The following is a 57,148-nucleotide window of genomic DNA, read 5'->3' as shown; positions in this document are numbered from 1 at the left end:
GTGGCGGGTCTGCCGGTCGATTTCGGGCCGTTCTTCTGGGCGCAGGCGGTGCCGGGCCGGCCGGTGCCCACGCTCGCGGAGCTCGCCGCGCAGCGCGGGGTGCAGCCGGCCGCGGACGCGGGCTCGTACCTCGTCATGGGCAGCGACTTCGGCCGGGCCCTCTGCGTCCAGTACGGCACGGCGAACATCGTGGCCGTACCGGTGGAGGCGGGTCCCGGCGGCCAGCCCGTGCCGCCGCAGTTCGTGAACACCGGCCTGCCGGAGTTCACGCGCTCGCTGGCGCTGCTCGGCCACATGTGGCGGCTGCGTTTCGGGCTCACGCCCGAGCAGGCGGGCCGCTGGACGGTCGACTTCCAGGCGCGGCTGGCGGCGCTGGACCCGGTGGCGCTGGCGTCGCCGGAGAGCTGGTGGTCGGTGCTGCTGGAACAGATGTGGGACGGCCTGCTCTGACGGCTTCCCGAGGGCGTACCGGGGCGCCCGGTCTGCGAGGGGCCGGGCACCCCGGCCGGTCTCCGCACGGCGGACGCCTTCGCCCGGTACGGGCAACGGGTACCGGTACGGGCAACGGGTACGGGTACGGGTACGGGTAGGAGCCGGCGCGGGACGGCGGCCGGAAATCCCTTCCACGCGTCCGTCCGGGGCCACTCCGATTCCGGCTTCCGGTGCCCATGGGCGCATCCTTGAGCGGGACGGCCGGGCGGAGTGTCGTGTTTTGCGCCATCCACCCCATCCGTCAGGATTGCGCAGAATCGCGTTGCGGGTCGGAGAGAGGCTTCAAGGATGAGTGCATCGGTTTCACCGTCACCTCACGGCTTCGTCGCCGTACGGGGCCGCGGCTACCGTCCGGAACAGGTGGAGCGGTACGCGGCCGGACTCTCCCAGGACCGCGACGCCGCGTGGGAGCGTGCCGCGTGCCTCACCGTCCTCACCAAGGAGATGGAGGCCGAGGCGGCGCGGATGCGCGAGCAGGCGGACGGGCTCGCTCCCCAGACGTACGAGGCTCTCGGCAGGCGCGCCCAGCACCTCCTCGCGGTGGTCGAGGAGGAGGCGGCGGAACTGACGGCCGCGGCCCACGACCGGGCCCAGGAGACGCACGACGCGGCCGTGGCGGAGGTCGCCGCCGTCCGCGAAGCGGCCCGTGAGTACGCGGAGACGGTGCTGGCGGACGCCGAGGCCCACGCCCAGGAGATCCTCGCCGGTGCCCAGCGCGCCGCCGAGGAGATCAGGGCCGATACCCGCCGGGACGTGAAGGAGTGGCGGAGCGAGGCCGTCGCGGCACTGAGGGAGATGCGGCAGCGTACGGCCGGCCTGCTCGCCGACCAGGAGAAGAAGCACGCGGAGCGCTGGGAGAAGGCCGAGCGCGAACACGCCGGACGCGAGGCGGAACTGGCTGCCCGCGAGGCCGAACGGACGGCCCGCGCCGAGAACGGCCTCGCGGACGCGAAGCGGGTCTTCGCCGAGGCGCAGGAGGCTGCCCGCCACGGCCAGGAGGACGCGGAGGCGCGCGCCGCCGAACTGCTCGTCGAGGCACGGGTGCGCGAGGAGCGCGTCGCACGCGAGACGGAGCGCATCCTGCGCGAGCACGACGACGCCCGCGAGGAGGTGCAGGCCCACATGGCCCACGTACGCACCAGCCTGGCCGCCCTGACCGGTCGCGCCGCGGCGGAGGGCTGAGCGCCGGAGGAGCGCGGCGGGCCGCCGTCCCGCGCCTCAGGCGGCCGGGCGGCGGTGGGCCGGCAGGGCGCAGGCCGGTGTACCGCCCGGCATCCGCCCGCGGTTGTTCGCGACGAGCCGGTACACGCCGTGGGCGAGCCACCGCAGGGGCGGCAGCGTGAGCAGCGCCCCCGGCACGGCCCACCCCCTGCCCGCGTTCAGCAGCAGCCTGGCGACGCCCTGCGCGCCGCCGTGCACCGCTCCGGCGGGCGTGACCCACAGGACCTCGTACGCGGCCCGCTGCCGGGTGACGCCGAGGGAGTCCAGATCCGCGAACTGCCACGGGGTGATCTCGCAACGGGGCCGCAGGAGGCGTTCGGCGAAGTGCACCGAGCTGGTGCAGAAGGCGCAGTCGCCGTCGTAGACGAGCACAGGTTCGGTCCGCATGGCTCCATGGTGCCGCGCCCGGCGGATCGCGGGAGGGCTGCCTCGGCGGCCCTGGCAGGTGACCGGCGGGAGCCCGGACGAATCTTCTCGCCGAACGCAACCGGTATCCGGTTCGAAGGCCGGGGGGCGGTGGCCACGGTGTGGACGCTGGACGGGCTGCTCTCCGCGTACGCCCGACGCGACGGGCGCGAGGTACGGCGTACGCCGCTGTGACCGGGAAGGGCCCGCATCCGGTGCTCCCGAGGATGCGGGCCCTTCGGTCGTTCGGCGGGGGCGGCTCTGCCTTACGCGGCGGAGCCGGCCTTGCGGCGGCGTACGACGAACATCGCGCCGGCGCCGGCCAGCACGGCCGCGCCGCCCACGAGGGCGATCTGCGGCACGGCGGAGGAAGAACCGGTGTTGGCGAGGCTGCCGCTCACCGGCTGGTGGGACACACCGCCCTGCGGCGTCGGGATCACGGCGGCCGGTGTGGCGCTGGGCGTGGCGGTGGTGGCGGGGGCGGGGGTGGCCGACGGCGCGGGCGTGGCGTCCGGGGTCTTGCCGGGGGTGCCGGCCGCGATCTCGAACTCGTACGTGGCGGGGTCCGGAGTCCCGCCGCAGGACTCGTCGTCGTTGGAGTAGTCACCGGAGGCGAAGGCCATGCCCTGGCCCGCCGGGGCCTTCGCGTCGATCTTGAGGCGCAGCTTGATGTCGCTGTGGGCGCCGGCCTCCAGGGGGCTGATGGGGTCGATGTACGAGGTGTCGTCGACGGGCTTCCAGGTCGTGGAGGACGCGGAGGACCACTGCAGTTTCAGCAGGTCGCCGATGTCCTCGAGGCCGCTCTTGTCGGTCGCGTGGACGTCGGCGTACGGGTAGACCTCGTCCATGGTCTTCTCGGTGCCGTTGGTCAGGCGGAGCCGGAAGTCGACCCAGTCGCCCGCGACGACCTTGGAGGGCAGACCGGTCACCACGGTGGTGAGATCGGGCTCCGGGACGCACTCCTCGCCCTCGTTCCCCTCCTCGTCCTCTTCTTCCCTGGCCTCGGCGAGGGCCTCGTCGGCGGCCGTCTTGTCTTCGAGGGCCTTCTTCACGGCCTGCTTCAGCAGCTCGTACTGCCGAACGGCGGCGACCCGCGCGTCGTCCCGCGCGTCGAGGGCGGTCTCGGCTTCGGCGTCGGCGGCGGTCTTCGCCCCGGCGGCGGCCTTGGCCGCGGCCTCGGCGTCGGTGACGGCCTTCTCCGCCGCTTCCTTCTCCTCCGGGGTGGCGGTCGCCGGGAGTTCGTCGAGCTTGTCCTCGGCGTCGGCGAGCGCCTTGTCGGCGGCGGCCTTGGCGGCTTCGGCCTCCTTGGCGGCCTTCACGGCGGCGGTGGCCGCCACGGCGAGGGGGGTGGTGTCGGCGAGCGCCGCCTCCAGGTCCTCCTTGCCCTCCTTCTCGGCCAGTACGGCGTCGTCGTACGCCTTCTGCGCCTCGGCGGCGGCCTTCTCCAGCTGGGCGATGCCGGGCTTGCTCAGCTGCTCCTGCGCGGCCGGCCTGGTGTCGGCGAACGCGGGGGTGGCGGAGAGCAGCGCGACGGGCGTCGTCACGGCGGCGACAGCGGCTGTGGCGAGAATGCGGCGGAATCTCACAGGCGACCTTCTCCGGGTCCGGAAGTACAGAGACAGAAACAGAAACAGTCGCCGTAGGGGGACTTCACGCTGCGCGACTTCGTCGAAGAGTAGAACTGACAAAAGAGCCGAGGAAAGCCGGAATTGGCGAATCCGGGGAGTGGCACTTACGCGCGGGGCGGCCAAAACGGATATTCGCGGATGGTTGTCCACGATTTCTGTGATTTCTCTGTGGGGCATGTCACGGAACTGGTGCGCGGTGCGGGAAAGGCGCGTTCTCGGGAGACCCGCACTTCGCGTCACCCGGACGTACTTCGGTGTCCGGGTGAGGAAGCCGTCAGTCCGTCCGGACGGGGACGGGGGCTGTCAGCCGGCCGGTGTCTCCTCGGTCTCGGTGATGACGGGGAAGCGCCGCGGCGCCACGAAGACGAGTGCGAGCAGGGCCAGGCCCGCCGCGATCGCCGCTCCCACGTAGACGTGGTCGACGGCCGTGTCCACCGCCCGCCGGAGGTACTCGGCGGCCTCCGCCGTGAGTGAGCCCGGGTCGCCCAGGGCGTGCGAGACGGAGTCGAGATCGCCGGGGAGGCCGTCCCGTATCCCTTCGGGAGCGGCGGCGAGCCGGGACGCGAGCGTGGCGTTGGCGATCGCGCCGAAGAGGGCCGCGCCGACGGACTGGCCGACCTGGCGGCAGAAGAGTACGGACGCGGTCGTCGTCCCGCGCTCCGCGTACCCGACCGTCGACTGGACGCCGACGATCAGCGGCAGCTGGAAGAGGCCCAGCGCCGCGCCGAGCAGCAGCATGATCAGGGCCGGCTGCCAGGCCGCGCCCGGGAAGGGGAGGAGCGGGAAGGCGAGCAGGACGAGCGCCGCGCAGGTGATGCCGATGATCGCGGTGAGGCGGAAGCCGATGCGGTTGTACGCGTGCTGGCTCAGGGCGGCGGAGAGCGGCCAGCTCAGGGTCATGACCGACAGGACGAAGCCGGCGGCGATCGGCCCGAGGCCCAGGACCGACTGGGCGTAGGTGGGGAGGAAGACCGTCGGGGCGACCATCAGGAGGCCCAGCGAGCCGAGGGCCAGGTTGACGGCGGCGATGGTGCGCCTGCGCCACACCCAGCCGGGGATGATCGGTTCGGCGGCGCGGCGTTCGATGACGACGGTGGCGGCGGCGAGGAGCGCGCTCGCGCCGAAGAGGGCGAGGGACGGGGCGGAGAGCCAGGGCCAGGCGACGCCCCCCTGGACGAGGGCGAAGAGCAGCAGGCCGCCGCAGGCGAACACGGCCAGTGCGCCGGCCCAGTCGATGCGGGGGCGGGTGGCCGGCCTGTTCTTCGTACGGGCGGGTTCGTGCAGGTGGCGGACGACGAGCCAGAGGGCGACCGCGCCGACCGGCAGGTTGATGAGGAAGATCCAGCGCCAGTCGGCGTACGCGGCGAGCAGTCCGCCGAGTCCCGGGCCCGCGACGGCCGACACCGCCCACACGGTGGACAGTCTCGCCTGGATCTTCGGGCGTTCCTTGAGGGGGTAGAGGTCGGCGGCGATCGTCTGGACCGTGCCCTGGATGGCGCCGCCGCCGAGGCCCTGGACGATGCGGAAGGCGATCAGGCTGCCCATGTCCCAGGCGGCGGCGCAGAGCAGGGAGCCGAGGAGGAAGAGGGCTATGCCGGTGATCAGGACGGGCTTGCGGCCGAAGGTGTCGGAGAGCTTGCCGTACACGGGGAGGGTGACGGTGACGGCGAGGAGGTAACCGGAGAAGAGCCAGGAGAAGACGGCGAAGCCGCCGAGGTCGCCGACGATCTGGGGGACGGCGGTGGAGACGATCGTGCCGTCGAGGGCGGCGAGGGCCATGCCGAGCATGAGCGCGGCGACGACGGGGCCGCGGCGGGGGTCCGGGACGGTTCCCGGCGGGCGGCCGGCGGTGTCCGGGCGGCCGGGAACCGCGCTGGTGCCGCCCGTGCTTCCGGTGCCGCCCGTGCTTCCCGGGCCGCTCGCACTGCCTGCACTGCCCGTACCACCCGTACCACCCGTGCTGCCCGCACTGCTTCCGGCGCCGCTCACCAAGATCCCTTCACCGTGCACGTACCTGGTCCCCGACACCTTCTCACTCGCAGGTCACGCAGGGGGAGGGTGCAGAGGGCCCGGAGACGGGGTCCACCTGCGGGTGGAGAGCCCCTAGGGGGTTCTCCTTACTTCTGGCCAGAGGACGTTCGTCCCGGTGGAGGACGAGGAGAACGCGCCCGTTCTTTAGCTTGGTCTTACTGCTCGACCAGCCGCGGCGGGGGGACAACAGCACCTCGGGGGTGGGGTTTTCCTCAGGTGAATACGGCGTTGCACACCACTGTGCGGAGGGCTCGGGGCCGCCAGACTCGAAGTACTTGATCACCGGCGGGCGGCACGCCCCGCGCGCCTCATGCGGCCTACGGCATACGGCACACGACTTACGGCCCAAGCGACATAGGAGACTTACCGTGACAACGGCTATGACCATTCCCAGGCATGGAGGCGCCGGCGGGCGTACGGCCGTCGCCGCGAGGTCGCGGCAGGTCGTCAAGGCGTACGGGGCGGGGGAAACCCGGGTCGTCGCGCTCGACCACGTCGATGTGGACATCAACCGGGGGCAGTTCACCGCGATCATGGGCCCGTCCGGCTCCGGCAAGTCCACACTGATGCACTGTCTCGCGGGCCTGGACACCGTGACCTCGGGCGAGATCTACCTCGACGAAACCGAGATCACCCAGCTCAAGGACAAGAAGCTCACGCAGCTGCGCCGGGACCGGATCGGCTTCATCTTCCAGGCATTCAACCTGCTGCCGACGCTCAACGCGCTGGAGAACATCACGCTGCCGATGGACATCGCGGGCCGCAGGCCGGACGCGGCGTGGCTGAACCAGGTGGTGGAGACGGTCGGCCTCGCGGACCGCCTCAAGCACCGGCCGACGCAGCTCTCGGGCGGTCAGCAGCAGCGGGTGGCGGTGGCGCGGGCCCTGGCCGCACGCCCCGAGATCATCTTCGGTGACGAGCCGACCGGGAACCTCGACTCCCGGGCGGGCGCCGAGGTGCTGTCCTTCCTGCGGAAGTCCGTCGACGAGCTGGGCCAGACCATCGTGATGGTCACCCACGACCCGGTCGCCGCCTCCTACGCGGACCGGGTGCTGTATCTCGCGGACGGCCGGATCGTCGACGAGATGTTCTCGCCGACCGCCGACCAGGTCCTCGACCGCATGAAGGACTTCGACGCACGCGGGCGGACGTCATGACCGTGGTCAAGACCTCCCTGCGCAACTTCGTCGCGCACAAGGGCCGGATGGCCCTCTCCGCCGTCGCGGTCCTGCTCTCGGTGGCGTTCGTGTGCGGCACGCTCGTCTTCACCGACACCGTCAACACGACCTTCGACAAGCTCTTCGCCTCCACCGCGGCCGACGTCACCGTCAGCCCCGAGTCGGCCGGGAGCGACGGCCAGGGGCCCCGGACCGGCAGACCCGAGACGCTCCCCGCGTCCGCGGTCCGGCAGGTGGCGAAGGCGGACGGCGTGAAGTCCGCCGAGGGCGCCGTCGCCAGCACGTCGGTGACCGTCGTCAACGGCGACAACAAGAGGATGGGCTCCGACGACGGCGCCCCGACGGTCGCCGGCAACTGGACACGCGGCGACCTCAAGTCGATGGAGATCACCTCCGGACACGCCCCGCGCGGGCCCACCGAGGTGATGGTCGACGCCGACACCGCCGACAAGCACGGCCTGAGCCTCGGCGACGAACTGCGCACCATAGCCGTCACCGGCGACATCAGCGCCAGGATCTCCGGCATCGCCTCCTTCAAGGTGACCAACCCGGGCGCGACCGTCGTCTACTTCGACACCGCGACCTCGCAGCGGAAGCTGCTGGGCAAGCCGGACGTCTACACGCACATCGCCGTCACCGCCGAACAGGGCGTCAGCGACAAGCGGTTGAAGCAGCACGTCGCGGGTGCGCTCGGCGGGGCCGACGGCCCGTACAAGCTCCAGACCGCGAAGGAGACCGCGGACTCGGGCCGCGAGGAGATCGGCTCCATGCTCGACGTGATGAAGTACGCGATGCTCGGCTTCGCCGGAATCGCCTTCCTCGTCGGCATCTTCCTCATCGTCAACACCTTCTCGATGCTCGTCGCCCAGCGCACCCGCGAGATCGGCCTGATGCGGGCCATCGGCTCCAGCCGCCGGCAGATCAACAGGTCCGTGCTGGTGGAGGCGTTGCTGCTGGGCACCTTCGGTTCGATCCTCGGCGTCGGAGCCGGTGTCGGCCTCGCCGTCGGCCTGATGCAGCTCATGGGCGCCGTCGGCCTGGAACTGTCCACCGAGGACCTGACCGTGGCCTGGACGACCCCGGCCGTCGGGCTCGCGCTCGGCATCGTCGTCACCGTCGTCGCCGCCTACATCCCGGCCCGGCGGGCCGGCAAGGTCTCCCCGATGGCCGCGCTGCGCGACGCAGGGACCCCCGCGGACGGCAGGGCCGGCTGGATACGGGCCGGACTCGGCCTGGCCCTCTCCGGTGCGGGCGGCACGCTGCTCTACCTGACGACGCGGGCGGACAAGGCGAGTGAGGGTTCGCTGTTCCTCGGCGGCGGCGTCGTCCTCACCCTCATCGGTTTCATCGTCGTGGGCCCGCTCCTCGCGGGCGTCGTGGTCAGGGCGATCAGCGCCGTCGTGCTGCGGATGTTCGGCCCCGTCGGCCGGATGGCCGAGCGCAACGCGCTGCGCAATCCCCGGCGTACGGGAGCGACGGGCGCGGCCCTGATGATCGGCCTCGCGCTGGTCGCCTGCCTCTCGGTCGTCGGGTCCTCGATGGTCGCCTCGGCCACGGAGGAGCTGGACAAGTCGGTCGGCGCGGACTTCATCATCCAGAGCGGTCCCAGCGGGCCGATCGTGCCCGGGGCCGAGAAGGCGCTGCGCGCCGCTCCCGACATCGAGCACGTCACCAGCTACAAGATGATCGAGGTCGAGCTGACCTCTCCCGACGGGAAGACGGAGACCGAGGAGCTGGCCGCCGCCGATCCGACGTACGCCGAGGACCTGCGGCGCGAGACCGTCGCCGGTGAGCTGGGTGCGGCGTACGGCAAGAACGCCATGTCGGTCGGCGACGACTACGCGAACCGGCACGGAATCAGGGTCGGCGACACGATGACCGTCGCGTTCAAGGGCGGCGAGACCGCGAAGCTCCGGATCGCGGCGATCACCTCGGACGAGACGAACGTCGACAAGGGCGCGATGTACACCAACGTCACGACCGCCGCGCAGTACCTGCCGGCCGATCGGGTGCCGCCGAACCTGATCATGTTCGCGAAGGCGGTGGACGGCAAGGAGGACGCGGCGTACGCCGGGCTCAAGGACGCGCTGGCCGCGTACCCGCAGTTCACGGTGCAGAACCAGACCGACTTCAAGCAGGACCTGAAGGACGAGGTCGGCCAGCTGCTCAACATCGTCTACGGCCTGCTGGCCCTCGCGATCATCGTCGCGGTGCTCGGTGTGGTGAACACCCTCGCCCTGTCGGTCGTCGAGCGGACCAGGGAGATCGGCCTGATGCGGGCCATCGGCCTCTCCCGGCGCCAGCTGCGCCGCATGATCCGCCTGGAGTCGGTGGTGATCGCTCTCTTCGGCGCCCTGCTCGGCCTCGGGCTCGGTATGGGCTGGGGCACCTCGGCCCAGAAGCTGCTGGCACTGGAGGGGCTCGGCGTCCTGGAGATCCCGTGGACCACGATCGTCGCGGTCTTCGTCGCGTCGGCCTTCGTGGGACTGCTCGCCGCCCTGGTCCCGGCCTTCCGGGCGGGCCGGATGAACGTACTGGACGCGATCGCCACGGAGTAACGGAGTGGCGGGGGCGGGGCGGGGGCGGTGCGGTGACGGGCCCGGTCCCGGGGGTGTTCCTTGCGGACACCCCCGGGACCGGGCCGCTGTCCTGGTCAGGCCGCCATGATCTGTACGTCGTACTGCGGGATCGACTTGTCGCGGGTGACGAGCGTCAGTTCTTCCATCTGCGCCTGGGCGATGAGCACGCGGTCGAAGGGGTCCCGGTGGTGCGATGGCAACCGGCCGGCGCGCACCCCGTGGGCCGCGGTGATGGGCAGCGGCATGAACTGCAGGTCCCTGACTCGTTCGGCCAGGTTCTCAGTGCCATCGAGCTTGCCGAGGGAATGCTTGATCGCGATCTCCCATGGCGTCGCCGCGCTGATGTACACGTCAGGTTCGGTGCGCAGTAGGTCTTTGAGAGCCGGGGACAGCTCAGGCGAGGCGTTGAGCCACCAGAGGACGACGTGCGTGTCGAGGAGCAGCTTCATCCGCGCATTCCGAAGGCTTCGGCGATGTCGTCGGGCAGTTCGTCGAAATCGTCGTGGATGTGGATCTGACCCTTGAGGGCGCCGTAATCGGTCCGGTCGACCTTGGGGCGCAGCGGCACCACCTTGGCGATGGGCTGGCCGGCCCGGCTGATCACGATCTCCTCACCGGTCTCGACCTGCTGCAGTATCCGCGAGAAGTGCGTCTTCGCCTCGTGGACGTTGTACTGCCGGGCTGCTTCCATGACTGCCTCACAGGGAGCCGGGGGACTAACAGCGGACTAGCTTCGGGTTCAGCGTAGCGCCGACACCGCCGTCCGAGCCACAGCGTTCCCTCGCGCGGGTGGCGTACCGGCGTCGTAGGCTGGAGCCCCCGGCCCGTGAGACGTGTCGGGCCCTTCGCGTTGTCCACCTCGTCACTTCGTCACTTCGTTACCTGGACGGAAGCCCTTCATGAGCCTGCACGGTCTGCTGGATGCCGTAGTACGAGACCCGGCGCTCGTCGAAGCGGTGAAGGCCGCCACCGACGGCAACCGCACGCACATCGACCTGGTCGGCCCGCCCGCCGCGCGTCCCTTCGCGGTGGCCGCGCTGGCCCGCGAGACCGGGCGCACCGTGCTCGCGGTGACCGCGACCGGCCGCGAGGCCGAGGACCTGGCCGCCGCGCTGCGCACACTGCTGCCGGAGGAGGGGATCGTCGACTACCCGTCGTGGGAGACGCTGCCGCACGAGCGCCTGTCGCCGCGCAGCGACACGATGGGCCGTCGTCTCGCCGTCCTGCGCCGCCTCGCGCACCCCCACGCCGACGACCCGTCCGCCGGCCCGGTGAGCGTGATCGTGGCTCCCGTACGGTCCGTACTCCAGCCGCAGGTCAAGGGGCTGGGCGACCTGGAGCCGGTGGCGCTGCGGAGCGGGCAGGGCGCCGACCTGGGGGACGTGACCGCCGCGCTCGCGGCAGCGGCGTACTCCCGGGTCGAACTGGTCGAGAAGCGCGGCGAGTTCGCGGTGCGCGGCGGCATCCTCGATGTCTTCCCGCCGACCGAGGAGCACCCGCTGCGCGTGGAGTTCTGGGGCGACGACGTCGAGGAGATCCGTTACTTCAAGGTCGCCGACCAGCGCTCCCTGGAGGTGGCCGAGCACGGCCTGTGGGCCCCGCCCTGCCGCGAGCTGCTGCTGACCGACAGCGTGCGCGAGCGTGCGGCGGCCCTCGCCGAGGAACACCCCGAGCTGGGCGAACTGCTCGGCAAGCTCGCCGAGGGCATCGCCGTGGAGGGCATGGAGTCCCTCGCCCCGGTCCTCGTGGACGAGATGGAGCTGCTGCTCGACGTCCTGCCCAAGGGGTCGATGGCGCTGGTCTGCGACCCGGAGCGGGTGCGGACCAGGGCGGCGGACCTGGTGGCGACGTCGCAGGAGTTCCTCCAGGCGTCCTGGGCGGCCACGGCGGGTGGCGGCGACGCCCCGATCGACGTGGGCGCGGCCTCGCTGCGCGGGATCGCCGACGTACGGGAACGGGCCCGTGAGCTGGACATGCTGTGGTGGTCCGTGGCGCCGTTCGCCGCCGACGAGGAGCTGTCCGACGACACGCTCAAGCTGGGCATGCACGCCCCGGAGGCGTACCGCGGCGACACGGCGAGGGCGCTCGCCGACACGAAGGGCTGGCTGGCCGACGGCTGGCGCACCGTCTACATCACGGAGGGCCACGGTCCCGCGGCCCGCACCGTGGAGGTCCTCGGCGGCGAGGGCATCCCGGCCCGCCTGGAGGCGGACCTGGCCGGGATCGAGCCGTCGGTCGTCCATGTGGCGTGCGGCTCGATCGACCACGGCTTCGTCGACTCCGGCCTCAAGCTGGCCGTACTGACCGAGACCGACCTCACCGGCCAGCGCACCGCCAGCAAGGAGCTGGGCCGCATGCCGGCCCGCCGCCGCAAGACCATCGACCCGCTGACGCTCCAGGCCGGCGACTTCATCGTCCACGAGCAGCACGGCGTGGGCCGCTACATCGAGATGGTCCAGCGGACGGTCCAGGGCGCGACCCGCGAGTACCTGCTCGTCGAGTACGCCCCCGCCAAGCGCGGCCAGCCCGGCGACCGCCTCTACATCCCCACCGACCAGCTGGAGCAGGTCACCAAGTACGTCGGCGGCGAGGCCCCCACCCTCCACCGGCTCGGCGGCGCGGACTGGACGAAGACCAAGGCGCGCGCGAAGAAGGCGGTCAAGGAGATCGCCGCCGACCTGATCAAGCTGTACTCGGCGCGCATGGCGGCCCCCGGCCACACCTTCGGCCCGGACACCCCGTGGCAGCGGGAGCTGGAGGACGCCTTCCCGTACGTCGAGACGCCCGACCAGCTGTCCACCATCGCCGAGGTGAAGGAGGACATGGAGAAGTCGGTCCCCATGGACCGCCTGGTCTGCGGCGACGTCGGCTACGGCAAGACCGAGATCGCGGTCCGCGCGGCCTTCAAGGCGGTCCAGGACGGCAAGCAGGTCGCCGTCCTCGTGCCCACCACCCTGCTGGTGCAGCAGCACTTCGGGACGTTCTCCGAGCGGTACGCCCAGTTCCCGGTCGTGGTGAAGGCCCTTTCGCGCTTCCAGTCGGACACCGAGGCGAAGGCGACCCTCGAAGGTCTCAAGGAGGGCTCGGTCGACATCGTCATCGGCACGCACCGGCTCTTCTCCTCCGAGACGAAGTTCAAGGACCTGGGCCTGGTCGTCGTCGACGAGGAGCAGCGCTTCGGCGTCGAGCACAAGGAGCAGCTGAAGAAGCTGCGCGCCAACGTCGACGTCCTGACGATGTCCGCGACCCCCATCCCCCGTACGCTCGAAATGGCGGTCACCGGCATCCGCGAGATGTCGACGATCACGACGCCCCCGGAGGAGCGCCACCCGGTCCTGACCTTCGTCGGCCCGTACGAGGAGAAGCAGATCGGCGCCGCGATCCGCCGCGAACTCCTGCGCGAGGGGCAGGTCTTCTACATCCACAACCGGGTCGAGTCGATCGACCGGGCGGCCGCCAAGCTGCGCGAGATCGTCCCGGAGGCGCGGATCGCCACGGCGCACGGGCAGATGGGCGAGAGCCGGCTGGAGCAGGTGGTCGTCGACTTCTGGGAGAAGAAGTTCGACGTTCTCGTCTCGACGACGATCGTCGAGTCCGGCATCGACATCTCCAACGCCAACACCCTGATCGTCGAGCGCGGCGACAACTTCGGCCTCTCCCAGCTCCACCAGCTGCGCGGCCGGGTGGGCCGTGGCCGCGACCGCGGGTACGCGTACTTCCTCTACCCGCCCGAGAAGCCGCTGACCGAGACCGCGCACGAACGCCTGGCGACGATCGCCCAGCACACCGAGATGGGCGCGGGCATGTACGTCGCCATGAAGGACCTCGAAATCCGGGGCGCGGGCAACCTGCTGGGCGGCGAGCAGTCCGGCCACATCGCGGGCGTCGGCTTCGACCTGTACATCCGCATGGTCGGCGAGGCCGTGGCGGACTACCGGGCGGTGGTGGACGGCCGGACCGAGGAGGAGCCCCCGCTGGAGGTCAAGATCGAGCTCCCGGTGGACGCCCACGTTCCGCACGACTACGCCCCCGGCGAGCAGCTGCGTCTCCAGGCGTACCGGGCGATCGCCTCGGTGAACTCCGAGGACGACATCAGGGCCGTCCGCGAAGAACTCACCGACCGGTACGGCAAGCTCCCCGAGCCGGTGGAGAACCTGCTCCTGGTCGCGGGTCTGCGCATGCTGGCCCGGGCGTGCGGCGTCGCGGACATCACCCTGGCCGGCCCCAACATCCGCTTCGGCCCGGTGGAACTGCGCGAATCCCAGGAGCTGCGCCTCAAGCGCCTCTACCCCCGCACGGTCCTGAAACCGGCCACCCACCAGATCCTGGTCCCCCGCCCCACCACGGGACAGATCGGCGGCAAGCCGGTGGTGGGCCGCGAACTGCTCGCCTGGACGGGGGAGTTCCTGACGACGATCCTGGGGTCGTAACCGGATCAGTGGCCGGCCGTGCCGGGCGTCGGCCGTGCCCGGACCGGCCGTGCCCGGGGTTGCGGGCACGGCCGTCGCGCGGCCGCCCGCGGGGCCGTCAGAGCGCGTCGAGGTCGAGCGCCTCGGCCATCACGCGGTATCCGGCGTCGCTCGGGTGCAGGTGGTCGCCCGAGTCGTTGGCCGGGAGCATGCGGTCCCGGTCGGCGGGGTCGGCCAGGGCGACCACCGCGTCGTACTCACCGGACGTACGGATCCAGCGGTTGACCGCATCGCGCTTCTTCTCGTTCGCCTCGCTGGAGTGGGCCGAGCCCTCGACGGGTGTCAGCGTCGCGCCGATCAGCTTGATGCCCTTGGCGTGCGCCTGGCGGATCCTTCTGGGCCGAGGTGCCGAGCTCCGGTCTGCTGCATTCGGAGACCACGCCGGGCATCGGCAAGGTCTAGGTTCGTGGCATTCTGAGAGCATTGATCCGGACCCGTCAGGACGGAATGCCGTGATACGTACGCTCAGGACAGCCCTCCCCGTCGCGGCGCTCGCCGCCGCCCTCGCCGTCACCGGCTGCGTCCCCGACGCGGAAAGCGACGGCGGGCAGGGCCGTGCGACCGGTGACAGCGGTACGAATCCGCTGCGCAACCCCGACGGTACGGAGCCGGGCCTGGCCCCGGTCGCCTCCGGGACGGACAGGGCCTCGGCCCGGCAGCTGATCGGCGAGGTGTCCACCAGGGGCCGCGGGCCGAAGACGGGTTACGACCGCGACGAGTTCGGCTACGCCTGGATGGACACGGCGGACGGCGTGCCACTGGCGCGCAACGGTTGCGACACCCGCAACGACCTCCTGGCCAGGGACGGGAAAGACCTCCGGTACCGCTCCGGCTCCGACTGCGTGGTCGTGGCGATGACACTGGACGACCCCTACACCGGCACCACGGTCGAATGGCGGAAGCAGAAGGCCACCGCCGTGCAGATCGACCATGTCGTCCCGCTGTCCTACGGCTGGCAGATGGGCGGGTCGCGGTGGTCCGAGGACAAGCGCGAGCGGCTCGCCAACGACCCGCTCAACCTCATCCCGGTCGACGGGCCCACCAACGGTTCCAAGAGCGACTCCGGTCCGGCGTCCTGGCTGCCGCCGAACAAGCAGATCCGCTGCTCGTACGCGGTGCGGTTCGCGCAGGTGGCTCTGAAGTACGAGATGCCGGTGACGGCGGCGGACAAGAGCGCGATGCTCGCGCAGTGCGGGGAGTAAGAGGGGCAGGGGGCGGCCACCCGGTCGACCGGGTGCCCGCCTGGCTGAGCCTGCCGACGGCGATCGCGGCCTTCGCCGTCGTCGGCGAGATGCCCGAGGGGCACGTCTCCACCGACATCGCCATGGCCTGTGTCCTGCTCCTCGGAGCGGCGAGCGCGGTGCACTTCCTGGTCTTCGACATCAAGCACTACGCGCGGCCCGCCGCCACGGGCCGGGAGACCACCCTTCCGCGGGCCCCGTACGGTCCGTACACCCCGCAGGTCGCCCAGGCCCCGCTGCATGCGCAGGCCCCGCGGCCCCCGTACGTCCCGCAGGCCGCCCCGCCGCGGTACGGCTGCCCCGGCCCGTACGCGAGCACCCCGGCGGTCGACCCGGCCCCGATCCCGGCACCTGCTCCGATCCCCCAGCCCCAGGCACAGCCCCAGCAGTCCCACCTCCAGCAGACTCCCCACCGCATGGACCAGGTCCGCGCCGAGCTCGACGAGCTCAGCGACCTCCTGCGCAAGGGCCAGCGGGGTGACCAGCCCCGGCTGCGGGGCGCCCGAGAGCTGGAACCGGGAACGCCCGCGGGGTCAGCGCGCCCGCAGGAAGGCGGAGGTCGCGACCCGGCCCACCATCGTGAGCCGGCTGTCACCGCCCGCCAGGTGCTGGTCCAGCGCGTCCTTGACCCCGGGCCAGCGCCCGTCGCCGTAGTCGTCGAGCACGACGACGCCGTCCCGCGCGGCGATCAGTTCCACCCACTCCAGGTCGGCGAGGACGCCGTCGAAGGAGTGGTCGCCGTCGACGACGATCACTCCGTACTCCCGGTCGGAGACCTCCGCCCGGACCTCCGGATCCCCGGAGAAGCCCTGCCGGATGCGTGCCCCGGTGCCGGGACGGCCGCCGCCGAGCGCCAGGTTGGCCCGTACGACGTCCTCGCGCACCGGAGTCCCCGTCGGCTCCTCGTAGTCGGAGGTCCCCGGCTGGAGCTGGGAGCCCGTCAGCGGATCGACGATCGTCAGCGCCGCCTCGATGCCCGCGCGGTGCAGCATGCGCATCAGGGCGGCCGCGAACAACCCGTGCAGCGTGCCGATTTCGAGCACTTCGAGTACGTCGCCGTCCCTGCCCCCCGGCCGCGCGAGCAGCGGGACGGTGGCGAGCTTGCCGCACACGTTGGACGTACCGCCCGCCATCCGGCCGACGCCCAGCGCCTCCAGGGCCACCACGTTGCGGTAGGCGACGGTGACGTTGCGGCGGGCGCGCTCACCCGCGTCCGTCACGGCGCGGACCTCACGCACGAGCGTGTCGATCTGCTCGGGCGCCGGCATCCGGTGCTGGCCGCGCCCGGTGCGGTCGAGCAGCATGCCGACGCCGTGCTGTTTGCGCCGGAGTTCGGAGATCTCGTCGCGCAGCCCGGCGGTGTGACGCGAGATGCGCTGGTCGACGAGTGCGGCGACGGGGCCGAGGGCCCACCTCGTCAGCCGGTTGCTCAGCGGGGATGGCACGGGGTTCGCCTCCGGCTTCGGTCCTGGGAGTGGGGGCAGGCGGCCGACCGTACGCCGTGGCTCATGCCGTGCGGGCCACGAGCCGGTGGTCCTCGGATGAAGTCTTCGTGTGGCTCCTGCGCCGGGCCCGTACGCGCCCGAGCACGCCCGCCGCGACGAGAACGAGCAGCGACAGCCCGCCCGCGAATCCTCCGGCCCGCAGTCCGGGAGGAGTGAACCGGCAGCTCACGGCGGCCGGCGTGGAGCGGCCGTCCAGGGGTACGGCGACCAGGCCCAGGTAGGAGCCGGCGGGCCGGGCCCTCGCGCCGTCCGTGCCGCAGCTCCAGCCGGCGATGCGGGGCATGGCGAAGACGGCCGTTCCGGCGGCGCCGGGCGGCAGGACGGCCCGTACACCGCTGTCGGTGACGCGCACCGAGGACGCGCCGCCCGCCCTGAGGCCGTCCACGGCGGCGGCCAGCCGGCCCCGGTCCAGGCAGCCGACGCTCTCGCGCGGCAGCCCGCCGGCCCGGTCGCCCTTCAGCGCGATCGTGACGCGGCCGTCGTCCGGGGCGGCGCCGAGCGGCTGCATCGCGGCGCGCCGCGCGGGCAGGCCGCCGCGCAGGTCGGTCTCCGTACCGCCGGGTCCGAGCCGGGCCGTACCGAAGAAGTCGGGGGCCCAGAGGAAGACCTCGCTGCGGGCCGGGCAGACGGCGGTCAGGGTCCCGCCGCGCAGCGCGGTGGGCGGGAGGGTGTAGACGCGGGAGCCGAGGAGCTTCTCCTGGTTGCGGAAGGGGGAGGCGCCGAAGCGCGGCTCGGGGCCGGGCGGGCGCACGGTGACCAGCCGCGGCACGGTGGCGCGGACCACCTTCACCTCGCGGTCGTCGGGCCGCGACCAGCCCTGGTGCGGGTCGCGCGGCATGCGCACGCGCGCGCCGACGGAGAAGACCGCGTCGGTCACCGGGTTGTCGACGCTCTGGACGGAGCGGCCGTTGGACGTCCAGCCGGCGCCGAGCGCGGCGAGGGTGCGGGTGAGGACGTCGGGCGTGTGGCTGCTGTAGTACGCCGCGCCCTGGCCGCCCACGGCCAACGGGTCGTTGGCGGTGGTCTGTTCGCGCCCGGGTTCGGTCCGGTGGGCGGGCCACCCGTCGGCGTCCGCCACCGCGTCCGCCTGGGCCCGCTGCCGGTCGCCCCAGGGCGCGTAGTCGTCGAGGTGTGCCAGCCGCCGCCGGTCGGCGTGCGCGGTGGTCACGGCGGCCTGCGCCACCTGCGCGCCGGCCAGCAGCAGCGCGGCGGCCACCGCGAGCACCCGCCCGTAGGCCGGCCCCCGCCCCGCGCCCGGCCCCGTGCCCTTTTCCGGACTCCGTCCCGCGCCCCGCACCGGCCCCCGCCCGGCCCCCCGGCCCCCGCCCGCCGGACGGGCCCACTGCTCCGCGCGCCGTGCCAGCACGACCGCGCCCACCGTCGCCGCCACCCCGGCCACGGTGAGCGGATACGTCCAGGAGGTGATCCGCGGACTGGTCGCCGCGCCCAGGGCCACGACCGCGACCACGCCCACCCCGCCGAGCAGCGCCCGCCGCCCCGGCCAGCCGTACGAGAGCGACACCCAGGCCGCCATCACCAGGATCCCGGCCAGGACGAACGTCTGCCGGTACGGGCTGCCGTTCGGCGTCGCGAAGACGTGCCACACCAGGTGCGTCGGTCCCCACTGCACCGACACCGCCACCACGGCCGAGAGCAGCGTCCACGCCCACCTCTCGCGCCCCGGCACCGCCCGGTTCAGGAGCAGCGTGGCGGCGAGCAGCAGCGCGCCGGTGCCGAGGAAGACGGCGGGCGTGAAGAAGCTGTACGTCGCCGGGAGCGCGCGGGCGAGCACATCGCCCCAGCCGGCGGGCTCGAACTCCCGCGTCCAGCCCGGGTACGCGTGGGTCGACCCGAGGAGGACGACGGCCAGCACGGGCGCCGCCAGACCTGTGCCGAGAAGGGTGGTGAGGGCGGCGCGCAGCAGGACGCGCAGCCGCTCCCGCACGGGCGCGGCGGCGGCGTCGGTCAGCAGCCGCAGCAGCAGGACGAGTCCGGCCCCGAGCGTCGCCATGTACGCCGTGTAGAAGTTCGCGGTCCAGGCGAGGGCCACGACCAGCGGCCCCAGGACGCGCCGGCGCCCCGCGCGCGCCCACTCGCCCACCAGGCACAGCAGCGGGAACGCGACGAGCCCGTCCATCCACATCGGGTTGTAGACGGCCTCGGTGACCGCCCACCCGCACAGCGCGTACGACGAACCGAGCACCCCCGCGGCCCACCACCGGTCCCCGCCCCCGCGCAGGGCGAGCAGCAGCACGGTCATCGCGGCCGCCGCCGCGGCCATCTTCAACAGGGTGATCAGGTAGACGGCGAGGTCGATCTCGTCGCGCGGGAAGAGCCCGACGAGGGGCGCGAAGGGGCTGCCGAGGTACGTGCCGATGTCGGGCAGGAAGCTCGTGCCGTACCCGGACTGCCAGTTGACCAGCACCCCGCCGTCCGCGCGCCCGTGCAGCAGGTCCCACAGGCGGGTGTGGTACGGCACGAACTGGTTGCCGAGGTCATTGACGCTGCGCGTGCGCGGCCCGAAGGGGAAGGAGCGGGCGAGCACGTCACCGGCGCACACCGCCGCCACCGTGATCAGCGCGGACAGCGCCGCCGCGCGGCCTCTGGCCGCTTCCGTAATCGACATGATGATCCTTCTACTGCGCCCGTCGGCGAACAAGCCAGCATGTGACGGAAAAAGAGATCTCCATGACATCGGGAACGGTCAAATTCCCGCAGAAAGCGGCGAGTTCACCTCTTGGTTGCCGGAACGTCACGTGAAGAGTCGGACTCCGCCACGTCCGGGGGCTGTTCTTCGCTGAACATCCGACTTCGCCCGCTTCACCTGTGCGAAAACACCGGGAGAGCCGTGCTCATCTCACTTGTCGTTCCGTGCTTCAACGAAGAGGAGATCATCCGCCGCTTCCACGAGCGCGTGACGGAAGAACTCGGCAGCCTCGGCCACCCCGTCGAGCTGGTCTACGTCGACGACGGAAGCAAGGACCGCACGCTCGCCGTCCTCCGGGAGATCGCGGAATCCGATCCGCGCACGCGCTATGTCTCCTTCAGCCGGAACTTCGGCAAGGAGGCGGCGATGCTGGCCGGCCTGCGCAACGCCTCGGGCGAGGCCGTCGTCATCATGGACGCCGACCTCCAGCACCCGCCCGAGCTGGTCCGCCGCATGGTGGCGCTGCACGAGCAGGGCTTCGACCAGGTCGTCGCCCGCCGCACGAGGAAGGGCGACAGGGTCACGCGTACGCTTACCGCTCGTGCGTACTACCGGATCATCAACCGCCTGGTCGACGTCGAGCTCGTCGACGGCGTCGGTGACTTCCGCATGCTGTCGCGCCGCAGCGTCGACGCCGTGCTCGGACTCACCGAGTACAACCGCTTCTCCAAAGGCCTTTTCGCCTGGGTCGGATTCAGCACCGTCACCTTCGAGTACGAGAACGCCGTGCGCGAGGAGGGCCGCTCGAAATGGACCTTCTCGAAACTGCTCAACTACGGACTCGACGGTCTGCTCTCCTTCAACGACAAGCCACTGCGGGCCGCGCTCTATCTCGGCCTGCTGCTGCTCACCGTCGCCATGGCGTATTCGGCGTGGATCGTCGGTGTCACCCTCGTGAACGGAGTGGAAACCCCCGGCTACGTGACGCTGCTCGTCGCCGTCACCGCGCTCGCCGGGGTCCAGATGCTGATGATCGGCGTCGTCGGCGAATACGTCGGCCGCATCTATTACGAGGTGAAGCGCCGCCCGCACTTCCTGGTGAAGGACACGAATGTGGAGACGGCGCCCGCCCACCCCCGCAGCCGGGAGCTCGTCCACCGATGATCCGTCGCCAGCTGGTCAGGTTCGCCCTGGTGGGTGTGGTCAACACCGGGACGTACTACGCCTGTTACCTGCTGCTCCTGCCGTGGCTGCCGTACATCGCCGCGCACGTCCTGGCCGCCGTCATCAGCATGACCGGGTCCTTCTTCCTCAACTGCCGCTTCACCTACAACACGCGCCCCACCTGGCGGACGTTCCTGCTCTTCCCGCTCACCAACGCCGCCAACTTCGTCATCACGACCAGCGGCGTCTACCTCCTCGTGGACGTCCTGCATCTCCCCAGCACGTACGCCCCGCTGATCGCCGCGTCCGCCGCGATCCCCATCACCTTCGTCGTCTCCCGCACGATCATGCTCGGCGGCCCCTCCCGGAATTCCCGGGGCGGCGCATCCACGAACACGAACGAATCGTTGGGCGAATCAGTGGCCCGGACCACTCCGACTGCCTAACATCGATCACCGCAAGGTCGTTCGTCGCACTTTCGCCGCCATGCCGCACGATCACCGCCGGGAGGCACCCTTTGCACCGCCGCCGTCGCACCGCGCTCTCCCTCTCCACCGCGCTCCTGGTCGCGGCGCCGTCCCTCGCCGCCTGCGGAAACGAGGCGCATCCAGGGGCCGCGGCCGTCGTGGGCGGCGGTCGTATCGAGGTCTCCGCCCTCCAGTCGCAGGTCGAGGACGTACGCCGGGCCCAGCAGTCCTCGCCGCAGTCCGCCCAGCTCGTCGGCGCGACCGGGCAGCTCGGGCGCGCCAAGCTCTACGACCTCATCGTGGACCGGATCGTGGAGCGGGCCGCGGACGACGCCGGTGCGCGCGTGAGCCGCAAGGAGATCCAGACCGCGCGGGGGGAGGCGGCCGGGCAGGCCGGCGGCGAGGAGCAGCTCGCCGCGATGTACCTCCAGCAGCGCGGCGTCGCCCCCGACCAGATCGACGACGCCGTCCGCAGGGACGTCCTGGTCGGCAAGCTCGCCGAGAGGATCGGCGCGACGAACACCCCCGAGGGCCAGCAGAAGGTGAACGAGGCGTTCGTCGCCGCGTCGAAGAAGCTCGACATCGACGTCAACCCGCGTTACGGCACGTGGGACGACCAGAAGATGGAGCTCGGCGACTACAAGGCTCCGTGGATCACCCAGGTCACCCAGGAGGCGACCGCCCCCGAGGCGCAGCCGGCGGGCGCCTAGCCCCGCGCCCGACCGGCGGCCCCGCGCCCGACCGGCGGTCCCGCGCCCGACCGGCGGACCCCGGGGCCGCCCCCTGGTCCGGGGCCGCTCCCGGGCCGTCACACCGCCGGGGTACGTTCGAGGGGTGACCAGCGAAGCATCCGCCCCCGCGCCCGCCGCCCCCGGCCGTATCGTCCTCCTCACCGCCAGCCACCGGGTTGCTCCAGGACTCCTCTCCTGGCCCGCCTGGCAGACGCTGCGCGACGCCGACCTGGTGGTGTGCGCCGACGCGGACCACCCGCAGCTGCCGTACCTGCGCGAGGCGGGCGTCACCGTGGAGCACGCGGCCCCGACCGCCCAGGAGCTGCTCGACGCGTGCGGGGGCGACCGCACCGTGGTCGTCGTGCCGTCCGGCGAGGGAGACCGGGCCCTGACCGACGGCCTGGCCGGGCTGGCCGGGTCCGGCAGGGTCCAGATGCCCGACCTGGAGCTGCTGCCCGGCTCGTACGACCTGCCGGGCGCCCGCCTCCTCGACCTGGTCCAGGTCATGGACCGCATCCGCCTCGCATGCCCGTGGTCCTCGCGCCAGACCCACAAGGGCCTCGCGAAGTACGGCATCGAGGAGGCGTACGAACTCGTCGAGGCGATCGAGGACGGCGACCGCGACGAACTCCGCGAGGAGCTCGGCGACGTACTCCTCCAGGTCGTCTTCCACGCGCGCATCGCCCAGGAGGCCGAGGACGAGCCCTTCTCGATCGACGACGTCGCCGGCACGATCGTCGACAAGCTCGTCCACCGCCACCCGCACGTCTTCGGCGACGAGACCGCCGAGACCCCCGAAGACGTCAAGGCGCACTGGCTGCGTACGAAGGCGGTCGAGAAGCAGCGCGACTCGGTCACGGACGGCGTCCCCCTCGGCCAGCCCGGCCTGGCACTCGCCGCGAAACTCTCCTCGCGCGTACGCGGCGCCCACCTCGACGTACCGCTCCCGGCGGGCGAGGGCATCGGCTACGAACTGCTGGCCATGGCGGTACGGGCGGAGGCGTCCGGCGTCGACCCCGAAGCCGCGCTGCGCGCCGCGGCCCGCACCTACCGCGACGCGATCCGGTCGGCGGAGGGCCACACCGACTAGGCCGTTTCCGGGTACCGCAGTCCGCCTGGGCGGGTGCCGCCGCGGAACGGGGCGCCCGGCGTCCTGACGGGGCGCCCGGCTTCCTGCCCGTTCACCTGATGGCGCTCACACGGCCCCGCTCATACGGACGCGTTCAGATAGACGCGGGGAACGCGCGTACCGACGCGCGTGACGATCTCGTACGCGATCGTGGAGCTGGCCTGTGCCCAGTCCTGGGCGGTGGACTCCCCCCGGTCGCCGGGCCCGAACAGCACGGCCTCGCTGCCCACCGGGGGCTCGTCGCCGCCCAGGTCCACCACGAACATGTCCATGGCGACCCGCCCGGCGATCGTCCGCAACTTGCCGTCGACCAGCACCGGGCTGCTGCCCGAGGCGTGCCGCGGGACGCCGTCCGCGTAGCCGACCGGCATCAGGCCGAGGGTGGTCTCGCCGGGGGTGACGTAGTGATGGCCGTAGCTGACCCCGTGGCCGCCGGGGACGCGCTTGACGAGGGCCAGCGCGGCGCTGAACGACATCACCGGGCGCAGCCCGAAGTCCTCCGGGGCGCCCAGGTCCGGGCTGGCCGAGACGCCGTACATGGCGATGCCCGCGCGGACCATGTCGAAGTGGGTCTCGGGCAGGGTGAGGGTGGCCGCCGAGTTGGCGATGTGCCGCACCTCGGGCCGTACGCCCTGCTCCTCGGCGTACGCCGTCATCTCCCGGAAGAGGGCGAGCTGGGCGGCGATGGACGGGTGCCCCGGCACGTCGGCGCACGCGAAGTGCGAGAACAGCCCGGCGATCCGGACCAGCCCCTCGGCCTCCGCGCGCAGCGCCGCCGCGACGAGTGCGGCCCAGTCCTCGCCGGGCAGGCAGCCGACGCGGCCGAGCCCGGTGTCGGCCTTGAGGTGCACGCGCGCGGGGCGTCCCGCCGCCCGGGCGGCCTCGACGACCTCCCGCAGGGCCCACATGCCGCCCAGCGAGACGTCGATGTCGGCCTCGATCGCCTGCCGCCAGGGCCCGCCCGGCACCCACAGCCAGCACAGGATGCGGCCGGAGAGCCCGGCCGCGCGCAGTTCGAGAGCCTCCTCGGCCGTGGTCGTGCCGAGCCAGCTCGCGCCCGCGGCGAGGGCCTCACGGGCGCACGGCACCGCGCCGTGGCCGTACCCGTCGGACTTGACGACGGCCATCACGGCGGCGCCCCGGGCCCGGGCGCCCAGGACCCGCACATTGGCGCGCAGGGCGTCCAGATCGATCTCGGCGCGTGCGCGCACGGCAGCGGTCGGCGCAGCAGCTGTCTCACTCATCGCGTCCCCAGTCCCCTCAGGGGCCGCCGACAGTCCTGGGGCACCGCCCCCCACGATCCCTGGGGCGCGCTCAGGTACCGGGCCGCCGCCCCCACACGTATACCTTGTCGTTCTTCTTCGGCACGCTCCACGGCTTCTTCGCGTCACCGGGCTCCACGCCGGCGCGGCCCATGGAGCCGACGGCAGTGTAGAGGCTGCCGCAGCAGAGTAAAAGAACTGGCCGCGCCGGAGAACTGGCTGACGGCACAGGCTGGTTGTACGGGTCCGGCCGGCGGTTCCCGGGCCGTCGGCAGACGGTGCGACGGCCCTTGCGGGTGATGTGCCCCTCGCCCCCGCCGCGCCTCGGAACGGACCCGGACAGCATCCTGCTCCCCTTCCGCGCCCAGGTGGGCCGCCGGCGCACGGGACGGACAGGGGCCGGACCCGCTCGGCGCTCCGGTGGCTGAGGACGAAGGGATACGGTCGACGGCGTGCCGCACCACCAGAACACCCCCGAACCCGCGTCCGAGGGCCCCGCGCCCGAACTCTTCACCTGGGAGTTCGCCACCGATCCCTACCCGGCCTACGCCTGGCTGCGCGAGCACTCGCCCGTCCACCGGACGACGCTGCCCAGCGGGGTCGAGGCATGGCTGGTGACGCGGTACGCCGACGCGCGCCAGGCCCTCGCGGACCAGCGGCTCTCCAAGGACCCGGCCCACCACAGCGGCTCCGCGCACGCCAAGGGCAGGACCGGCATTCCGGGCGAGCGCAAGGCCGACCTGATGACGCACCTGCTGAACATCGACCCGCCGGACCACACGCGGCTGCGCCGCCTGGTGTCGAAGGCGTTCACCCCCCGGACGGTGGCCGAGTTCGCTCCGCGCGTACAGGAGCTGACGGACCGGCTGATCGACGCCTTCCTGGAGAAGGGGGAGGCCGACCTCATCCACGACTTCGCGTTCCCGCTCCCCATCTACGCGATCTGCGACCTGCTCGGCGTACCGCGCGAGGACCAGGACGACTTCCGCGACTGGGCCGGCATGATGATCCGCCACGGCGGCGGGCCGCGCGGCGGCGTCGCCCGGTCGGTGAAGAAGATGCGCGACTACCTCGCCGAGCTCATCCACCGCAAGCGGGAGGAGCCGGGCGACGACCTCATCTCGGGCCTCATCCGCGCCAGCGACCACGGCGAGCACCTCACCGAGAACGAGGCCGCCGCGATGGCCTTCATCCTGCTCTTCGCGGGCTTCGAGACGACGGTCAACCTCATCGGCAACGGCGTGTACGCGCTCCTGCGCAACCCGGAGCAGCGCGAGCGCCTCCAGCGCGCACTCGGCGAGGGGGACACGGAGCTGCTCGCCACGGGTGTCGAGGAGCTCCTGCGGTACGACGGCCCGGTGGAGCTGGCGACCTGGCGGTACGCCACCGAGGCGCTGACCCTGGGCGGCCGGGACATCGGGGCGGGCGACCCCGTGCTCGTCGTCCTCGCCGCGGCCGACCGGGACCCCGCACGCTTCGACGACCCGGACACGCTCGACCTCTCACGCCGCGACAACCAGCACCTCGGGTACGGGCACGGCATCCACTACTGCCTCGGTGCGCCGCTGGCCCGGCTGGAGGGGCAGACGGCGATCGCGACGCTGCTGCGACGCCTCCCCGATCTGCGGCTTGCGGCAGAACCCGACGATCTGCGGTGGCGCGGCGGCCTCATCATGCGCGGATTGCGCACCTTGCCCGTGCAGTTCGGGGCAGAACGGAAGTGACGGCGCGTCACGAGCGAGACCTTCATGTGATCTCCGCTGTATCGACTTGTGACAGACGTTCGAGTGCGGCTACGTTCACCGTCAACCTCAGCCGTCACTCGAAAGGCCACCGCATGCGCTCCGGGAACGGTAGACACCGCCGCCCCCGTCAGGCTCCAGCTCTCGTCGTCGCGGCAGGAGTCGCCGGATCGGCCATCGCCATCCCGCTGCTCGGCGCGACCGGCGCGAACGCTGCCGAAGCCACGACCTGGGACCGGGTGGCCGACTGTGAGAGCGGCGGCATGTGGAGCGCCGACCTCGGCAACGGCTACTACGGCGGACTCCAGTTCTCGCCGGAACTCTGGCAGCGCTTCGGCGGTACGGCGTACGCGCCGCGCGCCGACCTCGCCAGCCGCTCCCAGCAGATCCAGGTGGCCGAGAAGGTACTGGCGGGACAGGGGCCGCAGGCGTGGCCGAGCTGCGCGCTCATCTCGGGCCTGACGGAGGGTGAGGACGCCGCGCCGGGCGGCGGTGCGACCGCTGAGCCGGAAGCCGCGCCGAAGGCCGGCTCGAAGGCCGACGCGTCGGCCGAGGCGCCGGAGAGCACTACGGCCCCGAAGGCGTCCTCGGGCAAGAAGGCGGCCGGCGCCGGGAAGTCCGCCGGGCCGGCGGCGACCCCGCCGGCCGGCGCCGCCGACTCCGCGGAGGCCGAGACCGACGACGCCGCCGAGACGTCCGGCGCGCCCGCCCGTGAGGCCGCTGGGGCCGCCTCCGGGAAGGACGCTCCCCAGGGCAAGCACCGCGGCGTGAAGGCCCGGGAGGACGCGGGCGCCCTATCCGGCGATTCGGTCATAGATCGCGAATCGGGCCGCCATGCCTCGCGAGGTGACGGGCCGACACGCGACGCGGTCGGCACGTCCGGCGCCCAGGGGCGGGAGCGGGAGGCGGACGCCGGCGAGGGCAAGGGCGAGGACGCGGACCAGGGTTACACCGTCCGCACCGGCGACAACCTCTGGGCCATCGCCGACGCGCACGACGTGCGCGGCGGCTGGCCGGCGCTCTACGCCGCGAACGAGAAGGCCGTCGGGTCCGATCCGGACCTCATCGTCCCTGGCCAAAGCCTCGATCTGGACTGAAATCAGGGGCAGTTCGGGCCGGTATGTCCCCATTGGGGGCAGTGAGACATGGGTCTCTTTGCCTCACTTCACACGGTCGGCCCGAACGGACCGTCAGATTCGCCCCTGACCTGCGCGGATGGAGATCGGGCGGGGGCGCGAATGGGCGATATTTCCGTGATGCTCCTCTTTGAACATCGCGGGCTCATGTGTTTACGGTCGAACCGCTCGCCACCGCGGGCCCCGTCGACCGTCACGCCGAATCCTGCCGGCGGCCGGGGGGAACCGACGCGTAAAGCGCCGTAGGCAGGAGCGGGGGACCCAGGTAGGCGCCGGGCACCGGACGTCGGAAGACGGACGGAACCGGCTTGGGGTTAAGGCGCGCGACGCAGGTCGCGCGGCCGGGCACTCATTGGCCCGAACCCGACAGCTCACCTCGTAGGCGTCGGTGAGGAGATGTCGCATGCTGTTTTCCGGCAAGGCCAAGCACCGTCGTCCGTCCAAGGTCACCCGCATCGCCGCGTTCGCCGGCATCACCGGCGCCGCTGTCGCCGTCCCGCTGATGGGCGCGACGTCGGCCTCCGCCGCCTCCGTCGAGACCTGGGACGCTGTCGCCCAGTGCGAGTCCGGCGGCAACTGGTCCATCAACACGGGCAACGGTTACTACGGTGGCCTGCAGTTCTCCGCGTCCAGCTGGGCCGCCGCCGGCGGCACGCAGTACGCCCCCACCGCCGACAAGGCGTCCAAGGCCCAGCAGATAGCCACCGCCGAGAAGCTCCTCGACATGCAGGGCCCGGGCGCCTGGGCCTGCGCCGGTGCCGGCGGCCTGACCAACGACGGCGTCGACCCGGGTGTCGACACCTCCGGCTCCTCGCAGCCGCAGCAGCAGAAGGCCGCGCCCCAGCCGCAGCAGACGCAGGAGCAGGCCGCCCCGCGCGCCGCCGAGCAGCCCGCCTCGCGCAGCGAGGTCCGCTCCGCGCCGAAGGCCGAGACCGCGAAGCCCGCCGCCCCGAAGACCATCGAGAAGGGTGACGGCGAGTACGAGGTCAAGTCCGGCGACACGCTCGGCAAGATCGCCGAGGCGAAGAAGGTCAAGGGCGGCTGGGCGAAGCTCTACGAGCTGAACAAGGACATCGTCGACGACGCCGATGTCATCTACGTGGGCCAGCAGCTGCACCTCGGCTGACCCGCTTCCCCCCGGAACACCCCGGTCCGGCGCGCTTCCCCCGTGCGCGCCGGGCCGGGGTTTCCCCTTTCCCCTTACCGATCAGTAGTCCGGAACGCCCTCCCGCACATCCAAGAGTTACGTCCGCTATTGCGGGGATTCGTGCCTCTTCTTGTCCCAGCGGGCGGGCGAACGGCCGATCGATGCCCCCGAGCCGGTTAGGCTCTTGTCGCAAGGCCAAAGTGACCCTGCATCCCTAGCGTCACATCCCAGAAGGAGATGCTCGTGCCGTCCATCGACGTCGTCGTAGCCCGGGAAATCCTGGACTCCCGAGGCAATCCCACGGTCGAGGTCGAGGTCGGCCTCGACGACGGCAGCACCGGTCGTGCTGCTGTTCCGTCCGGTGCCTCCACCGGAGCGTTCGAGGCCATTGAGCTTCGCGACGGTGACCCGAACCGCTACCAGGGCAAGGGTGTCGAGAAGGCCGTCCTCGCCGTCATCGAGCAGATCGGCCCGGAGCTCGTCGGCTACGACGCCACCGAGCAGCGCCTGATCGACCAGGCCATGTTCGACCTGGACGCCACCGAGAACAAGGGCTCCCTCGGCGCCAACGCCATCCTCGGCGTCTCCCTCGCCGTCGCGCACGCCGCCTCCGAGGCGTCCGACCTCCCCCTCTTCCGCTACCTCGGCGGCCCGAACGCGCACCTGCTGCCCGTTCCGATGATGAACATCCTCAACGGTGGGTCGCACGCCGACTCCAACGTCGACATCCAGGAGTTCATGATCGCGCCGATCGGCGCCGAGTCGTTCTCCGAGGCCCTGCGCTGGGGCACGGAGGTCTACCACACCCTCAAGTCCGTCCTGAAGTCCAAGGGCCTCTCCACCGGCCTCGGCGACGAGGGCGGCTTCGCCCCGAACCTGGACTCCAACCGCGCCGCGCTCGACCTCATCCTGGAGGCGATCAAGCAGGCCGGTTACGTCCCCGGTGAGCAGATCGCGCTCGCGCTCGACGTCGCCGCCTCCGAGTTCTACAAGGACGGCAGTTACGAGTTCGAGGGCAAGTCCCGCTCGGCCGCCGAGATGACGGAGTACTACGAGGAGCTCGTGGCGGCGTACCCGCTCGTCTCCATCGAGGACCCGCTCTTCGAGGACGACTGGGCCGGCTGGAAGGTCCTCACCGACAAGCTGGGCACCAAGGTCCAGATCGTCGGCGACGACCTCTTCGTCACCAACCCGGAGCGCCTGGCGCGCGGCATCGAGGAAGGCGCCGCCAACTCGCTGCTCGTGAAGGTCAACCAGATCGGTTCGCTGACCGAGACCCTGGACGCCGTCGAGCTCGCGCAGCGCAACGGCTTCAAGTGCATGATGTCGCACCGCTCCGGCGAGACCGAGGACGTCACCATCGCCGACCTCGCCGTCGCCACCAACTGCGGCCAGATCAAGACCGGCGCCCCGGCCCGCTCCGAGCGCGTCGCCAAGTACAACCAGCTGCTGCGCATCGAGGAGATCCTCGACGACGCGGCGGTGTACGCCGGCCGCTCCGCCTTCCCGCGCTTCAAGGCGTGACCGCGAGGCGCACCGGCCACGCCGTAACAGCCGCGGCGTAACAGCACAGCCAGTCGTACGTACGTCCCCGGCCGCGGTCCCGTACCGTGTCCGGGGACGTACGTGCGTAACGGCAGGGGAGGCGGGAGACATGGCCGGGAAGGACCGGGACCGGTTCTCCACCGCGACCAGGCTGCGGGTGCTCGGCGAGCAGACCGCCGCCCGCGTCTACCGCTCGCAGACCCGCCGTCAGGCCCGCCGCTCCCGGCTCACCGGCCGGGCCGCGCTCCTCGTCCTGGTCCTGTGCTCGCTGATCGTGGCCCTCGCCTATCCGATGCGTCAGTACGTGTCGCAGCGCGGCGAGATCGCCGACCAGCAGCGCAAGATGCGGGAGGCGGGCCGGCGCGTCGAGGAGCTCCGCGACGAGAAGGCCCGGCTCAAGGACGACGCGTACATCGAGCGCCTCGCCCGCGAGCACCTCCACCTCGTACGGCCGGGGGAGACGGGCTTCACCGTCGTCGACCCCGGCGCCCGCGACAAGCGCCGCGACGACCGGGCGGGCACCGGCCGCCCCTGGTACACCAACCTCTGGGACGGTGTCGACCAGGCCGACCGCCCGGCCGGGTGACCGTCGGTCAGCAGCGCAGCAAGCCAGTCATCAGCAGTCACGACACACACGAAGGCACGAACGCACGCATGGACGCCGCACCCCCGACCACCCCGCGCACCGAGCCCACCGAGGCGGACATCGCCGCGTTCAAGCTGCAGCTGGGCCGCCCCCCGCGCGGACTGCGCGCCATCGCGCACCGCTGCCCGTGCGGACAGCCGGACGTGGTCGAGACGGCCCCGCGTCTGGAGGACGGCACGCCGTTCCCGACGCTGTACTACCTGACCTGCCCGCGCGCGGCCGGGGCGATCGGCACTCTGGAGGGCTCCGGCCTGATGAAGGAGATGCAGGACCGCCTCGCCGAGGACCCCGAGCTGGCCGCCGCCTACCGCGCCGCCCACGAGGACTACATCCGGCGCCGCGACGCGATCGAGGTGCTCCAGGGCTTCCCGAGCGCCGGCGGCATGCCGGACCGCGTGAAGTGCCTGCACGTCCTGGTCGGCCACGCGCTGGCGGCCGGCCCCGGGGTGAACCCGTTCGGCGACGAGGCGCTCGCGCTGCTGCCCGAGTGGTGGGCCAAGGGCCCGTGTGTGACGCCGTGCGCCGAGGGCGACACCGGCCAGGAGGACGCCAAGTGACCCGGGTGGCCGCCATCGACTGCGGTACGAACTCCATCCGCCTGCTCGTCGCCGACGCCGACCCCGCCACGGGCGAGCTGACCGACGTCGACCGCCGGATGCGGATCGTGCGGCTCGGCCAGGACGTCGACCGCACCGGGCGCCTGGCCCCCGAGGCGCTGGAGCGCACCTTCGCCGCCTGCCGCGAATACGCCGAGGCCATCGCGGCGCACGGTGCCGAGAAGGTCAGGTTCGTCGCCACCTCGGCCTCCCGCGACGCCGGGAACCGCGAGGACTTCGTGCGCGGCGTCCACGACATCCTGGGCGTGGAGCCCGAGGTGATCACCGGTGACCAGGAGGCCGAGTTCTCCTTCACCGGCGCGACCAAGGAGCTGACCGGCCGCGAGGACCTGGCCGGCCCCTACCTCGTCGTGGACATCGGCGGCGGCTCCACGGAGTTCGTCACCGGCGACGACCGGGTGCGGGCGGCCCGCTCCGTCGACATCGGCTGCGTACGGATGACCGAGCGCCACCTGGTACGGGACGGCGCCGTCACCGACCCGCCCACCCCCGGGCAGACCGCCGCGATCCGCGCCGACATCCGCGCCGCGCTCGACCTCGCCGAGGAGACGGTGCCGCTGCGCGAGGCGCACACCCTCGTCGGGCTCGCGGGTTCGGTGACGACCGTGGCCGGGATCGCGCTGGGCCTCGAGACGTACGACTCGGCAGCGATCCACCACTCCCGCATCCCGTACGAGCGGGTCGCGGAGATCACCGGCCGGCTGCTCTCCTCGACGCACGAGGAGCGGGCCGCGATCCCCGTCATGCACCCGGGCCGGGTGGACGTCATCGCGGCCGGCGCGCTCGTACTGCTGGAGATCATGGAGCGGACCGGGGCCCGGGAGGTCGTGGTCAGCGAGCACGACATCCTCGACGGGATCGGCTGGTCCATCGCCTGAGCCGGGCCCTGGCCTGGTCGACGACCCCTCCCGGAGAGGCGCTCCGGGAGGAGCCCCGCAGGCCCCCTCGGGGCCTCCCCGGCCTCTCCCCGGCGCCTTCCCGGGCCCGCCGCGGACATCGCGGAGGCCCCCCGCCGACGAACTTCGTGAAGTTCTTCACAAGGAATTGGGGGCAGGCGGCCCCCGATCGGGGGTCCGGGGCCCCGTCCGCCGCCCAACTCGGGTGCGCCACTCGCATTTCGGACGGTTCCGGGCGCGTTGCGCCGAGGTGAAACGGACCGGTGGTACAGCCCCCGAAAAGGCGCGAACCACAAGCTCACGAGGGGTTTTCAACGTCCCGTCACAGGCCGTGGTTCCCCTGTCGCACCATGACCTGTGTCACGTGGGCGGCGGAGTGTAGCAGAGGTGCCCCGGATGCTTGTGAAGGGGCTCACGAGCCACCCCCCTCGGAGGGGTGGATACTCGATGGCATGAGCACCACGGAGCGTCCCAGGATCCTCGTAGTAGGCGGTGGGTACGTAGGCCTGTACGCAGCTCGACGCATCCTCAAGAAGATGCGTTACGCGGAAGCGACCGTCACGGTCGTCGACCCGCGCTCGTACATGACGTACCAGCCCTTCCTCCCCGAAGCCGCCGCCGGCAGCATCTCGCCGAGGCACGTCGTCGTACCCCTGCGACGCGTCCTGCCCAAGGCCGAGGTGCTCACCGGTCGGGTCACCACCATCGATCAGGACCGCAAGGTCGCCACGGTCGCGCCGCTCGTCGGCGAGGCCTACGAGCTGCCCTTCGACTACCTGGTCGTCGCCCTCGGCGCGGTTTCCCGCACCTTCCCGATCCCCGGCCTGGCCGAGCAGGGCATCGGCATGAAGGGCGTGGAGGAGGCCATCGGCCTCCGCAACCACGTCCTGGAACAGCTGGACAAGGCCGACTCCACGACCGACGAGGACGTCCGCCGCAAGGCGCTGACCTTCGTCTTCGTGGGTGGCGGCTTCGCCGGCGCCGAGACCATCGGCGAGGTGGAGGACATGGCCCGCGACGCGGCCAAGTACTACACCAACGTCAAGCGCGAGGACATGCGCTTCCTGCTGGTCGACGTGGCCGACAAGATCCTCCCCGAGGTCGGGCCCGAGCTCGGCAAGTGGGGCAAGGAGCACCTCGAGGGCCGCGGCATCGAGGTCTACCTCAAGACCGGCATGGACTCCTGCGTGGACGGCCACGTGGTGCTGAACAACGGCCTGGAGGTCGACTCCAGCACCATCGTCTGGACCGCCGGCGTGAAGCCGAACCCGGCGCTGGCCCGCTACGGCCTGCCGCTCGGCCCGCGCGGTCACGTGGACACGTCCGAGAAGCTCCAGGTGCAGGGCACCGACTACATCTGGGCCGCCGGCGACAACGCCCAGGTCCCGGACATCGCCGCCCGCAAGGCCGGCGTCGAGAACGCCTGGTGCCCGCCGAACGCCCAGCACGCGCTGCGCCAGGCCAAGGTCCTCGGCGACAACGTCATCTCCGGGATGCGCGGCTTCCCGCAGAAGGACTACAGCCACGCCAACAAGGGTGCGGTCGCCGGTCTCGGCCTGCACAAGGGCGTCGCGATGATCGTCATGGGCAAGATGAAGATCAAGCTCAAGGGCCGTCTCGCCTGGTACATGCACCGTGGCTACCACGGTCTGGCCGTGCCCACCTGGAACCGCAAGATCCGCGTCGTCGCCGACTGGACCCTCGCGATGTTCCTCAAGCGCGAGGTCGTCTCGCTCGGCGCCATGGAGACTCCGCGCGAGGAGTTCTACGAGGCCGCCAAGCCGGCCCCGGCTCCGGCCGCCCAGGCGGGCGTGCCCGCCGGCGGCCAGAAGGCCAAGGCGTCCTGACGCACCGGCAGCCCCGGTGAAGCTGCGGTGGGCCGAGCTGCGGCCGGTCCGCAGGCAGCCGGGCAGCCGGCCAGTCGGGTAGTCAGTCAGTCAGTACAGCGCAGCCCGAAGGGGCCGCCCGCCATCCGTGGTGCGGGCGGCCCCTTCGGCGTACCGGCTTACGACGTTCGTACACGCGGAGCATGTAGAGGCCATCCGCTTTGCCGATCCCTTACCCGGGACCATGATGCGGCGGGGTGCGCAGCGGCGTTATTGAGGGAAGAACGTCGCCGAACAATCCGGGCTCCACCGTCACGGAGGTGTGCACCATGGCCGACGCCGCCCTGCGTCTGACCACGCTCGCCGAGGAACTCCTCGGGTCTCCCCTGCCGATCCGCATCCGGGCCTGGGACGGAAGTGAATCCGGCCCTTCCGGTGCCCCGGTCCTCGTCGTCCACAGCCGCCGCGCGCTGCGTCGCCTGTTGTGGAAACCCGGCGAACTCGGCCTGGCCCGCGCCTGGGTGGCCGGTGAGATCGACATCCCGGACGACCTGTACGAGACCCTCGACCGCATCGCCGGACTGCTCTGGGAGCGCGGCGCCGAGGCCAAGTCCGCCGTCCACGCCGTGCGCGACCCCCGCCTGCGCGCCGCCGCCCGGGGCCTGATCGCCCTCGCGGGCCCCTGGCCGCCACCGCCCCCGCCCGCCGAAGAGGTCAGACGCCGCACGGGGCCGCTGCACACCAGGCGCCGCGACAAGGAAGCGATCAGCCACCACTACGACGTGGGCAACGACTTCTACGGGCTGGTGCTCGGCCCCTCGATGGTCTACTCGTGCGCGTACTTCGACGATTCCGCCGGGGGGCGGACCCTCGAAGAGGCCCAGTACGCCAAGCTCGACCTGATCAGCCGCAAGCTGGCGATCGGGGAAGGGACGCGGCTGCTGGACGTGGGCTGCGGCTGGGGCTCGATGGCCATCCACGCGGCGCGCGAGTACGGCGCCCGGGTCACCGGCATCACGCTCTCCAAGGAGCAGGCGGCGTACGCCCGCAAGCGCATCGCCGACGAGGGCCTGACCGACCGCGTCGAGATCCGGGTGCAGGACTACCGGGACGTCAGGGACGGCCCGTACGACGCGATCTCGTCGATCGGGATGGCCGAGCACGTCGGCTCGGTCCGCTACCGGGAGTACGCCGAGGACCTGTTCGCCCTGCTGAAGCCCGGCGGCCGGCTGCTCAACCACCAGATCGCGCGGCGCCCCGAGCCCGACGAAGAGGTGTACCACGTGGACGAGTTCATCGACGCGTACGTCTTCCCGGACGGTGAGCTGGCGCCCATCGGCCGGACCGTGGGGACGCTGGAGGAGGCGGGGTTCGAGGTCCGCGACGTCGAGTCGATCCGTGAGCACTACGCCCTGACGCTGCGCCAGTGGGTCGCCAACCTGGAGGCGGACTGGGCGGCGGCCGTACGGGCGACCTCCGAGGGGCGGGCCCGCGTCTGGCGGCTCTACATGGCGGCCTCCGCGCTCTCCTTCGAGCACAACAGGATCGGCGTGAACCAGGTCCTCGCCGTACGGCCCGGGGAGGGCGGCGCCTCGGGCATGCCGCTGCGCGCCCGGACGTGGAACCCGGCGGCCGGTTGACGGCCGGCGCACGGTGAAGGGCCGGCCCCGCCCGGGACCGGCCCTTCACCGTGTGCGCGGTACCGCCGCCCGCGCGGCCGCGTACTCCGCCTACTCCGCCTTGATCGCGGCGAGCATGTTCAGCCGCGCGGCGCTGCGGGCCGGCCACATCGCGGCCAGTACGCCGACCACCGCGGCCAGCAGCAGGAAGACGCCGAACCGGTCCCACGGCAGGACCAGCGCGTAACCCGGCACCGAGTCCTTGACCGTCTGGCCGACGGCCCAGCCCAGGAAGGTGCCGAGGCCGATGCCGATCACCGCGCCGAAGAGCGAGATGACCACGGCCTCCAGCCGGATCATGGTCTTGACCTTGCCGCGGTCGAGGCCGATCGCCCGCAGCATGCCGATCTCCTGCTGACGCTCGAAGACGGACATCGCCAGGGTGTTGATGACACCGAGCACCGCGATCAGCAGGGCCATGCCCAGCAGCCCGTACATGATGTTCAGCATCTGGTTGATCATGCCGCCGAACTGGTTGCGGATGTCCTGCCGGTCCATCACGTTGATCGCGGGGTTCTGGCCCAGCGCGTCCACGAGCGCCTTCTCGTTCGCCGCGCTCGCGCCGCCGTCCGTCTTCACCCAGATCTCCCGGATGTACGGCTTGGCCTCGTGCTCGGCCACGATCTCCTGGTCGATCAGCACCGGCGAGAGGAACTCGTTGCCCTTGTACGTCGCGCCGACCGTCAGCTTCTGCTTCTCACCGTCCGCGAACTCCACCGGCACGCTGTCGCCGACCTTGAGGCCGCGGCTCTTCGCGGTCTCCTCGGCGACCGCGATCCCGCCCTCGGCGAGCGAGTCCAGCGAGCCGGAGACCGGCGCGACGTCGATGACCCGCTCGATGTCGCCGGGGACGACACCGGAGGCCGCGGCCCAGGTGCCCTTCAGCTCGAGGTCGGCGGCCGTCTGCGGGGAGAGGGCCGAAACGCCGGGCGTCCTCTCCAGGGCACCGAGCGCCGAGGCGTCCAGCGAACCCCCGTTGGCCATGGAGAACATGTAGTCGGCCTTGATGTTGTCCGTGGTCATCTTGTCCACGGCCCGGCCCATGGTGACGCCGAGCACGGAGAGCCCGGTCACCAGGGTGAGACCGATGGCCAGCGCGGACGCGGTGGCTCCGGTACGCCGCGGATTGCGCACCGCGTTCTGCCCGGCCAGCGTGCCCGACACCCCGAAGAGCTTGCCGATCAGCGGCCGTACGAGCGCGATCACCGGCCGCGACAGCAGCGGGATCAGCACGATGATCCCGATCAGCGCGAGGAAGGCACCGGCCCCGATGAGCATCCGGCCGTCCTCGCCGGCCGCCGCGCCGCCGAGGATGCCGGCCGCGCCCAGCAGCGTGATCGCGCCGCCGACGGAGTTGCGTACGACCAGCGACTTGGTGGTGGCGACGGCGTGCACGCTGCTCATCGCCGCGACCGGCGGGATCTTGGCGGCCCGGCGGGCGGGCAGCCAGGCGGCGAGCATCGTGACCAGCACGCCCACCGCGAACGCGGCGGCGACGGCGGTGGGGGAGACGATCAGCGGACCGGCCGGGGTCTTCGCGCCGAAGGCGGACATCGCGGAGCGCAGCCCCGTCGCGAGCCCCAGCCCGAGGACGAAGCCGACGACCGAGGCGAGCGCGCCGACCACCAGAGCTTCCAGCAGCACCGAGCGCTTGACCTGGCGGCGGGAGGCGCCGACGGCCCGCATCAGCGCCAGTTCCCTGGTGCGCTGGGCGACGAGCATGGTGAAGGTGTTGGAGATCAGGAAGATGCCGACGAAGAGCGCGATCGCGGCGAAGGCGAGCAGCACCTGGTTGAGCGCGCTCAGGCTGTCCTCGATCATCTTGGCCTGGTCGTCGGCGAGCTCCTTGCCGGTCTGGGCCTCGGCGCCCTCGGGCAGCAGCGGCTCCACCGCGTCGAGCAGCCGCTGCTCGGACGCGCCGGCGGCGGCGGTGACGGTGACGTCCTCGAAGCGGCCGGGCGTCAGGTAGAGCTTCTGCGCGACGGGCGTGTCGAAGAGCACCAGCGAGCCGCCGGCGTTGACCTGGCCGTCCTCGGTGGTGAAGACACCGGAGAGGGTGTACTCCCGCACCGGGCCGTTGGTCGCGACCCGCACGGTGTCACCGGTCTTGTACGCGCCCTTGTCGGCCGTGGCCCTGTCGAGGGCGACCTCGCCGGCCTTCGCGGGGCCGGAGCCGTCGGTGAAGTCGTACGCGGCGTCCTTGCCGTCGTCGCCGGGCGCGAAGTTCGCCCCGGTGTTGGACCAGCCGTTGCCGATCAGCTTGCCGCCGGGGTCGGCGACACCGGCGAAGCCGGAGACGCGCCCGGTGGCGGAGGCGACGCCGTCCAGGCCCCGGATCTTCTCCAGGGTCCGGGCGTCTATGCCCTGCTCCTTCTCGCCGTTCTCGCGGTCCGGGTAGGTGGTGACCGCTACGGCGACGTTGTCGTAGCTCTTCGCGGACTGGTTCCTGAAGGCGTGGGAGAGGGTGTCGGTGAAGACCAGGGTGCCGGACACGAAGGCCACGCCGAGCATGACGGCGAGCACGGTCATCAGCAGCCTGGCCTTGTGCGCGAGCACATTGCGCAGGGCGGTACGGAACATGTTTCTGTCAGTCCTGAGGATGGAGGGGGCGGCCGGAGGGCGACGGGCTCGTACGGGTCAGCTGGTGCGGCCCTTGGAGTCGAACTCCTTCATCCGGTCGAGGACGCCGTCCGCGGTCGGGGCGAGCATCTCGTCGACGATCCGGCCGTCCGCCAGGAAGATCACGCGGTCCGCGTACGACGCGGCCGTCGGGTCGTGCGTCACCATGACGACGGTCTGGCCCAGCTCGCGCACGGAGTTGCGCAGGAAGCCGAGGACCTCGGCGCCCGAGCGCGAGTCCAGGTTTCCGGTCGGCTCGTCGCCGAAGACGATCTCCGGCCTGCTCGCCAGGGCGCGGGCCACGGCGACGCGCTGCTGCTGGCCGCCGGAGAGCTCGGTGGGGCGGTGGCCGAGCCGGTCGGTCAGGCCGACCATGCCGATGACCGTGTCCAGCCACTCCTTGTCGGGCTTGCGGCCCGCGATGTCCATCGGCAGCGTGATGTTCTCGGCGGCGGTGAGCGTCGGCAGCAGGTTGAACGCCTGGAAGATGAAGCCGATCTTGTCCCGGCGCAACTGCGTGAGCTGCTTGTCCTTGAGGCTGCCCAGCTCGGTCTCGCCGATCCGCACGGAGCCGGAGCTGAAGGAGTCGAGCCCGGCCACGCAGTGCATCAGCGTCGACTTGCCGGACCCGGACGGACCCATGATCGCGGTGAACTCACCCTGCCGGAAGTCCACGGTGACCCGGTCCAGGGCGACCACCTGGGTCTCGCCCTGTCCGTAGACCTTCGAGAGCTCCGTGGCGCGTGCGGCCACCGCGGTGGTGCGGCGGGCGGCGGCGGTGGGGGTGGTGGTCACGAGAGGGCACTCCTGTCGGGGACGTTTGTGGGACTCGTCCATCGTCCCGTCCGATCGGCGCCCGCGGATCAGCCCCCGTACCCGTTCCCGCGGCCCTCTTGAGTCGCATCGCCGGGCCCGCCCGTCCTCCTTTGGTATGACGCCGTCCCCTAGGCCGGGCAAGGGTGCGGGCGGAGCAAGGGTCAGGGGCCGGGCAGTCGACTTTCCGCCTTTCCCGCATGTGCCCCCCCGGGCCCGCCCGCCGCGCCGGGCATGTGCCGACGGCCTGTTACGTGCGCTGACGCCCCCTCAGGCGCCCATAAAATAAGACAACATCAGCCAGGCGTTCCGCTGTCCGGGGGAACCGTCCGGATAGGCTCTGACCCGCGAATTGCGGAGCCGCGCACCTTGCCCGGATGGTGGAATGCAGACACGGCGAGCTTAAACCTCGCTGCCCCTCGGGGCGTGCCGGTTCGAGTCCGGCTCCGGGCACGTCACGGTCTCAGAAAGATCCTCCCCTGGCACTAGGGTGTTCCTTTTGCTTTCCCATTACTCTTGAGTCAAGGCCACGCAGGGTGGCCATGGAGGAGTGAGATGAGGAGCAGCAACCCGGTCTTCTCGCGACGGGGCTTCAGCCGCGACAACGGCACCGCGGGCTTCACCGCGGCACCGCAGGCCGGGGGCCCCGCCGTCGGTACGGCGCAGGGCAACCCGTACGCCCAGGGCGCCCCCGCGAACCCGTACGCGACGAACCCTTACGCGACGAACCCCTACGCCCAGCAGGACACGCAGTACGGCGCCCCGCAGGCGCCCGCCCGCGGCAACGTCATGACGATGGACGACGTCGTCGCGCGGACGGGCATCACGCTCGGCCTCGTGATCGCCGGCGCCACCGTCGCATGGGTGATGAACCTCGGCATCGGCCTGGCCGTCGGCGCCGCTCTCGTGGCGATGGTGCTCGGGCTGGTCCAGTCCTTCAAGCGCAAGCCCGTCCCGGCGCTGATCCTGGCGTACGCGGCCTTCGAGGGCATCTTCCTCGGCGCCCTCAGCAACCTGGTGAACACATGGGTGTCGCCGGGCGCGCCGATGCAGGCGGTGCTGGGCACGATGGCGGTCTTCGTCACCATGCTCGTCCTGTACAAGACCCGGATCATCCGGGTCACCCAGCGCTTCACGCGCTACCTGATGATCGCCGCGATCAGCTTCATGGTCCTGACCGCCGTGAACCTGCTGTTCATGGTGTTCGGCGGCGGTGACGGCCTCGGCTTCCGCAGCGGCGCCATGGGCATCGTCTTCGGTGTCGTCGGTGTGCTGCTCGGTGCCTTCTTCCTCGCCCTGGACTTCAAGCAGGTCGAGGACGGGGTCGCCTACGGCGCTCCGCGCGAGGAGTCCTGGATGGCGGCCTTCGGCCTCACCATGACCCTGGTGTGGATCTACCTGGAGATGCTGCGGCTGGTCTCCATCCTCAGCGGCAACGACTAGGCGCCCCGGCGGACCGGGAGCTGCTGACAGCCACTGAGAACCGCCGAGGACCGAGAAAGGGCCCGTCCGGCATCCGTCCGGCGGGCCCTTCCCCATGCGCTCCTCATGTGCGCCCGGGCCCGGTCGCTAGAGCAGTCGCCGGGCGGCGCGCCTCAGGTCGTGCTCGTGGATGATCGCTTTGGCGTGACCGTAGGCGAGATCGTGTTCGCTCCGGAGCCAGCTCACCTTCTCCTCGAAACGGAAGAGGGCGGGGCCGTCGTCCACGGTGCGGAGCCAGTCGGAGACTTCACGACCGGTGCAGTGGGGGATGCGGGACAGCAGGTTGCGGTGGGTCTCTTCGGAGAAGACGTGGGACATTCGGCGCCTCCGGACGCTTCGCGCGAGTGCTCCTTCCCGTCACCGTGCCCGAGTGCCCGCCCGTTGGCAACAGCCCCGGGGAGGCGCGTAGGGTCGCGGCGTGCTCGATACAACACCCCTGACGGCCGCCGTGGACCGATTCGCAGACCGGCTGCGTGCCGCCCCGCAGAGCCGCCTGCAGCGCGGCGCCGCCGCCGAAGGTCTCGCCCTGGCCAGGGAATTGGCCCTGCGGGCGCAGCGGATCGAGGAGCCGGGACGGGAGCCGCGGATCATGCCGGACGCGGGCGCGTTCGCGGTGGCCGACCAGCTCGCGGTGGCCGGTCATGACCTGGCGTGCGCGCTGGAACGCGGAACGGCCCCGTCCGCCCGGGCCGGGCTGGACGAGGCCGTGCGTCTGGTGGGAGCCGCCGCGTCGCGGGCGCAGGTCTGATCTGACTGGTTCCGACCGGTCCTGACCGGCCGGCCGACCGCTCAGACCGACGCGATGACGCGGTCGGCGAGGATGTAGACGCTCTCCTCGCCGCAGGAGAAGGTCAGCGCGTACGCACCGGAGACCCCGGAGCCGCCCAGCAGGACCGGCGACTCGCCGGCGCGCAGCGACTCGGCGAGACGCTCGGCGGTCTCGCGGTGGCCGGGGGTCATGCAGAGCGTCGTACCGTCCGTGAAGACGTAGACGTCGAGGGTGCCGAGCGGTCCCGGGCGTACGTCGGTGAGCGCGGTACGGGCGGCCGCGAGCTCTTCCAGGCGGGCCACGGTGCGCTCGTGGTCGGTCACGACCGGAGACTGCACCGGCACGAAGTCCGGGTGCGAGGGGTGGCGGCGGCGGGCGGCGGCCAGCTCGGGGGAGTCCTCGGGGAACGCGTCGGCCGGCTCCAGGTCGTCCAGCCCGTCGATGCCGTCGATGCCCTCGATGCAGCCGAGGGGATCCAGGGCGTCGGCCCGGTCGGCCCGGTCGAGGGATTCGAGCGCCTCGTACGCGTCGAACGCCTCCAGGCCCGTGAAGTCCGCCTGGCGCGGGACGAAGAACGGAGGTGTCTCGTCGCCCAGGCCGGCCAGGCCGCCCAGCAGCGACGGGGCGTCGGCGGCGTCCCGGGCCTCCTGCGCGGCCCAGAAGGCGCGCGCCTCGGCGAGCTCGCGCTCGCGCTCCTCTGCGAGGGCCTCGGCCACGGCCGTCCGTATCCCGTCGGCCTCCGCGGAACGGGGCTGCTGGGGGACGGCGGCCCCGGAGCGGCCGAACGCGGCGGCCGCTGTCAGCTCGGTACGCAGAGCGGCGACCTGCTTGCGCAGTCCGTGGACTGCGTGCAGGGCAGCGGCGCCCACAGCCGTGGCGACGGCCGTGGTCAGCAGCAGGGCAAGAGGCATGGCGCTCACTGACTTACTCCCGGTTTCATCGATCCCCCGACTTCCTACATCAGCTTGAGGTGAGTGCGCGCCGCCTGTCAGTGCATTACGTCACGAAATGGACAGATCTTTCTGGCGGGCATTCGGCCTGCAACCGTCCTTGACCTGGGGATATGCCTCTCCCCCAGGAGATAGATCACATCCTGGGGGAGATTGGGTTACGAACCGGGAGCGGCCAGGGCCCCGGACGGGGTCAGCTGAGGCGCTCGATGACCATGGCCATGCCCTGGCCGCCGCCCACGCACATCGTCTCCAGGCCGAACTGCTTGTCGTGGAACTGGAGGCTGTTGATCAGCGTGCCGGTGATGCGGGCGCCGGTCATGCCGAAGGGGTGGCCGACGGCGATGGCGCCGCCGTTGACGTTGAGCTTGTCCAGGTCCAGGCCGAGGTCCTGGTAGGACGGGATGACCTGGGCGGCGAAGGCCTCGTTGATCTCGGCGAGGTCGATGTCGCCGATGGTCAGCCCGGCGCGCTGGAGCGCCTGCCTGCTGGCCTCGACCGGGCCGTACCCCATGATCTCGGGCGAGAGGCCGGAGACGCCGGTCGAGACGATCCGCGCCAGCGGGGTCAGGCCCAGCTCACGGGCCTTGGTGTCGCTCATGATGACGAGGGCGGCGGCGCCGTCGTTGAGCGGGCAGCAGTTGCCGGCGGTGACGCGGCCGTCGGGGCGGAAGACGGGCTTCAGGCCCTGGACGCCTTCGAGGGTGACGCCGGCGCGCGGGCCGTCGTCCTGCGACACGACGGTCCCGTCGGGGGTCGTGACCGGGGTGATCTCGCGCTCCCAGAAACCGTTCTTGATGGCCTGCTCGGCGAGGTTCTGCGACCGTACGCCGAACTCGTCCATCTCGGCGCGGGAGACGCCCTTGAGGCGGGCGAGGTTCTCGGCGGTCTGGCCCATGGCGATGTACGCGTCGGGGACGAGGCCGTCCTCGCGCGGGTCGTGCCAGTCCGCGCCCTCGCTCTGCGCGACGGCGGCGGTACGGGCCTCCGCCTCGGCGAACAGCGGGTTGTGGGTGTCGGGCATGCCGTCGGAGCTGCCCTTGACGGAACGGGACACCATCTCGACACCGGCGGAGACGAAGACGTCGCCCTCACCGGCCTTGATGGCGTGCAGCGCCATGCGGGAGGTCTGGAGGGAGGAGGAGCAGTACCGGGTGACGGTGCAGCCCGGCAGGTGGTCCATGCCCATCTGTACGGCGACGATGCGGCCCAGGTTGTGCCCCTGCTCGCCGCCGGGGAGACCGCAGCCGAGCATGAGGTCGTCGATGTCGCGCGGGTCGAGCTCGGGCACCTTGGCGAGGGCGGCCTGCACGATGGTGGCGGTCAGGTCGTCGGGCCGCAGGTCCTTCAGGGAGCCCTTGAAGGCGCGGCCGATGGGCGAACGGGCGGTGGAAACGATCACGGCTTCGGGCACGACGGCTCCATGAGGGCGAGAAGGGCGATTGGGCACGGCTGAGTGGGAAGTTACCCGTACGTACGGCTGCGGTCACCGACCTGGTGATGTGATGCGGGCCTCTTTTCTAAGCGCCCGCTCAGTCGGTGGGTTTCCTTCCCCTGCCCGCCCCGCCCCCAAACCGCGGCTCCGCCCCGCTCGGCGCAGCCGCGGAGGGTCACAGCGCGCGGCGGGGCTCCGGCTGGTGGGCCGGTTCCGCGGGGGCGGGGAGGCGCCGGCGGCGGCGGTGCTTGAGGAGGGCCCAGGGGCCCCGGGCGGCCGTGACCTCGGTACCGGCCTCCGCCGCGGCCTCCGCCGCCGCCTTGGCGACCGGCAGCATGTCCTCGTCGCGCGAGGCGTCCAGGCGGTCCGACTCCGGCCACAGCCCGAGCGCCGCGCACAGCGTGGGCAGGACGGCCATCGCCGCGGTCGCGTAGCCCTCCGCCGAGGGGTGGTAGTTGTCCGGGCCGAACAGCTCGCGGGGGTTCGCGAGGAACTCGGGGCCCAGCAGGTCGCCCAGCGACACCGTACGGCCGCCCTGCTCCACCGTGCCGATCGTCTGCGCCGCCGCGAGCTGCCGCGAGACGCGCCGGGCCAGCCACCGCAGCGGTTGGTAGACCGGCTCGATCGTGCCCAGGTCGGGGCAGGTGCCGACGACCACCTCCGCCCCCGCCGTACGCAGGCGCCGCACCGCCGAAGCGAGGTGGCGCACCGACTGCGTGGGCGGCATGCGGTGCGTGACGTCGTTCGCGCCGACCATGATCACGCAGACGTCCGGCTGCCGCTCCCGGTCCGCCAGCGCCACCGTGACCTGGCGCTCCAGGTCGTCGGACCGCGCCCCGGGCTGCGCGACGTTGTGGAGGGCGACCGGGCGCTCCGCCACCGCCGCGAGACCGGACGCGAGCAGCGCCCCCGGTGTGTGCCCGGCCCGGCGCACGCCCTGGCCGGCCGCCGTCGAGTCACCGAGCATGGCGAGCCGCAGCGGGGGATCCATGGGGTATCCGGCCAGGGGCATGCCGTAGAGCCCGTCCGCCAGCGGGGGCACCGGAGCCCGGCCGCCACCCACCGACCGCTTGGCCAGCCGGACCTCGGCGAGGAAGATCCCCACCGCCGCCGCGCCGACCAGACCGATGCCGCCCCCGCCGTACGCAGCCCCGGCGGCGATCCGCCGTGCCACCCTTGCCCTCGACACCGTCGCAGCCACCTCCTCGAAGCCTCCCGCACACTTGCTTACTGCCCGGTAGTGGGCGCTTCTCAATCGCGCCCGGAGGTGAACGCGCCGTCGTCGGCCCTTTACGCTGGGCTGCACCATCACGGAGACCCCGGAGAAAATCGTGCAATTTCACGACTCGATGATCACCCTCGTCGGCAACACCCCGCTCGTGAGGCTGGGCAGCGTGACGGCCGGCATCCAGGCGACAGTCCTGGCCAAGGTCGAGTACTTCAACCCGGGCGGGTCCGTGAAGGACCGGATCGCCCTGCGCATGATCGAGGCGGCGGAGGAGAGCGGCGCCCTCAAGCCCGGCGGCACGATCGTCGAGCCGACGTCCGGCAACACCGGTGTCGGCCTCGCCATCGTGGCCCAGCAGAAGGGCTACAAGTGCATCTTCGTCTGCCCGGACAAGGTCTCCACCGACAAGATCAACGTGCTGCGCGCGTACGGCGCCGAGGTCGTCGTGTGCCCCACGGCCGTCGACCCCGAGCACCCCGACTCGTACTACAACGTCTCCGACCGGCTGGTCGCCGAGACGCCGGGCGCCTGGAAGCCCGACCAGTACAGCAACCCGAACAACCCGCGCTCGCACTACGAGACCACCGGTCCCGAGCTGTGGACGCAGACGGAGGGGAAGATCACCCACTTCGTCACGGGCGTCGGCACCGGCGGCACGATCACCGGGACCGGCCGCTACCTGAAGGAGGTCAGCGGCGGCAAGGTCAAGGTCATCGGCGCGGACCCGGAGGGCTCGGTGTACTCCGGAGGCTCGGGGCGGCCGTACCTCGTCGAGGGCGTCGGTGAGGACTTCTGGCCGTCGGCGTACGACCGGACCGTCACGGACGAGATCGTCGCGGTGTCCGACAAGGACTCGTTCCAGATGACGCGGCGCCTCGCCAAGGAGGAGGGCCTGCTGGTCGGCGGCTCCTGCGGCATGGCGGTGGTCGGCGCGCTGCGGGTGGCGGAGCGACTCGGCCCCGACGACGTCGTGGTCGTCCTGCTGCCGGACAGCGGCCGCGGCTACCTCAGCAAGATCTTCAACGACGAGTGGATGGCGGACTACGGCTTCCTGGAGGAGTCGGGCCCGTCCGCGAGCGTCGGCGACGTCCTGCGGCACAAGGAGGGCGCGATCCCCAAGCTGGTGCACATGCACCCGGAGGAGACCGTCGGCGAGGCGATCGAGGTGCTGCGCGAGTACGGCGTCTCGCAGATGCCGATCGTGAAGCCGGGCGCGGGCCACCCGGACGTCATGGCCGCCGAGGTCATCGGCTCGGTCGTCGAACGCGACCTGCTGAACGCCCTGTTCGCGCAGCACGCGTCCTTGAACGACCCGCTGGACAAGCACATGAGCGCGCCGCTGCCGCAGGTCGGCTCGGGCGAGCCGGTGGAGGACCTGATGGCGGTGCTGGGCGGCAAGGGACAGCACGACGCGGCCATCGTGCTGGTCGAGGGGAAGCCGACGGGTGTGGTGAGCAGGCAGGACCTGCTGGCCTTCCTGGCGAAGCCGCAGGCGCAGGCGTAACCGCGGACGTAACCGCAGGCGTGAGCGCGGACGTGGGCGCATCCGCGGCCGCGGCTTTCCGGGAAGGCGGAAGGCCGCGGTTCGCGAAAGCGGTACGAGCGCGACACGTCCGCGCAGCACCGGCTTAACACGCCTGGGGCACAGTGGTCGTTGTCGGCGTCAAGGACAACCGGAGCGGCTCCCGGACCTCCACGGACGCCTGGACGGGAGGCCGGCCCCGAACCCGGCCCGCGTCCCTCGCGGGGACCGCCGTCGTCCCGCCCTCCGGGCAACCGGGGGTGCGGCGGTCCCCGCGACACTCCCTCTTCCTTCCTCAGTCCTCCCAGGCGGACTTCCCGCGGTCCCCGCGCAGCCGGGGCAGACCGCGCATCGCGTGGACCGCGTTGACGCCGACGATGCCCAGCCAGGCCACCACCAGGCCCTTGAGGCCCTCGTTCGCGACACCGATCGCCGACAGCGGGACGGCGAGGACCAACGAGACCGCGCCGAAGCCGAACCGCTCGCCGAAGCCCGGCCCGCCGCGCGGCGGCTCGGCGGTGCCCCGGGCGGTGGCCGTCCGCTGCTCGGCGAGCCGGCGCCGGACACGGCGGTCGACCGTACTGTCGAGGCGCTGCTCGACCTTCTCCAGGAACGACTCGACCAGCGCGGACTCGTAGTCCTCGCCCAGCTCCTTGCGGGCACGCAAGGTGGCGTCGAGTTCCTTCTTCAGTTCGGGGTCGCGGGCTTCCATGGTGACAACGCTAGGGAGCGGGGCGGCTTGCCGCAGTAGGGCTAACCCCCCTTTCGTGAGGGGAGAAGCCGTCGGTGCGACCTCCTCTTCGATCCGGTGAAAACCCGCACCCGCGCCCGAGCCGCCCCGAGCCCCGGGCGGACAGCCCGCCACTTCCCCCACCGCCGTACATCCGATGAGTGAGCGCCCATCCCGCCGAGCGGTGCCGCACTATTGCCTCAACTGCCCCTGCCCTCCTAGGTTCGGCTCGTCATTCGTCCGAGCTCTTGTGCCGCTACTGCCTGAGGAGTGGGCCCGTTGTCACGGAAGTGCACCCGGAGAACGGCCATGGCCGCGGCCACCGGTCCCGCCCCGCCCTCCGCCTCCCCGGGGACGGCCGGTGGCGCCGCCCCCGTCCCCGCGGCCTCTCCCACCCTCCTTCGGTACGACGAGCCCGCCACCAGCTGGGAGCGCGAAGCGCTGCCCATCGGCAATGGCGCCCTGGGCGCCATGGTCTTCGGCGGTGTGGCACGGGAGCGGTTGCAGCTCAACGAGAAGTCCCTGTGGACCGGCGGCCCCGGCAGCGCGGAGGGCTACGACCACGGCGACTGGCCCGCGCCGCGCCCCGGGGCCCTCGCCGCCGTGCGGAGGATCATCGACGAGAAGGGGGCGATGGATCCCGACGAGGTGTCCCGGCGGCTCGGCAACCCGGCGTACGCGACCGGCGGCACGATCCCCGGCTTCGGCGACTACCAGAACTTCGGCGACCTCTTCCTCGACGTGCCCGGCGCTCCGGCCCCGCCCGCCGGCTACCGCCGCGGCCTCGACATCGCCGACGCCGTCGCCACGGTCTCGTACGGCGACGGGGAGACCCGCTTCACCCGCGAGTACTTCGCCAGCCGTCCCGGCGGCGTCGTCGTCGGGCGGATCTCCGCCGACCGGCCCGGAAAGGTCTCCTTCACGCTGGGTTTCAGGAGCGCGCAGACCCGGGCCTCGGTGACGGCGAAGGACGGCCGGCTGCTCGTCCGCGGCGCGCTCGCCGACAACGGGCTGACGTACGAGGGGCAGGTACGGGTCCTCACCACCGGCGGGAAGCGGACCGACGGCGACGACGGACGGATCACCGTCACCGGCGCGGACAGCGCCATGTTCGTGTTCTGCGCCGGGACGGACCACGCCACCACCCCTCCGGACTACCGGGGCGAGGACCCGCACGCCCGCGTCACGGCCGTCGTCGACCGGGCCGCCGGGCAGCCGTACGGCGAGCTGCGGCGGGCCCATGTGGCCGACCACCGGGCGCTGTTCGACCGGGTGCGGCTGGACATCGGGCAGGGCGCGCCCCCCGATGTACCGACCGACCAGCTGCTCGGCTCCTACACGGGCGACGACGCGTCACCCGCCGACCGCGCGCTGGAGGCGCTCTTCTTCGCGTACGGGCGGTACCTGCTCATCGCGTCGTCGCGGCCCGGTTCGCTCCCCGCCAACCTCCAAGGCGTGTGGAACCACTCCAACACCCCGCCCTGGAACGGGGACTACCACACCAACATCAACCTCCAGATGAACTACTGGCCGGCCGAGCCGGCGAACCTCGCGGAGACCGCCCGGCCGTACCACGCGTTCATCGAGGACCTGCGGGCGCCGGGGCGCAGGACCGCCCGGTCGATGTTCGGCACGGAAGGCTGGGTGGTGCACCAGAACACCAACGCGTTCGGCCACACCGGCGTACACGACTGGCCCACCTCCTTCTGGATGCCGGAGGCCAACGGCTGGCTGGTCCAGCAGCTGTACGAGCACTACCTCTTCGGCCGGGACGAGGACTTCCTGCGGGAGACGGCCTATCCCGCGATGAAGGAGGCGGTCCGGTTCTGGCTGGCGAACCTGCACGCCGACCCGCGCGACGGCAAGCTGGTCGTCTCGCCCGGCTACTCGCCCGAGCAGGGCGACTTCACGGCAGGTCCCGCCCTCTCCCAGCAGATCGTGCACGACCTGCTCACGAACACCGCCGAGGCGAGCGAAGTCCTGGGCGTCGACGCCGGGTTCCGCGCGGAGGTCAGGGACGCGCTCGACGGCCTCGACCCCGGGCTGCGCATCGGTTCGTGGGGCCAGCTCCAGGAGTGGAAGGCCGACCTCGACAGCCGCACCAACACCCACCGGCACGTCTCCCACCTCTTCGCGCTGCACCCGGGGCGCCGGATCGAGGCCGGTTCGGCGTACGCCGACGCGGCGCGCGTGTCGCTCACGGCGCGCGGGGACGGCGGCACCGGCTGGTCGAAGGCATGGAAGATCAACTTCTGGGCACGGCTGCGCGACGGCGACCACGCCGCCAGGATGCTCGCCGGACAGCTGAAGTCCTCCACCCTGCCGAACCTCTGGGACACCCACCCGCCGTTCCAGATCGACGGCAACTTCGGGGCCACGGCCGGCATCGCGGAGATGCTGCTCCAGAGCCACGAGCGCGACACGGGCGCGGACACGGGTGCAGACATAGGTGCGGGCGCGGACGCAGGTGCGGGCGCGGGCACTGTCGTCGACGTACTGCCCGCGCTGCCCTCCGTCTGGGCCGCACGCGGGTCGTACGACGGCCTGCGCGCCCGGGGCGACTTCACCGTCGGCGTGGACTGGCGGCGGGGCGCGGCCACGGAGATCCGGATCACCTCGGGCAGCGGGGTGACCGCGAGGCTGCGCAGTCCGCTCCTCGCGGGCCCGTTCCGTGTCGTACGGGACGATGCGGAGGACGGGGAGCCCGCCGGCCACACGGTGGACGACGGCGTGCTCACCCTGCCCACCCGGGCCGGCGGGCACTACCGGATCGTCGCCCGGCCGGCCGGCTGACGGGAGTCGCGCGGTGACGGCCGCGAAGGCCGCGATGCCCGTCGTGTCGCCGGGGACGGGGTGCGTGGGGCCGGCCGGGCGGATCCGTCGCCGGCGCCCGCGCGACACCGACCCGCTGCCGCTGCCGCTGCCGCTGCCACCGGCCGCCGGAGAGCGGGTGCGGGTGGTGCCGGCCGGCGTCGGCGGTGAGGCCGACGGTCTCCAGCAGCTCCGAGGCCCCGGCCCGCGCCTTCCTCCGCCCCAGCCCCCGCCCCAGGAGCGGCGGGACGGTGGCGTTCCGGAGGGTGCCCGAGGCCGGGGCGACCGTGCGGCTGGTCATGTGAGGCGCTCGTGCGCTGCGCCACATGTGATCACCGGTCGTCCCTTGCCGGGGCTGCATACAATCATGCAGAGTTCTATATGACTGAATAGGCTGCAATGCTCCGAGGTGGATCACTGGTGGCGGCCGACCGGTGGGCGGGGTGAGCTGTCCGGAAAGGGCGGGGTGCACGAATGAAGTCGTCCCACAGGGTGGTCGTCCTGGGCGGGCGGAGCCTCCCCGTCGCCGATGCCGTACGGCTCACCCGCGCCGTGGCGCGGCCGGCGCCCGGTAGCGAAGCGATGAAGCGCGTCGGGGAGGCCTGGCACGCCGCCCGCGGACTCGCCGCATCCGGTCGTGCCTACGGCCGCTCCACCGGAGCCGGCGCCCACCGGTCCGAGGTTGTGGCCCACCGCTCCGAGGCCGTGGCCCACCGCGGCAGGCGCCGGCCACGGCCTGCGTCTGCCGCGCGGCCGCGCCGGTGCGATCGGTTCCACGCTGCTCGCCCGCGAGGCCCGCGCGGTGCCCGCCGTCCGCGCCGACCAGCTGCTCGCGGACGGAGCGGGGCCGTGGCCCACCGTCGTGAGCGCCCTGCGCGAGGCGCCGGAGCCGGGCGCCTGCCCCGTCGTCGAGTACGGCCCGGTCGGTACGGGTGACATCACCGCCCTCTCGCAGGTGGACCTCGCCCCCGCCTCGCTCGGCCATGCCGTACGCTCCCGGGGCGTCGAGGAGCAGGCCGGTCCCGCCGCGCTCGCCGCCCGTCGGGCGCCGCGCGCGGGTGACGCGTCCGGTCATGTCGCCGGCCGTGAACCCGGCGCGTCCGTACGGGCGTTGCGCCGGTGCGACCCGCGCTTCGACCCGGCGCTCCCGGTCGGCCGCGCCCCTTCGCGCTCGCGGACGCCGCGCTCCATTCCGGACACGTGGAGCGCCCGCTCACCGATGATGTGACTGCGGCGGCCGCGCTGCTCGACCGGCTCACGGATCCCTGGATTCACGGGCCTCCGATTCACCGACCTTCGATTCACCGACCTCCGAGGGGGATGGCATGAGCGACAGCCCTGCCGCACGACTGCAGCAGCTCTTCGACGGGCACCGGCTCACGCCGACCCAGCGGCGCATCGCGCACTGCATGGTGCGCAAGGCCGCCGACGTGCCGTTCCTGTCGAGCGTCGAGCTCGCCGAACTGGCCGGGGTCAGCCAGCCCTCGGTCACCCGCTTCGCGGTCGCGCTCGGCTTCGACGGCTACCCGGCACTGCGCAAGCATCTGCGCGAGGTCGCGCCCGCCGAGTCCGTGCGGGGAGAGGACCACTACAACGAGTACCAGCAGGCCGTCCAGGCCGAGATCGAGAACCTCCAGCACCTCGCCGAGCTGCTCACCGACCCCCGCCCGGTCGAGGAGGCGGGCCGGATCCTCGCCGCCTCCCGCCCGCTGCCCGTCCTCGGGCTGCGGGCCGCTTCCTCGCAGGCCCGCGGTTTCGCGTACTTCGCCGCGAAGGTCCACCCGGACGTACGGCTGCTCGACGAGGGCGGCACGATGCTCGGGGACCGCATCGACGGGGCTCGCCGGGCGGGCGCGAGCGCGCTGCTGTGCTTCGCGCTGCCGCGCCATCCGCGCGAGGTCGTGGACGCGCTGGCGTACGCGCGCGAACAGGGCCTGACGGTGGTGACGGTCGCCGACTCCGCCTTCGCGCCCGTGGCCGCCCACAGCGACCTGCTGATCCCGGCGGCGGTCGGCACGGGCCTCGCCTTCGACACGGCGTGCGCGCCGATGCTGCTGGGGCGGGTGCTGCTGGAGGCGATGTGCGACGGCCTGCCGGACGCGCAGGCGCGGCTGGAGGAGTTCGACGCGAAGGCGGCGGCGCGGGGCCTGTTCGTCGAGTGACCGGCGGCCCCCGGTCCGCCCCCGCGCGCCGTGTCCTCCTGTGTCCTTCCGTGGCATCGGCGGTTTTTCAGACGGTACTCAGAATCGGGCGCTACCCTCCCCGACTGGAAACAGTCGAAGCCGGCAAGGAGGGGCGGTCGTGGGGCGCGGAGAACAGGCACAGTCGTTGGCGCGGGTGGCGGTGGTCGTACGGGCCGGGGCGGCGCCGCTGTGGTGGCTCGGACTGGCGGCCGCCGGGACCGGAGCACTGGTACCCGGTCTGACCGGGCGCAGGGCCGGGCTCCTGGCGGGGGCCGCGCTCTTCGTGGCCGCCGCCGCGACCACCCTGCTCGCGCGCCGGGGCCGTTACGCCGCTCTGGCCTCGGCGGCCACCCGCGCCGCCCGCCGCGACTTCCTCCAGGACCGGTCCGTGACGGCGCGGGCCTGGCGCCGCGGCCGCCGCTGGTGGCTGGCGGCCGCCTTCCTCGCCGCCGTGGGCACCTCGTTCGCCGTTCCGGGCGCGGGCGGACTGCTGATGGCGGGCGCGGGCGCCGGACTGTGGCTGAAGGCGGTGTGGATCGGCGCCGGGGAGCGCCGCGAGGAGGCCCTGCTGTGGGTACGTACCGACCGGCTCGGCGGCGGACCCGCCGGCAAGCGGGTCGCGGCGTACCGCACCACCGGGATCGCGGCGGGCGATGCCGCGCCGGGCGGCGCGCGGCGACGCCCGGCGTCCGCGGCGGTGCTCACAGCTCCAGCTCGGCCTCGATCCTCCTGAGCTGGTGGCGGGCCATCGCGAGGTTGGCCCGCGCCTTGTCCAGCGCCAGGTAGAGGAACAGGCCGTTCGTGCCGCGCCCCTTCAGGAGCCGGATCAGGTGGTACTGGCCGCCGAGGGTGATCAGGATGTCCTCGATCTCGTCCTTGAGGCCCAGGTGCTCCATGGTGCGGACCTTGGCGCGCACCACATCGGTGTTGCCCGCGGCGGCCACCGTCAGGTCGAGGTCCTTGCCGCCCCCGAGGGTGCCCAGCGCCATGCCGCTGGTGTAGTCGACCAGGGCGACACCCAGGGTGCCCTCGATGCCGGTCATCGCTTCCTTGAGCACGGTTTCGGTGTTGGCCATGAGCGTCGCACTTCCTTTTCGTCCGATGGTTCGTCCGGTGGTGTTCCTGGCTGCTGCTGTCGTGCGCTTCGGTGCGGTCATGCGTTCTCCCGGGCCCGGGCGCCGTCGACCAGTGCGCCGATGCGGACACTGGCCCGGCGCGCCTCCAGATGGAGCCGGCCCACGTTGACGCGCGGTTCGGCGAGGAGCGTGAGGACGGCGGAGGTCCCCGCCGCGTAGGTGGCCACGTAGCCGTCGTCGCCGCGCACGAGCAGTTCGCGGAAGGCGCCCTGCCCGGTCGCGTCCGCCAGCCGCACCGCGACACCGAGCGCCGCCGCGGTGAGCGCCGCCACCCCCTCGGCCTCCACGGCCGGGGTGTCCTGAGCCAGTACGAGGCCGTCGACGCTCGCCGCCAGGGACCCGGTCAGCTGAGGGACCCTGGCTCTCAACTGCCGCAGTTCGTCGAGGACTTCCGGCTCGGCCGCCATCAGCATTCTCCTTTCGGCGCGTTGTCTCAGGGCGCGCCTCATGACGCGGTGGCGAGGGCCGCGCCGACGGTCCGGGGAATCACAGACTTGCCTCCAGGGCGTCGCGGAGCCGGCGCAACAGGGCGGTGTCCGGGTCGTCGGTGGTCTGCAGGGCCAGCGCGACCCGGGCGGGCACGGGAGGCGGGGGCGCCGGGGTGTCGCGGGGCGTGGCGACCGTCCCCGCCGCCGCGAGCCTGCGTACGTCGACCAGCGTGTGGAAGGCCGGCCGGCCCAGGGCCCGGGCGATGTCCCCCGGGGTGCGTTCGCCGTCCGCCAGGTCGAGGACGGCGCGCTGCCTGCGGGTGACCGGCCGCCCCGACGGTCCGCTGCGGCGTACGACGGGGGCGGTGTCGGTGTCCGGGTACGGCCAGAGCCGGTCCAGCAGCCGTCTGCGCCGCCGCGACTCCCGCTCGACCGCCGTGGCGGAGACCGGGCGTATGCGGCCCAGCCAGTGGGCCGCCCCGTAACGGAACCGCGTCGGGCCGCTGCCGGGGGCGAGGGCGAAGAAGGCGGCGTCGAACAGCGCGCTCAGATGGCAGAGTTCCAGCTCGCCGCCGGTCAGCCGGCCGCTGTCGACGAGGAAGCGCCCGACCCGGCCGCGGGCGCCCGCCCGGTCGACGGCCTCCTGCCAGTCCGCGGCGGGCAGCCGCCCGGACGAGGTCAGCAGTACGTCGATGCCGGGCGCCGCCGGGCTCTCGGCGTGCACGATCCGCCCCTCGTCGAGGTAGAGGGTCCCGTGGTCCCGCAGCAGGGCGCCGGTGGCGCGCTCGGCGGCCAGCCGCACGAGCATCGGGGACACGGTCCCGGTCCCGGCCCCGGTCCCGGCCTCAGCCCCGGACCCCGCCCCGGTCATGCCAGGACCAACTGCTCGGCGAGGCCGCGCAGGCGTAATCGGGCCAGGGCCAGATTGCCTTCCTCGCGGTCGAGCCACAGGTGCAGGAAGACGCTGCTGTCGAAGGCGGTCTCGACGAAACGCAGCAGGTGGTAGCCGTTCGGCGTGGTGACGATGACGTCCTCGACGGGAAGCCCCTGCGGGGAGAACGCCCGGTGCTCGGCGGCCATCCGGGCCAGTTCCGCGGTCTCCGCCGCGGTGGCCTCGTGGTCGCCGTTGGGCGACTGCCCTTCCGTACCGAGCGCGAGCCCGCTCGTCCAGTCCACCAGGGAGGCTCCGAGGGCGCCGGGCAGGGCCATCGCCGAGAGCAGACATTCGTCGATCCCGGGCATGCGGAACCCCCCTTCCGGCGTGGCACACGGATACGGTCTGCCGGACACACGTTCCGTGGCAGTGGTGAGGAGGTTACGTAAAGGGAGGTGTGCCGGCATGTGGTTCCGGCATTTTCCCCGCGCACATGCCAGCTAGCTTTCGCCTCGTGCCCTCATTACTGCTCTATTGATCGCCCAGAGACCGATTCCGATCAGAAGGAGGACACCTGCGCGAATGTAGACGTCCGCCGGCCGGTCGGCCAGCGGACTGGCGAGGAGGATCGCGGTGATCGCGCCGAGCACCGGCAGGATCGTCGGCGTACGGAAGTGGGGGTGCGCCACCCGGTCCTTGCGCAGCACCAGCACGGCCACGTTGACGACGGCGAAGACGCACAGCAGGAGGAACGCGGTGGTGTCGCCGAGCCCCTCGATCTCGCCCGTCGACACCAGGCCGATCGCCAGCAGCGAGACGAAGACGATGCCGACGACGGGCGTACGGCGACGGGACAGGACGCGGCCCATGGCGCGCGGCAGGATGCGCTCGTTGGCCATTCCGTAGCAGAGCCGCGAGGCCATCATGATGTTGATCAGCGCGGAGTTCGTCACGGCGAACAGCGCGATCAGTGCGAAGAGTCTGGGCGGGAAGTCGATCCCGCCCGCCTTCACGACCTCCAGCAGCGGCCCGCTCGATCTCTCCAGCGTCGTGTGGTCGACGAGCAGCGAGGAGACCAGCGCGACCAGGACGTAGACGGTGCCGGTGACCGCGACACCGATGAAGATCGCCTTCGGGAAGGTGCGCTGCGGGTCCTTCGTCTCCTCCGCCATGTTGACGGAGTCCTCGAAGCCGACGAAGGCGAAGAAGCCGAGCGCGGTGGCGCCGAGCACACTGGTCAGCAGGGCGTAACCGGTGCCGGACGCCTGGAACTCGCCGAGCCGCGCGGGCTCGCCGCCGCCCGAGAACACGGCGTACACGCCGATTGCGAGGATGATCGCCAGGCCGGTCAGCTCGACGAGCGTCAGCACCACGTTCGTCTTCACCGACTCCGAGACGCCGCGCAGATTGAGCGCCGCGAGCGCCACGAGGAACAGGATCGCGACGAGCGTCGGCGGCACGGCGTCCGTGAACTCCGCCAGGTAGTCGCCGCTGAAGGCGCGGGCGGCCGCGCTCGCGGACGACAGGCCCGAGCACATCACCATGAAGGCGACGATGAAGGTGAGGAAGGGGACTTTGAAGGCCTTCTGGGTGTAGAGCGCGGCGCCGGCTGCCTTCGGGTACTTGCCGACGAGTTCGACGTACGAAGCCGCGGTCAGGAGCGCGACGACGAAGCCGATCGCGAACGGCAGCCACAGCGCGCCGCCGACCTTCCCCGCCACCTTTCCCGTGGTGGCGTAGATCCCGGTGCCCAGGATGTCGCCGATCACGAACAGGATCAGCAGCTTGGGTCCGAGCGCGCGCTTGAGCGGTGTCTCGTCGACAACTGGTGCGGCGGATGCGCCGGGTATGGCGCCGGGTGCGGACAAGGGAACCTCCCCCGAGATGGACTGGGAATGTTCTGCCCGGCGCGGCCGGTGTGATGCGTGTGGTGCGACGCGTACCGTCCGGGCGGCACGCGCGGCCAAGACCTCAGAAGTCCAGGAGCGCGTCCGCGTGTTCCCCGCCCGACTCGGCGACGATCTCGTCGAAGGTCTGCGGCGGCCGTACGACGCCGAACCGGACCCCGCCGGCGGTGGCGGTGAAGCCGTGGATCCCGGCCCTGCCGAGGCTGTTGTAGCCGTAGTGCGCGGTCATGCAGTACGCCCCGGTGTCCAGCACCGCCGCGTAGTCGCCCTGTTCCAGGAGCGGCAGCGGCCGGTTCTCGGCGAGCAGGTCGCCCGCGAAGCACGCGGGGCCCGCGACGTCCTGCGCGACGGTCGGGCCCGGCTTGGGCCGGCCCTCCGCGTCGTACGCGGCGATGCGCAGCGGCCAGGACTCCGGAGCGTACACGGTCCGCGTCGCGATCTGGACGCCCGCGTGGGTGACGGCGATCGGCCGGCCGCCGGAGGTCTTCGCGTACTCGACGCGGGCGAGGACCGTGCCGTGCTTGGCGAGCAGGGAGCGGCCGAACTCGGTGACCAGGCCGTAGCGCCCGTCGAGCAGGCCGGGGACGTGCCGCTTGAGGAGGCGGGCGTAGTCGGCGTACGTCGGGGTCCCGGTGTCGGAGGCGAAGTCGACGGGGAGGCCGCCGCCGATGTCGACGGTGTCGATCTGCCGGCGGCCCGCCGCCGCGTTGACCTCCTCGGCGAGTTCGTACGCCGCCGCCACGCCCCGGACCATCAGCTCCAGTGGCAGGCCCTGCGAACCGGAGTGCGTGTGCAGCCGGGTCATCCAGGGCCGGTCGAGGTAGGCGCGTACGACCCCTTCGCGGGCGCCGGGGTCCCGCAGCGCCACGCCGAACTTC

At 72.1% G+C, this 57,148-nt stretch carries 48 protein-coding genes, 1 tRNA gene, 1 pseudogene and 1 riboswitch (2 of these 51 only partly in view); of the genes and pseudogenes, 27 read left to right on the top strand and 23 right to left on the bottom strand.

Translation table 11 applies throughout. The features are described from left to right. Both ABD374_RS18925 and ABD374_RS18920 read left to right on the top strand, forming a co-directional pair. Positions 1 to 450, top strand: partial view of an SUKH-4 family immunity protein gene (locus tag ABD374_RS18925; protein WP_344496718.1) — the end only. It extends 2,139 nt beyond the left edge of the window; the window shows 450 of its 2,589 coding nt (coding positions 2,140–2,589); its start codon lies off the left edge, out of view; its stop codon occupies positions 448 to 450. A 330-nt stretch (positions 451 to 780) separates the two neighbouring features. Further along, the gene (locus ABD374_RS18920) at positions 781 to 1,674 is read left to right on the top strand and encodes a coiled-coil domain-containing protein (RefSeq protein WP_344496716.1); all 894 of its coding nucleotides are present in this window, start codon (positions 781 to 783) and stop codon (positions 1,672 to 1,674) included. 36 nt (positions 1,675 to 1,710) lie between these two features. Here the strand turns inward: ABD374_RS18920 and ABD374_RS18915 are convergent, their stop codons facing one another. From ABD374_RS18915 to ABD374_RS18905, 3 genes are all read right to left on the bottom strand, one after another. Then, positions 1,711 to 2,100, bottom strand: coding sequence for a thiol-disulfide oxidoreductase DCC family protein (locus ABD374_RS18915; RefSeq protein WP_344496714.1), 390 nt, complete (start codon positions 2,098 to 2,100; stop codon positions 1,711 to 1,713). 284 nt (positions 2,101 to 2,384) lie between these two features. Continuing rightward, positions 2,385 to 3,704: an LAETG motif-containing sortase-dependent surface protein gene (locus tag ABD374_RS18910; RefSeq protein WP_344496712.1), complete on the bottom strand. Its 1,320-nt coding sequence runs from the start codon at positions 3,702 to 3,704 to the stop codon at positions 2,385 to 2,387. A gap of 345 nt (positions 3,705 to 4,049) precedes the next feature. Then, entirely contained in the window at positions 4,050 to 5,735 is a 1,686-nt protein-coding gene (locus tag ABD374_RS18905) for an MDR family MFS transporter (protein WP_486388630.1), read from the bottom strand. Between the two features lie 410 nt (positions 5,736 to 6,145). Here ABD374_RS18905 and ABD374_RS18900 point away from each other — a divergent pair, with 410 nt between their 5' ends. After that, entirely contained in the window at positions 6,146 to 6,934 is a 789-nt protein-coding gene (locus tag ABD374_RS18900; protein ID WP_344496710.1) for an ABC transporter ATP-binding protein, read from the top strand. After that, positions 6,931 to 9,513 (top strand): ABC transporter permease, encoded by a 2,583-nt coding sequence (locus tag ABD374_RS18895; protein ID WP_344496708.1) that lies wholly within the window; start codon positions 6,931 to 6,933, stop codon positions 9,511 to 9,513. The genes ABD374_RS18900 and ABD374_RS18895 overlap by 4 nt, the downstream gene beginning before the upstream one ends. Before the next feature lie 95 nt (positions 9,514 to 9,608). On the opposite strand, the gene ABD374_RS18890 is transcribed toward ABD374_RS18895, so the two are convergent. Both ABD374_RS18890 and ABD374_RS18885 read right to left on the bottom strand, forming a co-directional pair. Further along, complete coding sequence (locus ABD374_RS18890) at positions 9,609 to 9,983, bottom strand: type II toxin-antitoxin system VapC family toxin (protein ID WP_344496706.1); 375 nt, start codon at positions 9,981 to 9,983, stop codon at positions 9,609 to 9,611. Next, a complete protein-coding gene (locus tag ABD374_RS18885; RefSeq protein ID WP_344496704.1) occupies positions 9,980 to 10,225 on the bottom strand; it encodes a type II toxin-antitoxin system Phd/YefM family antitoxin in 246 nt (81 codons plus the stop codon). The genes ABD374_RS18890 and ABD374_RS18885 overlap by 4 nt, the downstream gene beginning before the upstream one ends. 208 nt (positions 10,226 to 10,433) lie before the next feature. On the opposite strand from ABD374_RS18885, the gene mfd reads away from it, so the two are divergent. Continuing rightward, positions 10,434 to 13,964 carry a transcription-repair coupling factor gene (gene mfd / locus ABD374_RS18880; RefSeq protein ID WP_344496702.1) on the top strand — a complete coding sequence of 1,177 codons (3,531 nt, stop codon included), beginning with the start codon at positions 10,434 to 10,436 and terminating at the stop codon, positions 13,962 to 13,964. Between the two features lie 97 nt (positions 13,965 to 14,061). Here mfd and ABD374_RS18875 read toward each other — a convergent pair whose 3' ends face one another. Beyond that, positions 14,062 to 14,427: a GDSL-type esterase/lipase family protein gene (locus ABD374_RS18875; RefSeq protein ID WP_344496700.1), complete on the bottom strand. Its 366-nt coding sequence runs from the start codon at positions 14,425 to 14,427 to the stop codon at positions 14,062 to 14,064. Positions 14,428 to 14,455: 28 nt separating this feature from the next. On the opposite strand from ABD374_RS18875, the gene ABD374_RS18870 reads away from it, so the two are divergent. Further along, positions 14,456 to 15,205 carry an HNH endonuclease family protein gene (locus ABD374_RS18870; RefSeq protein ID WP_344496698.1) on the top strand — a complete coding sequence of 250 codons (750 nt, stop codon included), beginning with the start codon at positions 14,456 to 14,458 and terminating at the stop codon, positions 15,203 to 15,205. 572 nt (positions 15,206 to 15,777) lie between these two features. Here the strand turns inward: ABD374_RS18870 and ABD374_RS18865 are convergent. Both ABD374_RS18865 and ABD374_RS18860 read right to left on the bottom strand, forming a co-directional pair. Beyond that, positions 15,778 to 16,689, bottom strand: coding sequence for a class I SAM-dependent methyltransferase (locus ABD374_RS18865; protein WP_344496696.1), 912 nt, complete (start codon positions 16,687 to 16,689; stop codon positions 15,778 to 15,780). Positions 16,690 to 16,750: 61 nt separating this feature from the next. After that, positions 16,751 to 19,375 carry a YfhO family protein gene (locus ABD374_RS18860; protein WP_344496694.1) on the bottom strand — a complete coding sequence of 875 codons (2,625 nt, stop codon included), beginning with the start codon at positions 19,373 to 19,375 and terminating at the stop codon, positions 16,751 to 16,753. A gap of 222 nt (positions 19,376 to 19,597) precedes the next feature. On the opposite strand from ABD374_RS18860, the gene ABD374_RS18855 reads away from it, so the two are divergent. The 4 genes from ABD374_RS18855 (at position 19,598) to ABD374_RS18840 (ending at position 22,848) form a co-directional block, all read left to right on the top strand. Next, the gene (locus tag ABD374_RS18855) at positions 19,598 to 20,560 is read left to right on the top strand and encodes a glycosyltransferase family 2 protein (RefSeq protein ID WP_344496692.1); all 963 of its coding nucleotides are present in this window, start codon (positions 19,598 to 19,600) and stop codon (positions 20,558 to 20,560) included. Next, entirely contained in the window at positions 20,557 to 21,006 is a 450-nt protein-coding gene (locus ABD374_RS18850; RefSeq protein WP_344496690.1) for a GtrA family protein, read from the top strand. Before ABD374_RS18855 ends, ABD374_RS18850 begins: the two co-directional genes overlap by 4 nt. Positions 21,007 to 21,077: 71 nt before the next feature. Further along, positions 21,078 to 21,737: a SurA N-terminal domain-containing protein gene (locus ABD374_RS18845; RefSeq protein WP_344496688.1), complete on the top strand. Its 660-nt coding sequence runs from the start codon at positions 21,078 to 21,080 to the stop codon at positions 21,735 to 21,737. Between the two features lie 124 nt (positions 21,738 to 21,861). Beyond that, the gene (locus ABD374_RS18840; RefSeq protein WP_344496687.1) at positions 21,862 to 22,848 is read left to right on the top strand and encodes a nucleoside triphosphate pyrophosphohydrolase; all 987 of its coding nucleotides are present in this window, start codon (positions 21,862 to 21,864) and stop codon (positions 22,846 to 22,848) included. 119 nt (positions 22,849 to 22,967) lie between these two features. On the opposite strand, the gene alr is transcribed toward ABD374_RS18840, so the two are convergent. After that, complete coding sequence (gene alr / locus ABD374_RS18835) at positions 22,968 to 24,131, bottom strand: alanine racemase (protein WP_344496685.1); 1,164 nt, start codon at positions 24,129 to 24,131, stop codon at positions 22,968 to 22,970. Positions 24,132 to 24,601: 470 nt separating this feature from the next. Between alr and ABD374_RS18830 the strand changes: the two genes are divergently transcribed. The 9 genes from ABD374_RS18830 (at position 24,602) to ABD374_RS18790 (ending at position 35,344) form a co-directional block, all read left to right on the top strand. Continuing rightward, on the top strand, positions 24,602 to 25,873 hold the full coding sequence (locus ABD374_RS18830; protein ID WP_344496683.1) for a cytochrome P450 family protein: 1,272 nt from the start codon (positions 24,602 to 24,604) through the stop codon (positions 25,871 to 25,873). Between the two features lie 113 nt (positions 25,874 to 25,986). Next, positions 25,987 to 26,988 carry a transglycosylase family protein gene (locus tag ABD374_RS18825; RefSeq protein WP_344496681.1) on the top strand — a complete coding sequence of 334 codons (1,002 nt, stop codon included), beginning with the start codon at positions 25,987 to 25,989 and terminating at the stop codon, positions 26,986 to 26,988. Between the two features lie 267 nt (positions 26,989 to 27,255). Then, a riboswitch (cyclic di-AMP (ydaO/yuaA leader) is annotated at positions 27,256 to 27,427 on the top strand. A 3-nt stretch (positions 27,428 to 27,430) separates the two neighbouring features. After that, positions 27,431 to 28,153: a transglycosylase family protein gene (locus tag ABD374_RS18820; protein WP_344496679.1), complete on the top strand. Its 723-nt coding sequence runs from the start codon at positions 27,431 to 27,433 to the stop codon at positions 28,151 to 28,153. Between the two features lie 258 nt (positions 28,154 to 28,411). Continuing rightward, positions 28,412 to 29,698, top strand: coding sequence for a phosphopyruvate hydratase (eno, locus tag ABD374_RS18815; protein ID WP_344496677.1), 1,287 nt, complete (start codon positions 28,412 to 28,414; stop codon positions 29,696 to 29,698). A gap of 130 nt (positions 29,699 to 29,828) precedes the next feature. Further along, positions 29,829 to 30,305 carry an FtsB family cell division protein gene (locus ABD374_RS18810; RefSeq protein WP_344496675.1) on the top strand — a complete coding sequence of 159 codons (477 nt, stop codon included), beginning with the start codon at positions 29,829 to 29,831 and terminating at the stop codon, positions 30,303 to 30,305. A gap of 68 nt (positions 30,306 to 30,373) precedes the next feature. After that, positions 30,374 to 30,922: a DUF501 domain-containing protein gene (locus ABD374_RS18805; RefSeq protein ID WP_344496673.1), complete on the top strand. Its 549-nt coding sequence runs from the start codon at positions 30,374 to 30,376 to the stop codon at positions 30,920 to 30,922. Beyond that, positions 30,919 to 31,860 carry a Ppx/GppA phosphatase family protein gene (locus ABD374_RS18800; protein WP_344496671.1) on the top strand — a complete coding sequence of 314 codons (942 nt, stop codon included), beginning with the start codon at positions 30,919 to 30,921 and terminating at the stop codon, positions 31,858 to 31,860. The genes ABD374_RS18805 and ABD374_RS18800 overlap by 4 nt, the downstream gene beginning before the upstream one ends. A 470-nt stretch (positions 31,861 to 32,330) precedes the next feature. Next, entirely contained in the window at positions 32,331 to 33,725 is a 1,395-nt protein-coding gene (locus ABD374_RS18795) for an NAD(P)/FAD-dependent oxidoreductase (RefSeq protein WP_344496669.1), read from the top strand. A 308-nt stretch (positions 33,726 to 34,033) separates the two neighbouring features. After that, positions 34,034 to 35,344: a class I SAM-dependent methyltransferase gene (locus tag ABD374_RS18790; protein ID WP_344496667.1), complete on the top strand. Its 1,311-nt coding sequence runs from the start codon at positions 34,034 to 34,036 to the stop codon at positions 35,342 to 35,344. Between the two features lie 90 nt (positions 35,345 to 35,434). Here ABD374_RS18790 and ABD374_RS18785 read toward each other — a convergent pair whose 3' ends face one another. Further along, positions 35,435 to 37,963: an ABC transporter permease gene (locus ABD374_RS18785; RefSeq protein WP_344496665.1), complete on the bottom strand. Its 2,529-nt coding sequence runs from the start codon at positions 37,961 to 37,963 to the stop codon at positions 35,435 to 35,437. Between the two features lie 57 nt (positions 37,964 to 38,020). Further along, a complete protein-coding gene (locus ABD374_RS18780; RefSeq protein WP_344496664.1) occupies positions 38,021 to 38,797 on the bottom strand; it encodes an ABC transporter ATP-binding protein in 777 nt (258 codons plus the stop codon). A gap of 389 nt (positions 38,798 to 39,186) precedes the next feature. Between ABD374_RS18780 and ABD374_RS18775 the strand changes: the two genes are divergently transcribed. After that, positions 39,187 to 39,268, top strand: a tRNA-Leu gene (locus tag ABD374_RS18775). A 102-nt stretch (positions 39,269 to 39,370) separates the two neighbouring features. Further along, entirely contained in the window at positions 39,371 to 40,258 is an 888-nt protein-coding gene (locus ABD374_RS18770; RefSeq protein ID WP_344496663.1) for a Bax inhibitor-1/YccA family protein, read from the top strand. A 126-nt stretch (positions 40,259 to 40,384) separates the two neighbouring features. Here ABD374_RS18770 and ABD374_RS18765 read toward each other — a convergent pair whose 3' ends face one another. Then, a complete protein-coding gene (locus ABD374_RS18765; protein ID WP_344496662.1) occupies positions 40,385 to 40,615 on the bottom strand; it encodes a DUF4287 domain-containing protein in 231 nt (76 codons plus the stop codon). Positions 40,616 to 40,715: 100 nt separating this feature from the next. Between ABD374_RS18765 and ABD374_RS18760 the strand changes: the two genes are divergently transcribed. After that, a complete protein-coding gene (locus ABD374_RS18760; RefSeq protein WP_344496660.1) occupies positions 40,716 to 41,045 on the top strand; it encodes a hypothetical protein in 330 nt (109 codons plus the stop codon). A 41-nt stretch (positions 41,046 to 41,086) separates the two neighbouring features. Here the strand turns inward: ABD374_RS18760 and ABD374_RS18755 are convergent, their stop codons facing one another. From ABD374_RS18755 to ABD374_RS18745, 3 genes are all read right to left on the bottom strand, one after another. Then, positions 41,087 to 41,977 (bottom strand): hypothetical protein, encoded by an 891-nt coding sequence (locus tag ABD374_RS18755; RefSeq protein WP_344496930.1) that lies wholly within the window; start codon positions 41,975 to 41,977, stop codon positions 41,087 to 41,089. A gap of 232 nt (positions 41,978 to 42,209) precedes the next feature. After that, positions 42,210 to 43,430 carry an acetyl-CoA C-acetyltransferase gene (locus ABD374_RS18750; protein WP_344496658.1) on the bottom strand — a complete coding sequence of 407 codons (1,221 nt, stop codon included), beginning with the start codon at positions 43,428 to 43,430 and terminating at the stop codon, positions 42,210 to 42,212. Between the two features lie 196 nt (positions 43,431 to 43,626). Continuing rightward, on the bottom strand, positions 43,627 to 44,625 hold the full coding sequence (locus ABD374_RS18745; RefSeq protein WP_344496929.1) for an SGNH/GDSL hydrolase family protein: 999 nt from the start codon (positions 44,623 to 44,625) through the stop codon (positions 43,627 to 43,629). 157 nt (positions 44,626 to 44,782) lie between these two features. Here ABD374_RS18745 and ABD374_RS18740 point away from each other — a divergent pair, with 157 nt between their 5' ends. Then, entirely contained in the window at positions 44,783 to 46,183 is a 1,401-nt protein-coding gene (locus ABD374_RS18740; RefSeq protein WP_344496656.1) for a cystathionine beta-synthase, read from the top strand. A gap of 313 nt (positions 46,184 to 46,496) precedes the next feature. Here ABD374_RS18740 and ABD374_RS18735 read toward each other — a convergent pair whose 3' ends face one another. Continuing rightward, on the bottom strand, positions 46,497 to 46,913 hold the full coding sequence (locus ABD374_RS18735; RefSeq protein WP_344496654.1) for a hypothetical protein: 417 nt from the start codon (positions 46,911 to 46,913) through the stop codon (positions 46,497 to 46,499). A 327-nt stretch (positions 46,914 to 47,240) separates the two neighbouring features. Between ABD374_RS18735 and ABD374_RS18730 the strand changes: the two genes are divergently transcribed. Further along, on the top strand, positions 47,241 to 49,724 hold the full coding sequence (locus tag ABD374_RS18730; RefSeq protein WP_344496652.1) for a glycoside hydrolase family 95 protein: 2,484 nt from the start codon (positions 47,241 to 47,243) through the stop codon (positions 49,722 to 49,724). A 76-nt stretch (positions 49,725 to 49,800) separates the two neighbouring features. Here the strand turns inward: ABD374_RS18730 and ABD374_RS18725 are convergent. Further along, positions 49,801 to 49,998 (bottom strand): annotated as a pseudogene (locus ABD374_RS18725) (hypothetical protein); the annotation flags it as partial. 426 nt (positions 49,999 to 50,424) lie between these two features. Between ABD374_RS18725 and ABD374_RS18720 the strand changes: the two are divergent. From ABD374_RS18720 to ABD374_RS18710, 3 genes are all read left to right on the top strand, one after another. Further along, positions 50,425 to 50,970 (top strand): aromatic amino acid lyase, encoded by a 546-nt coding sequence (locus ABD374_RS18720; protein ID WP_344496650.1) that lies wholly within the window; start codon positions 50,425 to 50,427, stop codon positions 50,968 to 50,970. Positions 50,971 to 51,067: 97 nt separating this feature from the next. Then, positions 51,068 to 51,904 (top strand): MurR/RpiR family transcriptional regulator, encoded by an 837-nt coding sequence (locus ABD374_RS18715; protein ID WP_344496648.1) that lies wholly within the window; start codon positions 51,068 to 51,070, stop codon positions 51,902 to 51,904. A gap of 139 nt (positions 51,905 to 52,043) precedes the next feature. Beyond that, positions 52,044 to 52,658 carry a hypothetical protein gene (locus ABD374_RS18710; RefSeq protein WP_344496646.1) on the top strand — a complete coding sequence of 205 codons (615 nt, stop codon included), beginning with the start codon at positions 52,044 to 52,046 and terminating at the stop codon, positions 52,656 to 52,658. Here ABD374_RS18710 and ABD374_RS18705 read toward each other — a convergent pair. From ABD374_RS18705 to ABD374_RS18680, 6 genes are all read right to left on the bottom strand, one after another. Further along, complete coding sequence (locus tag ABD374_RS18705; RefSeq protein ID WP_344496644.1) at positions 52,627 to 53,001, bottom strand: hypothetical protein; 375 nt, start codon at positions 52,999 to 53,001, stop codon at positions 52,627 to 52,629. The two genes, ABD374_RS18710 and ABD374_RS18705, sit on opposite strands and share 32 nt — an antisense overlap. 77 nt (positions 53,002 to 53,078) lie before the next feature. Beyond that, complete coding sequence (locus ABD374_RS18700; RefSeq protein WP_344496642.1) at positions 53,079 to 53,510, bottom strand: roadblock/LC7 domain-containing protein; 432 nt, start codon at positions 53,508 to 53,510, stop codon at positions 53,079 to 53,081. A 37-nt stretch (positions 53,511 to 53,547) separates the two neighbouring features. Further along, a complete protein-coding gene (locus tag ABD374_RS18695; RefSeq protein WP_344496928.1) occupies positions 53,548 to 54,297 on the bottom strand; it encodes a transcriptional regulator in 750 nt (249 codons plus the stop codon). Positions 54,298 to 54,356: 59 nt separating this feature from the next. After that, on the bottom strand, positions 54,357 to 54,731 hold the full coding sequence (locus ABD374_RS18690; RefSeq protein WP_344496640.1) for a hypothetical protein: 375 nt from the start codon (positions 54,729 to 54,731) through the stop codon (positions 54,357 to 54,359). Positions 54,732 to 54,863: 132 nt separating this feature from the next. Then, positions 54,864 to 56,231 carry an APC family permease gene (locus ABD374_RS18685; RefSeq protein ID WP_344496638.1) on the bottom strand — a complete coding sequence of 456 codons (1,368 nt, stop codon included), beginning with the start codon at positions 56,229 to 56,231 and terminating at the stop codon, positions 54,864 to 54,866. A 103-nt stretch (positions 56,232 to 56,334) separates the two neighbouring features. Continuing rightward, positions 56,335 to 57,148, bottom strand: partial view of a type III PLP-dependent enzyme domain-containing protein gene (locus tag ABD374_RS18680; RefSeq protein WP_344496636.1) — the 3' portion only. It continues 533 nt past the right edge of the window; 814 of the gene's 1,347 nt are visible here — the last part of the coding sequence; its start codon lies off the right edge, out of view; its stop codon occupies positions 56,335 to 56,337.

Origin of the sequence: Streptomyces enissocaesilis, assembly GCF_039533765.1 — a bacterium.
Lineage (GTDB): Bacteria > Actinomycetota > Actinomycetes > Streptomycetales > Streptomycetaceae > Streptomyces > Streptomyces enissocaesilis.
This window is presented reverse-complemented; position numbering and strand designations above follow the sequence as displayed.

What these genes read in the sequence shown, in the direction of transcription:
- ABD374_RS18920 (WP_344496716.1), top strand. Translation starts at nt 781, where the DNA reads ATGAGTGCATCGGTTTCACCGTCACCTCACGGCTTCGTCGCCGTACGG.
- ABD374_RS18915 (WP_344496714.1), bottom strand. Translation starts at nt 2,100, where the DNA reads ATGCGGACCGAACCTGTGCTCGTCTACGACGGCGACTGCGCCTTCTGC.
- ABD374_RS18895 (WP_344496708.1), top strand. Translation starts at nt 6,931, where the DNA reads ATGACCGTGGTCAAGACCTCCCTGCGCAACTTCGTCGCGCACAAGGGC.
- ABD374_RS18890 (WP_344496706.1), bottom strand. Translation starts at nt 9,983, where the DNA reads ATGAAGCTGCTCCTCGACACGCACGTCGTCCTCTGGTGGCTCAACGCC.
- ABD374_RS18885 (WP_344496704.1), bottom strand. Translation starts at nt 10,225, where the DNA reads ATGGAAGCAGCCCGGCAGTACAACGTCCACGAGGCGAAGACGCACTTC.
- mfd (WP_344496702.1), top strand. Translation starts at nt 10,434, where the DNA reads ATGAGCCTGCACGGTCTGCTGGATGCCGTAGTACGAGACCCGGCGCTC.
- ABD374_RS18875 (WP_344496700.1), bottom strand. Translation starts at nt 14,427, where the DNA reads ATGCTCTCAGAATGCCACGAACCTAGACCTTGCCGATGCCCGGCGTGG.
- ABD374_RS18860 (WP_344496694.1), bottom strand. Translation starts at nt 19,375, where the DNA reads ATGTCGATTACGGAAGCGGCCAGAGGCCGCGCGGCGGCGCTGTCCGCG.
- ABD374_RS18850 (WP_344496690.1), top strand. Translation starts at nt 20,557, where the DNA reads ATGATCCGTCGCCAGCTGGTCAGGTTCGCCCTGGTGGGTGTGGTCAAC.
- alr (WP_344496685.1), bottom strand. Translation starts at nt 24,131, where the DNA reads ATGAGTGAGACAGCTGCTGCGCCGACCGCTGCCGTGCGCGCACGCGCC.
- ABD374_RS18825 (WP_344496681.1), top strand. Translation starts at nt 25,987, where the DNA reads ATGCGCTCCGGGAACGGTAGACACCGCCGCCCCCGTCAGGCTCCAGCT.
- ABD374_RS18820 (WP_344496679.1), top strand. Translation starts at nt 27,431, where the DNA reads ATGCTGTTTTCCGGCAAGGCCAAGCACCGTCGTCCGTCCAAGGTCACC.
- eno (WP_344496677.1), top strand. Translation starts at nt 28,412, where the DNA reads ATGCTCGTGCCGTCCATCGACGTCGTCGTAGCCCGGGAAATCCTGGAC.
- ABD374_RS18810 (WP_344496675.1), top strand. Translation starts at nt 29,829, where the DNA reads ATGGCCGGGAAGGACCGGGACCGGTTCTCCACCGCGACCAGGCTGCGG.
- ABD374_RS18805 (WP_344496673.1), top strand. Translation starts at nt 30,374, where the DNA reads ATGGACGCCGCACCCCCGACCACCCCGCGCACCGAGCCCACCGAGGCG.
- ABD374_RS18795 (WP_344496669.1), top strand. Translation starts at nt 32,331, where the DNA reads ATGAGCACCACGGAGCGTCCCAGGATCCTCGTAGTAGGCGGTGGGTAC.
- ABD374_RS18790 (WP_344496667.1), top strand. Translation starts at nt 34,034, where the DNA reads ATGGCCGACGCCGCCCTGCGTCTGACCACGCTCGCCGAGGAACTCCTC.
- ABD374_RS18785 (WP_344496665.1), bottom strand. Translation starts at nt 37,963, where the DNA reads ATGTTCCGTACCGCCCTGCGCAATGTGCTCGCGCACAAGGCCAGGCTG.
- ABD374_RS18770 (WP_344496663.1), top strand. Translation starts at nt 39,371, where the DNA reads ATGAGGAGCAGCAACCCGGTCTTCTCGCGACGGGGCTTCAGCCGCGAC.
- ABD374_RS18765 (WP_344496662.1), bottom strand. Translation starts at nt 40,615, where the DNA reads ATGTCCCACGTCTTCTCCGAAGAGACCCACCGCAACCTGCTGTCCCGC.
- ABD374_RS18755 (WP_344496930.1), bottom strand. Translation starts at nt 41,977, where the DNA reads ATGCCTCTTGCCCTGCTGCTGACCACGGCCGTCGCCACGGCTGTGGGC.
- ABD374_RS18735 (WP_344496654.1), bottom strand. Translation starts at nt 46,913, where the DNA reads ATGGAAGCCCGCGACCCCGAACTGAAGAAGGAACTCGACGCCACCTTG.
- ABD374_RS18730 (WP_344496652.1), top strand. Translation starts at nt 47,241, where the DNA reads ATGGCCGCGGCCACCGGTCCCGCCCCGCCCTCCGCCTCCCCGGGGACG.
- ABD374_RS18715 (WP_344496648.1), top strand. Translation starts at nt 51,068, where the DNA reads ATGAGCGACAGCCCTGCCGCACGACTGCAGCAGCTCTTCGACGGGCAC.
- ABD374_RS18705 (WP_344496644.1), bottom strand. Translation starts at nt 53,001, where the DNA reads ATGGCCAACACCGAAACCGTGCTCAAGGAAGCGATGACCGGCATCGAG.
- ABD374_RS18700 (WP_344496642.1), bottom strand. Translation starts at nt 53,510, where the DNA reads ATGAGGCGCGCCCTGAGACAACGCGCCGAAAGGAGAATGCTGATGGCG.
- ABD374_RS18695 (WP_344496928.1), bottom strand. Translation starts at nt 54,297, where the DNA reads ATGCTCGTGCGGCTGGCCGCCGAGCGCGCCACCGGCGCCCTGCTGCGG.
- ABD374_RS18690 (WP_344496640.1), bottom strand. Translation starts at nt 54,731, where the DNA reads ATGCCCGGGATCGACGAATGTCTGCTCTCGGCGATGGCCCTGCCCGGC.